Here is a 45578-nt window from a genome sequence, read left to right on the forward strand (position 1 = left end):
CAAAACCCGCTTGGGGATCGTCAAAAACTGTGCGAATATCGCGCTTAATACTATCATAGTTAAGTTCTGGGCGATCCAGGGAGTTGAGATAGTTACGAATGCGGGCAAAAACCCCATCAATTGCATCTTGAATGCCCCGTTGAATGCTGCGTACTTGTTCGACAAATTGATCCCTTACGGACACCATATTATCGGCAATCCGTGCTGCTTCTTCATCAGAAATATCTTCTCGAATTTTCAGCAGGGCGATGATGGTATCACGGTCAAACTGGGAAAGGCGATCGCCAAAACTTTCTACGCCCACTCGCGGATCGTGCAACAATAATTGCAAGTCGCGTTTGATACCTTCTGGGTTGAGTTCTTCTTTACCCGTTTGACGCAGATACTCTTCCAAATAACCTTTGAATGATTCTACTCTTTGTTGTGTACGGCTAGCTAGACGACGAGGCGCACGCACAAAGTTACGAATCGAAGTTTGGGTGGAATCAATAATTTCATTGACTTGTTCTTCACTCAAGTCTTGGCGTTGACTGAGCAATTTCACCAGTGTATCTCTGTCTACCCGCGACAACCGACGGCGCAATGCGACGGCTCCTTCTTTGGGATTTTCAAACAATTTGTTCAAATCTCGCTGAATACCTTCAGGATTGAGTTCTTGTTTGCCAGTATTTCGGAGATAATCTGCGATCGTTGTCGTCACAGAGTCGTATTGCTCTTTAGCTTTATCGACTACAATTTGAGGTGTGTGGCGAATATTATACCATGACTCCTCAGTAGCATTGATGATTTGATTAACTTGATCTTCACTCAAATCTTCTCGCTGACTCAACAACTGTACTAAGGTATCGCGGTCAAAGCGAGACAAGCGCGCCCGAATTGAGCTAACTCCAGCTTGCGGATCTTCTAGTAGCTTTTTGAAGTCGGCGCGGATGCCATCAGGATTCAGTTCTGATTTGCCAGTGTTACGCAGATATGATTCTACATTCAGCCACAGGGTTTCTGCTTGATATTGTGCCTGTTCTGCTAGTCCTTTGGATTCTACCAAAACGCGATCGCGTTGTTTTTCCAATTCATCGACAATGCTATCTACTTCATATAACTGGACATCATTACGTTGTAGCAATATCTGCCGAATTTCTTGGCGGTCAAGGTGCGCTAGCCGCAATGTCAGAGTTTCATAATCTGCCTCTGAGTCTTCCAACAGTGGTTTAAAATTCTGCTCAATGCCTTCGGGTGTCAAATCTGCCTTGGGAGTCACGAGCAGATAATTTTCTACTGCGCGTTGCAAGTCTTGGACTATATCTCTTTCTTCAATAGCTCTGACTGTTATTAGCACTTCTTGGCGGACAGTTTCTAGCTGATTGGCAATGCGTTGAATTTGACCTTGAGTCAGCAATCCTCTTTGTTGCAAAATTTTGACGAAATCATTGCGGGATAGTCGTTCTAGTTCCCTACGGACGATTCCAGGATCGGCTGCTGGGTCGTAGATAACATCATGAAATTCCTGTGCAATTCTTTCTGGACTCAGTTGCCAAGCATAAGTATTATACAGGTAATTTTCGACATCAGCCCGAATTGGGCTATAGGGTTGTGACGGTGTTGGCAAGCCTAACTTATCTGCTTGTTCGGTGACTTTATCTTTCGCGCTAGTAAGACTACCTAAGATTTTTTCCACATCCAAATCAGACAAATCTGCACGGCCCAACACAATGCCAGTTAAGGCAGATAATCCTTGCTGGAGAGTACTTTGAATTGGCCCTGAAGCAGTTTTTTGGTCAGATTCTTTGGAACCACCCTTTTCTGCTAATAACCGATCCAACTTGGCGTTGAGTTCATCTGTCTTATTTTGTCCTGCTGGAAGTGATTTCAGATAATCCATCAATTCACCCAAACGGTCTTGGGTGGCTGGTTGCTGACTTACCACTTGCTGCCAAACTTTATACAAGGTATCAGCAATGCGGCTAACGTCTTTTTTGGAAAGATCGGTGCGGCTGCTGACTAACTCGATAAACTTTTGGCGGTCGATGTTGCGGATATCTGGAGTCCCAGCGATCGCTTTGAATTGCGGATCGTTGAGTAAATTTTCAAAATCACTCCGAATCTTTGACACATCGAGTTCTGGAGGACGTATCTTATCTAAGTAATCTTCAATGTTTTCCCGGATACTTACGGGGTCGATGGCGCTTCCTAGTTCTCGACGGACAGCGGCGGCGGCGGCTTCAGCTGTGGCTACCACTTGGTTATTTACAGCTTTCGCACCTAGTGCGGCGGTAGCAGTCCCCATAATCGCTTGAAACCCAGATGTTGCCGTATTCACAACTGAGCCAATTAAGGAGCCTACGGTGGTGGAACTTACCCAAACTAAGAGCAAAAAGTAAGCACCCCAAATCACTAAGCCGAGAGTCGCTCCCAATCCTCGGTCTGAGATTACAAGGCTCAATTTTACTGCTAGGTAAGAAGCGATTAATAAGGCGACAGTCACAGTGACTAATGTCCAAATTCCCACTGCTGTGCCGATTTTGCGAATACTGCCGCCCAAACTTCCGACTTCTCCATTATCTGAATCCGAGTCAGATGAGTGCCCCAGGTAGGAAATACCGGCTGCAAGGGAGAGATTAGTTAGAACTAATTGGAAAGCAAAGGCAAGAATCACGCCGGAGATTAAAGCCACAAAAAAGCGTGGCCCCGAAAAGAGAACCGATGCTTGTTCTGGTGTGACGTTTGAGCGTTCTACTGGAACCTGTGCTAACCACAATAGTGGTTTATAGAGTCCCACCATGATTTCCGTACTTTGGAACATTGGATTTCCTTCTACCTACTAAGTTTAAATTTGGGGGAATTAAGAATTTTTTGAGAAGCAACTCTTAGTATTTATTATGTTTGTACCTATGGCAATACCTAACTCTTTAGATCACAATCGTAGAATTTACGTCTTTAAAGCATCTCTCCAAAGGCTGAAACCCTCATACAGCGGAAGATATAACTTTTTTTATCTCTTGGTAAAGAACATAATTCAATGGCAAGCAATCTTACTTATTTACTGCTAATTTTAATTTTAATTGTTTAATTTATAGTGAGTAACGCTATTTAAAAAATAGTTTGCTTTCAAATAGTTTAGATTTATTTCAATATCTGTTTTTATCACCCTCTCTAGGTGGATTTATTTATAATAATACGTTTGAGCATCGGTCAGAAGAAGTGCTTGTCTTTTGTGCCTATAGACAGAAAGCATTCTAGTTATTAATAGCTACATTAAAGTTAACAAACGAATTGTTAAGGGCAAGGAAATGGCAACTCCTTTTTCTAGAGATTTGCTAATAATGTCAACAGAATATAATAGTTGCGATCGCAATGATTTTCTGTTTGATTAAACTCCTCAAGCCTACATTTTAAACAGTCGTTTTGCAATGATTGGCTTTCTTGCCTATTTAATTTGGGATTTAGTTAGCTATAGAGTTTTGTACTTGATTGGTTACGAGAGTATTTAAAGAATAAAAACCAACTTGATTAGGAAGGAAAAAACAATGAAAAGTCCCTCTACTGATTTACCAGCTGTTGCACCGGAATACAACGGTATAGACCGTAATGCATTTTTGTTTGGCTGGACACCCCAAGCCGAAATTTGGAACGGTCGCTTGGTGGCTATTGGCTTTGTTGCTTATTTGCTTTGGGATTTAGCTGGCTATAGCGTTGTTCGTGACGTTTTACACATAGTTGGCTACTAGAAATATTAAACACTTGAAAAATCACTAGATATTGGAGAAAAAAATGGCAACTCAAGAAACTCGTTCTTCTACTGATTTACCAGCTGTTGCACCGGAATACAATGGCATAGACCGCAATGCATTTTTGTTTGGTTGGACACCCCAAGCCGAAATTTGGAATGGTCGCTTGGCAGCTATTGGTTTTCTTGCCTATTTGCTTTGGGATTTAGCTGGTTATAGTGTCCTGCGCGACGTTTTACATCTGATCGGCTACTAGTCGTCTGCCACAAGCATTATGACAGGTTAAGATATGTTTGTAGTAAGCACTTAAGTGCTTATAGCGCTTCTCATTCAGAGACGGTACAATATTGCACCAATTTGGCAAATTTACCAAGATTGTTAATTTGTAGGTTGGGTTGAGTAACAAAACCCAACCTATACATTTTGATTTTTTAGCCTTAGCAGTATTGCATTGGCTTCTACAAATGCTTGCCAGTTTTCCACATATGACCTTTCAAAGTTTATTTATTGAGTGGCAAAAAAGTCACTTACAAGTAGGTGACTTTTCTCCGATCAAAATTTGACAAAAATTACTGAAATTTTAAAGAGTGATTATTCATCAATACTACTGGGAATACCCAAAACAGCACAGGGAAATTTAGAACCTAGTGCTTCAATCATCGGATGATTGACAGAGTTGCAACCTAGAAACAGAATATCAGCCGCTTCTGATTCAACAACTTTGCGAAGTTCTGTAGAAATGCAGCCAAACCGCAAATGAGATTTGAAAGAACCCTGCCATTCTTCAGCTAAACTCCGGGCTTGCCAGAGAATTATATCTGCTTGTTGTAGAGGAGCGATCGCTGTCTGTAATTTAGGTTGAGTCAATACCTGTGCGACAGACTTCGATACTTCACTAACTTCACATTCTAATGAAGATTGTTGTTGGGGAAAACTCAAGATATTTGGATACTGATTGCTTTGATTATTTTCTACTACATAAACGGCTTGAACTGTAACTTCTGTATTGGTGGCCAAACGCGTTTGATGGGCAATCCAAAAGGCAATATCTAATGCCGTATGACTGTTGGGAGATGCATCATAAGCAACAATCAGATTAACTGCTTTCGCCTTTTGAGGTTTTTTAAAAAAAGGTTTGTTTGGTTGTGGCAACAGTACCATTTGTTCAATTAAGTCATCTCGGCCTGTGGCACTTTGCAGACGTGCTAACATTGGCTTAATTTGCACAGCTTTACTTCTCCTAATGAAATGAATTAGCAATGAGAAGCAGGGCGACCAATTTTATATTTTGAATTTCGGCTAGGCTCAGTCGAAGGATTTTAGATTGAGTGACGATAACCAAAATTTCAAATCTTAAATTAGTCAAGGAAACCCCAATAATAACTGTATTACAGCCAAGGTCTTGGGGGTTCCTTCCATTGCCTACGGAGTTAGCTGACGGGCTAAGACTGGAAGGTGTCTCTCTCTTAGAAGTGCTGAGTCCTGAGTGCTGAGTGTTGAGTTAATATTAATATTTATTAACTTCTGACTCTTAACTCCTCATTTTCTATGAGATACGCCCCACAATATGGTTCCTCCGTTCCAAATGCAGCTTTCATGGATTTGAATTAGGCTACCCGCTAAAAAAATGATAATCTAATTTACTCGTCTTGGGCAAAATATCGATCGAGGAAATTTAAGGCGTGGTTGCGGAGTTCAAAATACTCTTTTGAGTTTCGCATGGCGGCGCGATCGCGTGGATGCTCAAAAGGAACTTCTAAAATCTCCCCGATATTAGCAGCTGGGCCATTGGTCATCAAAACGATGCGATCGGACATATAAATTGCTTCGTCTACATCGTGGGTAATCATCATCACTGCTTGACGATTATTTTCCCAAATATCCAATACCTGCCGCTGCAATTTACCACGAGTTAGTGCATCTAGTGCCCCAAAAGGTTCATCCATCAGCAACATTTTGGGACGAATAGCTAAGGCTCTGGCAATACCTACTCTTTGTTTCATACCTCCAGAAATTTCATCGGGATATTTGTCAGCCGCCGCCGTCAAGTTTACCATTGCCAAGTGTTGATTTACAATGCTGATTTTTTCAGAGCGATTAGCATTTTTTAACACTTCATCCACGGCTAAACGGATATTTTCTCGCACTGTTAACCAAGGTAACAGTGAATAGTTCTGAAATACCATCATTCTTTCGGCTCCCGGCTGACGAATTTCTTTCCCATCTAGCCTGACTGAGCCGGAAGTGGCTTTTTCTAAACCAGCTACTATCTTTAGTAGAGTTGATTTCCCACAACCTGAGTGACCAATTACAGAAATATATTCATCTTCATCAATCGTCAGATTAACCCCATCTAAAACGACAAAGTTATCTTTATCTGGTGTCGGATAAGACTTGACTAAATTTTCAATTTCTAAAAATCCCCTCCGGGGCATGACTTCAGTTTGGGTATTAATAGGTAATGAGGTATATTCCATCATCAAAATGCTCCGGAAATAATTTAGTCATCAATCAAAATTTCAACTTGGAATTTAAGACATGAAAAAGCGAGTGGGAGCATTAGCCCTGATGGCAAAACTATTCAGATAACCCACAGGATCGCTGGGGTCGAAGCCTTTCTTATCTATAAATACTTCTGGTGGTTCGACCTTGTAATCATCCTTGGGACACTTAATGCCCATTTCAGACGCTATCTCCCGATATAAATCTGTTCTCCAGCCAAGTTCTGCTAGTTTCTCGGCATTTTTAGGGAATTTATGAATTTGTCCCCATCGTGCTGCTTGTGTCATTAACCAGATGCTTCTCGATCTCCATAAGAATGTTGAGTGTTCTCCTGGCTGTTTGGGAAGGTTGTCAGGAATATCGAAGAAAATCGTGGTGTCAGCAGCTTTGATGGTGCGGTCTTTGCCGTCAAAGCCGCCATAGTTATAGTTGCCAAGAATTCCGGGACTTGTAAATTTCGCGATTGGGGCATCTTTTTTTTTGGGTCTAGCACCTGTAAAGGAACGTTCTGTAAGTAGTTCGGCTACTTCTTGGCGGTTTTCTACTTTGCTGCAATATTGGCAAGCTTCAATCATCGCCTTGACGAGGGAACGATAAGTTTTGGGATATTTATCAATAAAAGATTCCATTACTCCCAATAAACGATCTGGGTGTCCCAACCAGACTTCTTTACCTTGGGCGAAGGTAAAGCCGATGTTTTCGTTACCTGTTATTGCTCGTGTATTCCAGGGTTCTGCAACCATATAAGCTTGCATCGCACCAATCCGCACGTTTGTTACCATTTGCGGGGGCGGAACGATGATGATCCGAAACTCTTTAAGCGGATCGACACCCGCAGCAGCGGATAAGTAACGAATAAAGTATTCGTAAATGGAGGAACTCAAAACAACCGCCCAAACTTTGCCTTCTGGCGGTTGCTTGTCAAAGTAGCCTCGGAAATCGCGCCCAAAGGCTTCTAGCGCGCCATCACCATATTGTTCTTGGTACTCATACCACGGACGCAGCCCAAAATCCCACATGGCTTTGTCCATTGTCATGGCGTTACCGTGGCGGTGAATGGTCATGGCTGCACATAAGGGGGCGTGGCGTGCGCCTTCGGCACCAATTCTGGCGTTAGTGACGGCACCGGATACTACAGGTGAAGCATCCAGGCGACCAAAAATTACACCGTCGCGGGAAGTGGCCCAACTGGCTTCGCGGTTGAGTGTGACGTTCAAACCATACTTACGAAAGAAGCCTTTTTTCCAGGCGATCGCAAATGGCGCACAATCATTAACGGGAACGTAACCAATGGTCAAATCGGATTTTTCTAGGTCTTGCGATCTAACTACTGGTTGTACAGCTAAGGCTTCTTCAGTTAGTCCTTTGGCGGATCTATCTCCTGAAATCGCACAGGAAGATAACGCTATTCCGGTTGTGGTTGCTCCGATTCCTTTGATAAAGTCTCGTCGAGTCCAGTTATTATCACCCATTTTTGTAGCTCCATTGGTGATTAATTGCTCGCACGAAAGCGCACAGTTAATCAGTATGTTGATGTCTTGGCAGAAAAAGTTTAATTAGTTAGAAGCTGTAGGACGGCGAGTTACTAATTCTTGGATTTTGCCCACAGCGTAATCAAGAATCAATCCAGTTAAGCCAATTATGAACACAGCTAAAAAGACTGAACTTAAATTTAAGCGACTCCATTCATCCCAAACAAAAAAGCCGATACCAATACCGCCTGTGAGCATTTCCACAGCAACGATAACCAGCCAAGCTATCCCTAAACTAATTCGTAAGCCCGTAAAAATATACGGTAAACTTGCAGGCAAAATTATTTTTGTAATCCGTCGCCAATGCGGCATTCCCAAAACTCGTGCCACATCTAAATAATCTTGTGGAACGCTAGAAACTCCTAAGGCGGTATTAATAATTGTTGGCCATAAGGAAGTAATAAAGATGACAAAAATGGCTGAAGGTTCTGCTAAGTTGAAAATTGCTAAGGCAATGGGTAGCCAAGCAAGGGGCGATACAGGTTTAAAAATTTGCACGATCGGATTAAGCGCTAGCATTGCCGGTTTTGACATGCCAATTAGAAACCCCAGAGGAATCGCTACTAGCGCACCCAACAAAAAGCCTATTAATACTCGACGCAGACTTGCTATCAACAACCAACCAATTCCTAAGTTGCCTGGGCCTCGCTCATAGAAGGGATTTAAAATATAGTCTAGATTAGCGATTAAAGCTTCTGGTGGGGTGGGCATCAATTCATGGTTGGCAAGTGCAACAATCCACCACAACACAATTATTCCCAAGAAACCCAATATAGGTAGAAAGAAAACATCCCTGACAATAACAGGTTTTGTTTTTTTCCAAGCAGCTTGTCCAGCGATCGCCGCGATCGCAGCCAAATTTAGTTGAAATATCATTTACGACCTCAACAGATTTAAGTGCAGGTACAAAAAATCCGAGCAGTACCAGCCTTGGACACCGATGAGATCGGAACATTATAAAAATGCCGTCTCTTCAGTCTCCTCTCAATGCCTACGAAGTTAGCTGACGGGCTAGGGCTGAGAGATGCCCTTCACAAGAAAGTTATGAGTTATGAGTTATAAGTTATGAGTTACAAATTTAAGTATTTAGTAAACTAACTTCTAACTCCTTACTTCCAACTCATCACTTTCTATGAGATACGCCCCACAATTTGGTTCCTCCGCTCCAGCGTTATGTACTGTGACACGCCGAATTAGGCTGACTTACTCTAATGGATACTAAATTATGCACAATATAACATCGATCCTCAGTAAAAGCCATCTATCTTATGATAATTGTTGTTTATTTTAATACTTAAATTAAATGTTAATAACTAGCTAACAGCAATAAATAATACCTGTATATCTAGTTGTGTTGTGAGTGAACTCCTTGCACAGACAGCTAAACAATATATTCAAGTCAGTATCAAGAATATTACGTGCTTAATTAATATTTTTTAATAGAAAACAAAATATACCGATAAAATTTTATATACGGCTACTTAATTAGCAAACAAAATAACATATATAATATATTCCTTTTGGTAGGTGAACTATATTGTTAAATTTGGTAAAAACCGACCGCACTCGCTAAACTAATTGGATATGGAAGTTCACTCATCTATCTTTTAGCTGAATTTAACATAATGGATTTTAGTCAATTACTGGCTGAGAAAACGGATACCATCGTTGATAAATGGATTTTAGCGGTTCGCAAGGATAGACGGATTGAAAGTGCTGATGACCTATCTTATACAGCGGTAAAGGATCACGTCCCTGATGTTTTGAAAGCTATGGTGACAGTGCTTTCAAAATTTCAGGATAATGACATTCAGTCAATAGTTACTGCCAGTTTTCAGCATGGAGCTATTCGTGCCGAACAAGGCTTTGATCCAGCAGAAATCGCTAGAGAATATCATCTGCTGCGAACAATAATACTTGATGCTCTACAAGCAGATTTATTGGAGGGAACACCTGTAGAGATAATTCGTTCTATGCGTTTGATTGACGCTATCCTAGACGAAGCGATCGCTCGATGTTTCAAGAGTTATGTTGAAGAACGCTTGCGGGAATTACAGAAGTTACAAGCATCACTAACGCTCCACAATGAAGAACTCACGCGGTTAATTAGCGCCAATCAAGAGTATCTTTCCCAACTAGCCCACGAATTAAAACATCCTCTAACTTCTATTATTGGTTATTCGGATCTATTTTTACGCCAACAACGACGAAAGGCTGATATAAAAGACAACTTTAGCAATTTAGAACATATTGAGCGGGTACTACGCAATGGTAGACAGTTACTCCATTTAATCAATGATGTACTAGAACTTTCCCGCTATGAGGCAGGACAGACAAAAATCCAATTAGCGCCTACCGATGTGCGGGAATTAATCGATAATATCTGTCAAATGTTGGAACCTTTAGCTGCGGGAAAAAATTTACAAATTGTAGTCGATTGCGATCGCATCCCTGAAAAATTAATCACAGATTCGTTTCAGTTGCAACAGATTATTACAAATCTTCTTAGTAATGCGATTCGTTATACAGAGTCGGGGACTATTATTATCATGTGTCAGATGTTGGAGAAGCAGAGATGGGCGATCGCAGTTTCTGACACTGGAATTGGCATTGCACCCGAAAACCAAGCCCAGATATTTGAACCCTACTTTCGCGTCAGTTCTAGCGATCGCCCCTATCTTCCTGATAGTACAGGATTGGGATTAGCGATCGTCTCGCGTTTAGTAAAACTATTGCAAGGTCAAATTAACCTAGCCTCACAAGTAGGCGTTGGTTCTACTTTCACCGCAATTTTTCCTTTAGAAGTGGAGTTTTAAAAGTCACGGTAACACAAGCAAAGTCCACCTCCGTGGACTAATACAAAATCAAGGGTTTTAAACCCACGAAGGTGGGTTTTGTATTTCGACTCCGCTCAACACAAGTCTGTATAGCCGCGATTTCAATCGCCGGGGCTTTACAAACATCCTCTTAGGGATGATGTCTACCATCCCCATTTTTTATTTTTCGATTTCATCTATTTCTTTGGGAACCCCCGCAGTTAACACCTCATGTCCCCCAGATGTAACTAACACATCATCTTCAATCCGAATGCCAATCCCAACCCATCGAGGATCGGTCTGTGGCTGGTCTTCTGCTAGTTTGGTATCTGGCACAATATATAGTCCCGGTTCCACTGTCAAAATTTGACCTGGTTGTAAAATTTGTGGTTTGTCTTCACCATGCTGGTAAACACCGACATCATGGACATCCAAACCTAACCAATGACTGGTACGATGCATATAATATGGTTTGTATTTCTCTTCTTCAATTAACTTATCAATTTCACCCTTGAGAATGCCAAGTTCGACTAAACCTTCTGTGAGAACGCGCACTGCTGTATCGTGAACTAACTTGAAAGGATTACCTGGTTGGACTTGAGCGATCGCTTGTTTTTGCGCCTCCAAAACAATCTCATACAATGTCTTTTGTTCTGGCGTAAACTTACCTCCAACTGGAAATGTCCGGGTAATATCCGAGTTGTAATAACCATAGGCACAACCAGCATCAATGAGCAGTAATTCTCCATCCTGCATTTGACGATTATTTTCAATGTAATGGAGTACGCAAGCATTAACACCAGATGCCACAATCGAAGGATAAGCAGGCCCCATTCCACCCCGGACTCGAAAGATCCGTTCCATCTCCGCCTGGATTTCGTACTCATAACGTCCCGGTGCAGCAATTTCTTGAGCGTAATTGTGTGCTTCAGTGGCGATCGCAGCTGCTTGACGCATCAATTCCAACTCAGCTTCGCTTTTGATCAATCTCATGCTGTTGAGGACAGGGCCAGTATCTTCAATAGCGATCGGCCCTGTACCGCGCTTCGGATAAGTCCGCAATAAACTTTGGTAATGTCTTAGAATTTGGTCGTTAAAAGTGCGATCGCGTCCTAAGTGATAGTAAATCCGGCTAGCTTTTTCCAAATACTGCGGTAACTTTTCATCTAACTCGCTAATGGGATACGCTTCATCAGCACCATAAATTTCTTTTGCTGCATCTACCCCACAAAGATAACCAGTCCATACTTCCTTTTCGCGATCCTTTGGTTGGACGAACAGCACAAACCGATGTTCTGAATGATGCGGCGCTAACACTGCTACTGCTTGTGGCTCATTAAAACCAGTCAAGTAAAAAAAATCACTTTCTTGGCGATAAACATACTCGACATCGTTGTGCATCACTGCCATTGGCGCACTGCGAAAAATGGCTGTTCCATCACCAATTTTTGCCATTAATTGCTCGCGACGCTGCCGATATTCTGCTTGCATAGTTGATGTACTTTTAAAAAGTATAGTATTATTTGACACTTTTAGCAACTAACAAATGCACAGATGATGCTTCTTAGTAGCTGCTAATCTAAGTTATTCTAACCAATATTTGTTTCCACTCAAGTTATAAATCAGTGGAGAATAATCAATTATCTGGAAAGACTCAGATCCCTGACTTCTTTAAGAAGTCGGGGATCTTGTTGTTATCGAAGATTTTAGGATATTCATGAAGTTAAATAAGTTTTAAACGTTTATTTTATACAAAATTTGGTATTTCATCAAAGGTAAGATTATACAAACAAAATATATTAGGAATAATGTAGCGATCGCTTCTATCTTAGTTAATTTTATCTAATTAAACATAGAATAACTTTCTGATTCGTAGGTAGATTTTTGATCCAGCCTTCAAATGTCAAAGAAGATAGATAAAGTAATAATTTTTATCTATAAATAATCATATATAGATTACAAAACATATTTGGCAAATGCTTATATAGAACTTGTAAATTTTAAAATAATAGTTTAAAACAAACAAATATTTATCTTCAAAGAGTGACATTAATAAAGAAAAAATAGTTATAAAAACAAATTGAAACCCAGGTAAATGTTATTTCGTTACAGAAATAGATTGCCAAAAAAAGTTAAATAAATATGACAGCCAATAATAAAAATTCACCATGCCTGAACATCAAAATTCCTCACCCTTAGCTTTGAATACATCTCGATTAGCATCAGATTCTTTTGCAAAATCAGAAATATTGACAAATTCTCTTAAGAGTTTAAATTATGATTTGGGGTTTGGAAATAAGAGTTCTTCACTAGCACTAGAAAGTCAACCAGTGACTGTGCCTGTTAAAACGTCAGCAAATCCCAATCCTAATCCTTACTTAACTAGTGCGGCGATTACTCCTGACTTTAACGGTGATGGCAAAACAGACAAAGTTTGGGTCAATTCTTCAACTGGTGAGATTATCATTCGGTTGATGGATGGCACAAAAGTTATCGAACAGGGTTCTTTGGGTCAATTTGACCTATCCGCCTATGATTACAAAATTGCTGACTTCAATGCTGATGGCAAAACCGACTTCTTATTACGCAATAAGACAACCGGTGAGAATAGCGTTGTCCTGATGGATGGCACCAAAGTTGGTAGTGCAGCTGCTCTAAGTAGCGTCGATCCAGCTTGGACTCCTCAGATTGGCGATTTCAATGGCGATCGCAAAACCGATATCTTCTGGCATAATACCACAACTGGCGAGAATGCTATTTGGGAGATGGATGGCAGTACAGTTCTGAATGCAACGGTTCTAGACAATACAGATCCAGCATTAACTCCTACCATTGTTGATTTTGACGGCAATGGTAAGAGTGACATCTTCTGGCGCAATGCCACAACAGGCGATAACACAGCTTGGTTTATGGATGGGACGCAAAAGACTGAATTTGCTCTACAATCACAAGATGCCGCCTGGACTCCTAGCCTTGGTGATTTCAACGGCGACTTTAAGACAGACATTCTGTGGAGAAACGCCCAAACAGGTGAAAATAAGGTTTGGACGATGAATGGCATCTTAGTCACAGAGGGTGCTTTGGGCACACTTGACTCATCCTGGACTTCCAAAATTGGTGACTTCAACGGTGATGGCAAGACTGATATCTTCTGGCACAATGGCACCACAGGTGAGAATACCGCTTGGTTGATGGATGGCACAACAGTTGCGACTGAAGCTTTCTTACCAGCTAATAACGCGGCCTTGACACCATCTCTTGGCGATTTCAATGGCGATGGCAAGACTGATATCTACTGGCGCGATCAGACAGCAGGTACAGACAACATTTGGACTATAAATGAAACGACAGCAGTTGAGACTCCCATCAGCGACGCAGATAAGCTGACCGGAGAGTGGTATACGTTCTAAAATTAGAATTCAGAATTCAGAATTCAGAATTCAGAATTCAGGAGATGGAGGCAGGAGTCATTATTTTCCCCCTGCTTCCTCTGCTTCTTGCCTAGTCGCCAATCCCCAGTCCCCTTTATTCAAAATTTGTAACTTAAAACTTGAATCTCGCCATTCTCCGGCAAATCTTTAGGGCTAATAGAAATACTATCTGTACTGCTACGCCGCACTTTCATACCTTGCATTAAGGTTAGAAAATTATCTATTGGTGAAAGATCGCATTTAGCAGCATCAGCAGCCTGTGTCCGGTAATGAGTCGGAATAACTAACTTGGGATTTAATACTTGAACAGCCTGCTTTGCTTCCTCAGCATTGTAGGCTTTTGCACTGCCTCCCACTGGAATAAATGCCACATCGGGACGCCCCATCAGGATTTTTTGCTCAATAGAAATGGGTGCAGCAGCCCCGCCTAAGTGTAGGATATTAATTCCGCCTTGCTTCCAACTCCAAGCAGTATTTGAGCCAAACTGCTTACCACCTTTGCGATCGTGGTCTATAGCAATTCCTTGGAACTTAATGCCTTTAAACTCATAAACTCCTGGTTCATAGATGAGTTTTGCATTTCCTGGTAGTACATCCACAGCACCTTCATCTAGCAGTTGGCTGCTAATCAGTACCAAATCTGCTGCAACTTTTGGGGGACGATACTTAGCAGTACAACCGATTGACCGAAATGGATTGACGAGAACTTTCGCACCGCCACCAGTAAAAAGAAAGCAAGTATGACCCAACCACTGAACTGATAAACCGCTAGATTGTGCGTCAGCTTGAGATTCAGAACCCAAAGTAGTAACTAAAGCTGTGGCCAACCCCGCCCCAGCATAGCCCATCAACTGTCGTCGTTTCATTAATTATGCTCTTGACTGTAACTGTTGGAGAAAATTTCGCAATAACTGTTTTCCTGAAGATGTCAGGACACTCTCTGGATGAAACTGGACGCCCTGAATGTGAGGATAGTTCCGGTGTCGCACTCCCATAATGGTGTTATCTTCAACCCAAGCGGTAATTTCTAACACATCTGGGCAAGTCTCACGTTCGATTACCAAACTATGATACCTGGTGGCGGTCAGAGGATTTTCTAATCCCCGGAAAACCCCCACTCCAGTGTGAGATACCTGAGAGGTTTTGCCATGCATCAACTCTGGAGCAGGAATTATTGTACCACCGAACACTTGACCAATGCTTTGATGTCCCAAACAGACACCTAAAATTGGTAACTCTTGTCCTAGCTGTTCAATCAATTCTAAAGAAATGCCAGCATCTTCCGGGCGACCAGGCCCAGGAGAAATAACTACAGCGTCCGGCTTTAATGCCTGAATTTCATCTATGGATATCTTGTCGTTACGAAAAACCTTAATATCATCTGCCACTGGGAACTCTGATGCCAATTCTCCCAGATACTGCACTAAATTATATGTAAAACTATCGTAATTATCGATAACTATAATCAAAGTTTATAACTCCTAACTTCTATCACTCATCAGTTGCAACAGCATAGACAAATATCTCATACTAAGTGAGTGGGCGTGAATAATTAAAGGTTTGTAGTAAGTAACTTTAGCCCTTAAAATAGAGTTAAAGTCGGTTGCTATGAACCAATTTAATTAATTTCAGATTGCATAACATAGTTTGATTTATTCTTGCCTACTTATTTATTTGTTCGCTAGATGTAAAAATAACCCTAAAGTGGACACGTAAATATGAAGCGGCTATTCTCTGATAAGCCACTTGTTCAATTTTAAATTGCTTATAATGTGTTCTCTAGGGGATCGGACAGATCCTCTGATCGGCTCACTTGTTGCAATGCCTGCGGTGGTCACTGAACTTTGTCGTACACTTGCCTACAGCACGCTGTTCGCGTTCGTGAAAGCAAGCTACGCGCAGCGTCTCATAGAGAAGTGCGGGCTACGTTCGAGCAAATCACCTCTACAAAGTCGATATAATTAACCTTACCAGAGGAGGGAGCAATAGCGTACCTGCTACTAGCATCGCTACGAAAGCAGAGACAAGCACTGCACCAGCCGCACAATCTTTAGCAATTTTTGCCAAATCATGGTATGTCTGCTTAACGGTTAAGTCCACAACAGACTCAAGCGCTGTATTTAGTAACTCTAATGCTAAAACTAAGCCACTAGTTATACCAATTACCGCTATTTCCACCGCTTGCAGATGCAAAAAAACGCTTAAAGCGATAGCCATTGCACAAACACTTACGTGGATGCGAAAATTACGTTGAGTTTGAAAACTATAGCTGATTCCAGCCCAAGCATATTTAAAACTAATAAATAAATTAGAGGCTACTTTCCAGGAGAATTCCCGTTCGTTAGACACCAGTGTTTGTAACGAGGTAGGCGTTGGTGATGGAGAAATTTTTTGGGACATAGACTTAAAAACACAAGAACAGAGTTGCTACAGTGGGAATATTCGCCGATCTTAATGGCAGAATTAACTTTGAGGCAATCTTTAAGCAAATTTCCACAGAAGTATTATAAAAGTATTACCCAAAATTAACATTAAGAGATACTTCAATTACTGCTATTCCATGTCAATAGCAATACCTATTGCATTCAGCAATCCCACTTGCTGTTTTAACATTCGCTCCAAACTTTTTTCATCAGGATGATCCCAGCCCAACAGGTGCAATAAACCGTGAGCAGCTAACCAAGCTAGCTCAGTTGATAAGCTATGTTCCTGTTGTTGAGCTTGGCGCTGTGCTGTATCTACAGACACAATAATATCACCTAAGTATAATGGTACAGAGGCAAGCATTTCTTTGCTTTGAGGAAAATCCACCTCCAAAGCAGCAAAGGCTAAAACGTCTGTCGGCTTATTTTGCTGACGATATTGAGCATTCAGTTCTTGAATTTGCAAGTCATCTGTCAAACGCAGTCCAATTTCATAACTTGGCGCTGGTGGAATCTGAGGGTGAAGTATTTCCAACCAGTGATTAAACCAGTTTTCCCAAGTTTCAGGGGTAATTCGGGCATTAGTCTCGTCAATTTTTACAGATGTTGTCGGGGACAACTCATAAAAATACTCCTCCACATATAGTTCAACTCTCAGGGGCACACAGTCTCCTTGTCTGAGGTTTACGATTAGTCGTTAGTGAGTGAGGTAAGCAAGACCAACAAGCAGAGCTAAAAGCCCTACAGCAGTCAATCCAAAATGCTTTAAAGAAGTTCCACCCTTCCGCACCATGTTTCGCATGGCAAGTTTGACGTAGCTAGGTTGAGGTTCTGTTGAAGGTGAGTTGCTCATAGTTATTTGTCTACAGACTCTTTTATAACTGTAACAGTTGGTCTGGGGTAGAATTGCGATCGCCCATAGATTGCGAAAGCGTTTCTGTGTGAAACGCCTTCGCAATCTGGGTGTTATGTAATGAGCAATTTTATGCCAGAGTGTTTTCTACTAGTTTATTTTCTTGGCGCAGATAAGCTTGAATGAATGTATCAAGTTCGCCATTTATCACATCGCCAATCGCTGTTGTTTCCGTGTTTGTACGCAAATCTTTCACCATTTGATAAGGGTGAAACACATAGTTACGGATTTGGTTTCCCCAGGAGGCTTCTACCATATCGCCACGAATTTCGGCAATTTCTTGGGCGCGTTGCTCTTTGGCTATGACCAACAGCTTTGCTTTGAGGCGATTTAAGGCTTTTTCTTTATTTTGCAGCTGCGATCGCTCTTCTGTACAGCGCACGGCAAGACCCGTGGGCAGGTGAACAATCCGCACCGCAGTTTCTACTTTATTGACATTTTGCCCGCCTTTACCACCAGAGCGAGTTGTGGTGATTTCCAAATCTTTATCTGGAATATCCAATTGCACAGAGTTGTCAATCTGTGGCATTACTTCCACCCCTGCAAAACTGGTTTGTCGCTTGCCGTTAGCATTAAAAGGTGAAATCCGCACTAAGCGATGTGTACCCATTTCTGAACGCAAGTAACCATAAGCGTAGCGACCGGTAATTTCTAGGGTTGCCGATTTAATTCCGGCTTCATCACCCTCCGACTCTTCCGCTAAAGTTACCTTATAGCCGTGAGCTTCGCCCCAACGGGTGTACATCCGCATTAACATAAATGCCCAGTCTTGAGCATCTGTGCCACCAGCACCAGCAGTAATAGTCAATACAGCACCTTCGGCATCATAGGGGCCAGAAAGTAACTGTTGTAACTCCCACTGATCTAGGTCGCGATTGAGTTTAGTGATGGTAGATTCTGCTTCTTGGAGTAGCGCCTCATCGGTTTCTAACTCCAACAACTCAACAACTGCCTTAGTATCTTCGAGATTGGCGTGCCAGCGATCGTATTGCTGAAGATGAGCTTTCAGATCGTTAAGTTCTTGCAGCGTTTGTTGGGCCTGGGTTTGGTCATTCCAAAATTCTGGCTGTGCTGATATTTTTTCGAGGTCTTGAATTTTGGCTGTCAGTGCGGGTACGTCAAAGATAGTCCTGGGTTTTACCCAGGCGGCCAGACAACGTTTCGATTTCGCGTTTTAGTTCTAAAACTTCCATAGTGCTTGCTGTAATGAGAGATAGAGCGCTTTGGATTGGAAAATTGCTCTTTATTTTACTTATGTTTCTTGATTTTAGCTGTAGTTGAGCAAATTTTTTCTACACTACTTATATAAGTTACAAAAGTGACCTGAAATTATCAAGGGCTTCTTGGGTCACTGAAGTAGTGTGAAGCTGTTGCAGATAGGCTTTGATAAAGAAATCGATTTTACCATCTAAAACCTCTGCCGCAGCAGGTGTTTCTACATTGGTACGTAAATCTTTCACCTTGGTGTAAGGATGCAAGATATATTCACGGATAAGCTTGCTGGATAGAGATTTTATCTTTCCGGGTTGAATTTCATCAAGCTGGACATTTTGGGCTAGTGCATAGGCGTAGCCCGTCGTAGACATCGCAAACAGTTTACTCTTGAGAATAGCCAGGGCTTTCTCTTTGTTTTGCAGCTGGCTACGCTCTTGGTTACACGATACACTAATCCCAGTCGGAATGTGAACCATCTTTACCCATGTTTCTGTTCGGTTGACATTCCCCCGATGGCGATAAAAAGTAATTTCCAAATCTTTCTCTGGAATCTCAAAATCAATAGACTCATCTAAAATCGGGCTGACTTCTACACTGGCTAGGCAAGTATGCCGTCTGCCATTACCATCAACAGGAGAAATTCGCTCTATTCTTGCATGAGTTCCTTGTTCCGATTTTAGCCAGCCATAAGCATAACGCCCTGTAATTTCTAGGGTGGCATGTTTGAACCCTCCTAAATCACCTGCTGACTCTTGCACTAGATACACTTTATGGTTATGATTTACTGCCCAACGATGGTATAGGTGTAATAACATAGCTGCCCAGTCTTGAGCATCTATACTTCCAACCTCAGCCGTAATTGCCAAGAATGCCCCCTTTTGGTCGCAGGGATCGGACAGGAATTGTTCTATTTCTAGTGTTTCGAGTTCTTTTTGGAGTTGAGTTAGGTTGGTTTGCGCCTCTTGCAATAATTCTTCATCAGCAGATAATTCTAGTAGTTCTAGTGCAGCTTTGATATCTTCTAGAATGAAGTGCGATCGCTGATATTGTTTCTTCTTAGCGTTGAGGAATTCAATTTCTTGAAGTTTCTGATAGTAAGTGACAGAATTATGCCAGAAAGTAGGTTGAGAAATTAATTGATTCAACTCTTGAATTTTTGCACTCAGTTCTGGGAGGTCAAAGACAGCCTTCAGCCTTGGTCAAGATATTAGACAACCTTTCTACTTCAATTTTGATATTTAAGAGTTCAAGCATAGTTTTGCTCACTTGAGGCTTAACTTATCTATATATCCTACTATTAAAACGATGAAAAAACCGTGGTCGCTAAAAATTTAACCACGGTTTTACCCTTATAAAACTTGACTTTTGTTACTGTCTACAAACAATTAATCGCGGCCATTGATGGCAATTAGCAACCGCAAGATAAAGACAAACAAGTTTATGTAAGTTAAGTACATCGACAAAGCAGCAGGCAAATATTGGTCATCGCTGTAAGTGCGGGGCAAGATGTAGAAATCGACAACAGAAACCCCAACAAACAGGAATACTCCCAAACCAGAGATGGCAATTTCTAACCAATTTGGCGCGTAAACACCAAACATGGCAAATCCGAATTGGGCAAGACACACAACCACCAAGGCAATGACACCAAGATTCATGGTTTTCGTCAAAGCCATACCATCTTGTTCAGAAAGATTTGAACCAATTTGACGGGCAGCAATAAAGGTGACACCACAACCAAGAGCAGCTAAACCAATGCCTTGAATGCCAACGCCTTGGGATCTCAAAGCGACAAATACCAAGCCACTGAGAGTATATCCAGACAACAGGCTGTAGGTTGCCAACAGGGGTAGTGCAAGACCCTTATTACCTTTTTGGGCAACATTTTGGGCAACAAAAAACAAAATTAACTCCAAAATCACCGCACCAATGAAGGTGGGAAAGAATATTTCGGGGTTAGTACGGATAATTCCTAAACCGCCATAGGTTCCTAATGCGGTTAGCACCAATCCACCACCGACATAGGGGAGGGCGTTGGCAATCACGTTTGGGCCAACGAGAGCGTGAGATTTAGCCTCACGGATAGCTTCACGAAAATTACTGGTATTGCTCATATTGAAAAACTGTTTTTTAGGAAAACGTTGTGCTTATTCCTATTCTTACCAATCTTTGCCGTTAACGGACAAGGATTTAATATCGTTGCCAAATCTGAAGGGCGGCTTTGTTGTTGAAAATTAGAGTCCTCAGTTTTTGAGGATTTTACAGCATCTTTAGTACTGATAGCATACTCTTTACCCTTGATTGCAACCTATTTTGCGATTAATTCAGTACCGATCCAATACTTGTCGGGTTTTGGGGAAAAGGGGAAAGAAAAAACCTTTAACCTTTTCCCCAAATCCAATTCCGAGTTAAAAATCCACAAAGCGTGCAGTATTGACTACCGATCCACTTGCACTCAGTATGACAGATGACTATTAGGTAAGTGATGCATTTTTCAGCATAAATAGCTAGTTTTTGTTGCAAAAGCTAAAGATTATTTACCATTCAACAGTTATATAAAAGCAAAAATCACCTGTAATAAAGGGGTTCGCAAAATCATGCGTACAAATACTGAATTGTAGAGTTAGACCCTTAACAAGTTCAGTGAAACGACGATGGCTTATTCTTCCCTGACTCAGCAAAATAATAACAGCTTAGAAGAAAATATACGCAGCTCCATTTTCTCAGGAATAGGAGTTACAACAAAGGTAATTTATATGGCAACAAGTGAGTCCTCTTTACGAACTGATGGTATAGAATTATTGCACTTGTATCACCAGAATCCATCTATTAAACTTCGTAATAAACTTGTACAGTTACATACTGGCTTAGTACGGAAGATGGCTCATAAATTCAGCCATCAATGCAATGAACCTTATGAAGATTTAGAACAAATTGGGTATTTTGGTTTGATTAGAGCTATTGAGCGTTTCGATCCTAGCCAAGGATATGCTTTTAGTTCCTTTGCAGTGCCATATATTCGCGGTGAGATGCTGCACTTTTTGCGCGATCGCAGTACTCTATTAAAAATTCCCCGTCGTTGGCAAGAATTATACAATGAAGGACAAAAGATTCGCAAGGATTTATCAATCTCTTTAGGTCGCCCGCCCAAGGATGCTGAAATTGCCAGCCAACTTCGGGTATCTGTACAAGAATGGCAAGAAACCAAATTAGCTGCTCAAAATCGGATGCCTTTGAGTTTAGATGCAACCGCAGTTAACTATGTTGATTGCCAAATAACCTTGGGTGAGGCACTTCCTTGTCCTCGTTCTCATGTACTTCTGCAACAAGAAGAAGAACGCCAACAACTGCAAGGCGCAATCAATATGTTAGAAGAAAAGCCCCGCATGGCAGTTGAAATGGTATTCTTGAAGGAACTTTCTCGCAAGGATGCAGCTAAGAACATTGGTACTAGTCCAATGACAGTAACCCGCTATCTCCAAAAGGGAATCCAAGATTTGATTTGCTACTTACAACCACAGGTAATGCCTACTGGATCGTAGTCGTGCTAAGTCAAAAATCCAATGACTAATGACTAATGACTAATGACAAATTATCTAGATTTTAAATCAGCGATCGCACCTTTGGTCATAGCAGCAATAGCTCGATCTGTCGCTTTCGGCAAATGATAATATTTACCGCCTGCTGTTTGCGATAATTCTTTAGCAAACCCAGTAGACACAAATTTACTTTCTGTATCAATTACTAATAGTTGCATTCCCAAAGCACGGATTCTCGCAGCAATTTCTAATAATTCTCCTTTGATATCTGGCTTTTCTCCTGCTTCTAGCTGTTCGCCCAAAGAACGCGCTAAAGGAATATTACCTCGCCCATCGGTGATTGCTACAAGGACAACTTGCCCAATATCTCCACTCATCTGAGCATTTAAGCCGACGCGCACAGCCTGAGTTAAACCATGTGCTAAGGGCGAACCCCCGCCACAGGGCAACCTTTCCAAACGGTTACGCGCCAAAGCAATAGAACGTGTTGGAGGCAATAATACCTCGGCTTGTTCTCCCCGGAAGGGAATTAATGCTATTTGATCGCGGTTTTGATAAGCTTCTGTCAACAGTTGCATCACCGCACCCTTAGCTGATTGCATTCGATTCAGTGCCATTGAGCCAGAAGCATCTACCACAAATACTACCAACGCCCCAGCTTTACGTACCAGGCGTTTTGAACGAATATCAGCCTGCTCGACAATAACTTTTCTTTCTGGGTGTCTTTCTCTTCGTGATTTTTGATAAGGAGCCGCAGCTCTCAAGGTGGCATCTACTGCAATGCGTCGCGCTTTCCCCTTGGGTAACATTGGCTTAATGTAGCGTCCTCTGTCATCAGAAAAGATGACACTGCGACTACCAGATTTACCTTGCCGCTTCGCTGTTTGAGTAAAGTAAAGCACGCTGTCATCAAGAATTACCCCTTCTGGATCAAAGATAAACTCTTCCGGGATGCTGGGAGGTTCTTGCTCTTGATTTTCTTCCTGTTCTTCTTGTTCCTCTTCCTCTTCAGATTCGTCTGGAGGTTCTTCTTGATTTTGTTGCGGCGGCGGAGGCGGAGGTGGTGCTCGATCTGGTGGTGGTGTCTGCACAACTGTGGCGCGTGGTACAATTACCAGTTCCACCGCACGGCGCAAATCTTCGGCATTAACTGTTGTTCGTCCCTCTAAAGCCGCAGCAGCTTTAGCAACCCGCGTGGCGAATAACTCGGCGCGATGTCCTTGAACTCCGCCGCGAATGGACTCATCCACTAAATAGGCAATTTGTTCGTGGGTGATGATTACTTCTTTGAGCCATTCCCGCGCTAAGATGATTTGAGTTTTGAGGGAGTCTAAATCTTCGTTGTACTGTTGGAGAAAATCTTGGGGAGATTTAGAATAGGCGATCGCTTGATCGACTGCTTCTACTCTTTGATCTAAGCCGAGTACACCATCAGCAGAGAGTGCGATCGCAATTCTATCTAATAAATGCTCCCGTAATCCGCCTTCTTCTGGATTGTAGGTGGCAATAAATAGGGATTTGCACGGATGCTGAAAACTAATTCCTTCCCGTTCGATCTGGTTGCGTCCCTCAGATAATACTGTTAAAAGCTGATTTGATATTTGGTCATCTAATAAATTAATTTCATCTACGTACAGTACACCTCGGTTAGCTGTAGCGAGTAATCCAGGCTGAAAAATAGTATCACCTTGTTTTACCGACTTTTCCACATCCACTGAACCGAGGAGTCGGTCTTCGGTGATACCTAGAGGAATTTGCAAAAAAGGCGCGGGAATGATTTCGACGGGAACATCTTGAATGTCTTTGTCTGCGTACTCCGCCAAAAGTTGATCGTCCCAATCATCTGGGTAGTTGGGGTCACAATTACTGATTGAACCTTTGACAACTTCAATCGGCGGTAGTAGAGCGTGGATAGCACGAGCCATTACAGATTTTGCCGTACCGCGACGACCTGCGATCGCCACTCCTCCCAAACCAGGATCGACAGCTGCTAACAGCAAGGCTAATTTAATTGCTTCTTGACCGACTACGGCTGTTAAGGGAAAAGCAGCGATCGTGGGATTAATAGTAGGCGCAGGCATTGTTTGCTTTCTTAGCGAGTCTCGGCCTTTAGCATACCAATTTCTGACACATTTAGAATAAGTATTATGGCAATGAGATCAAAGGTAAGGTTATGAGTATTGCTCAGGCTAAACGCTTCACACTGGATGAATACCACAAGCTTGGAGAATTGGGCTTTTTCCATGAAGATGACCACATTGAATTAATCAACGGGGAAATTATTGAAATGGCATCCAAAGGTAAAGCCCATGAAACTTGTTTAAGAAAACTGTGGAAGGAACTCCCCAAAATACTGGGAGACAAGGCTACTTTGCAATCACAAGCGCCGATTGCTTTGCCACCTAACAGTGAACCTGAGCCTGATTTTGCGATTGTTCAAAACCGTGCTGATGATTATCTATCGGCTCACCCTAAAGCAGCTGATGTGTTATTGGTGATGCAAGTTTCCGATTCTTCTTTAGCTTATGACCAAGATGTGAAAATACCTCTCTATGCTAAAGCCGGTATTACTAATTATTGGATATTTAATTTATTCGATAATTATTTGGAAGCTTACAGTGAACCATATCAGGATAATCAAGGCAGATATGGTTATTCAAATAAGCGAATTTTCTTATCAAATGAGATAATAACTTTTCCCTGCTTCCCTGATTTATCTCTTGATTTAACTAAGGTGTTTCCGCCAAAGCTTAATTTGTAAACTTTGTTATAGGATTCAGTCATAAGACAAAGGAGTAAGTTTTATGGCTTATAGTGATTTTAAATTTATTGAAGTTATTGATTATTTTGGGTTAGTTATCCACGAGTCATTTGGGCTATTCGCAAATGTGCAGGAGCAAGAATGTAGCGATTTATTATCTACTCTTCTTAAGGAAAATGTTGATTTAGCAGTAGCGATCGGTTCGCAAAAAGCTCGAAGTGAAATGATAATCAGTCCAATTTTATTAGAAATTAGACGCAAATTTAATTATGAAATAAGTTTGTTTTCTGGAGTTGATTTTACTGTTGATAGCCAGCGAGGATTAAACGGATTTTGTGATTTTATATTGAGTCTTTCTTCGGAACAGTTGCTTGTCCGAAGTCCGGTGATTGTCCTAGTAGAAAGTAAAAATGAGAATTTGAGGTCTGGTTTAGCACAATGTATTGCTGGAATGGTAGCGGCTCAGTTATTTAACGAGAGAGGTGGAAATCAAATAAAAGCTATATATGGTGCTGTTACTATCGGTACTATTTGGCAATTTCTCAAGCTTGAAGGTAATGTAGTTTCGATTGACTTAAGTGAATATTATATTAAGGATATTAAAAAAATTTTAGGTATTTTGTATGGTGCGATCGCGCAAAGTAAACCGTAAATTATTTATTGACTCAAAAAATGGTAGTTGTGAAAGAATACCATAGATGATTCTTAAAGTTGATGGATAACAGGCGATATCTTACGAGAAGCGACTACGCGTCTATGCTTTTACGAAATCTTCATAAGTAACCATATTGACATCCAGCATCAGATATGAAAATATTTACTTAAGGCAGCAAAATAACCGCACTCTAAAGCGCAAGTTTTTGGTGTTGTCTCAGCAGCAGAATTCCTAGTTTCCTGCCGAGCTTCGTGTCATCCCTTCGGCTGAGTATTCAGTCCAATGTCAGGTCAACTGATTGAGTAGACTTTCAACAACTGATTGAGTAGACTTTCAACGGGAAGACAAGATGTTTGGATGAATGATTCAGGGGAAAGGATGACGCGAAACTTGGTAGGAAGTCAGGAGTTCTACGGCTGAGACTTGAACCAAACGAAAGCGACGGTAGAGAGCTTTATCGCAGGTAATACTTTTTGAGTACAAATTCCTCGTATAAAGCCTTCCTACTGCTAAATGTGTAATTTGTTGAAGCTGTCCAGTTCACCAAAGAATACTGGATACATTACAATGCCACACGCTAATCAATCTTCCAATAGACAAACAAACCAGCAGCAACTAAAAGTTGGTATCTATTGCGATTTTCAAAATGTTTATTTAAGTCAAAATATAGCAAGTTCATTGCTGGCTTTTGCCAAAGGAAGGGGGAGTTTAATTATTAGAAGGGTCTACTATAATTCACTATTTGAAAACCAGGTTTCTGCAAAAGAGAATCTCCAACGTATTGGTTTTCAATGTGAAGATGTTACCTGCTCTTTAAAAAACAGTGCAGACAATCAACTTAAATCTGATTTAATTGATGATGTATATAACAATCATTCCCCAGATACTTTTATCCTTGTGTCAGGAGATGGCGACTTTGCAAATCCAGTTAAATTCCTGCAAGATAAGGATAAAAATGTCATAATTTTTGCACGACGAGGCAATGTAAAACAAAGTCTGAAAAACCTTGCTGATGAACTTTACTTTGTAGATGAATTGCCTCAATTGGTTGTCAATAATACTCAGCTTGAAACCACTGAGATTGAGTTTCAAATTAATTACAATGACGCTGTTAAGTACCTAATTGAATCTACTAAAATTTCTTTAAGTCAAGGCAAATCTACCGTATTTGGATACATTGACAATTTGATGCGTCAGCGTTGCCATAAATATCAGGGCTTTTCCTCTATTTCTATGTCTGACGGCAAGAAGTTTAAAAACTTTAGTCAGTTTGTTGATGCTGCTGTAAGAGATGGTAAAGTCCAAAGGCAAGGTCAGAAATTGTTTTTAGTTGAGTTAGACAAACTAGCTGCTTAAAAGAGCTTTTAAAAACCCAGTTGAGTCAAAGCTGGATTTTACCAATACCGCTATATGCGGTTTTTTCATATCTGAAGACAATAGCACCCATAAAGTTTCCCAACAATCAATTTCTGCAATAAGACACAAGATAAAATGCACAAACTTCTAATATTCCAGGATGAAAAACTTCTACGCCGTGCGCTTACCCACCGTTCTTACGTCCATGAAAACCCCGGAGAAGGCGAACACAACGAACGCCTAGAGTTTCTTGGTGATGCTTTGCTGAATTTCCTAAGTGGCGAATATCTCTATGGTCGTCATGCAGAAATGGGAGAAGATGAATTAACCCGGCGGCGTTCGGCGCTTGTAGATGAAAAGCAATTAGCAAAATTCGCTGAGGAAGTGGGTTTAGACTTTAGAATGCGGTTAGGAAAAGGCGCAATTCGAGATGGAGGCTACCAAAATCCTAATTTGCTCAGTAGTACCTTTGAAGCAGTTCTTGGTGCTTACTATTTGGATAATCAGTCCAATATCGAAACAGTTCGCGAAATTATAGAACCACTATTTGATTCTGTAGATCCTAAGCATATAATTGTATCTCGTTCTAATGTAGATTCAAAAAATCGCTTTCAAGAATGGGTGCAACGCAATGTTACTCCAAATCCCCCCAAATATTTCACAGACCAAATAGGAGGCCCTTCTCATGCGCCAGAATTCATCGCCAAAGTATTGGTAGATGAAAAGATTTATGGAGAAGGTAAGGGACGCAATAAAAAAGAGGCTGAAAAAGCTGCTGCGGAAGATGCCCTAGCTAAGTTGAAAAAACAAGGTTTGTTATAGAGTTTATGGGTTCATAAATTTTGAGAATTTTAAAATTAGAAACTTTCTAACACTGAAAAAACGCAAAAAAATGAGGGTGGAGTATACCATCCTCATTTTATTTTTTGTCACTTTACTCAATTCCAGCTACTATCTGGAATTGAGTCAAATATTATAGTTGCGGTACGTACTGTTGCTTCTCAGGTACTTCAGTGTACTCAGCTACAATCTGGCGGAATTCTTCGCCGTCAATGGTTTCTTTTTCAATGAGCAAATCTACTAAGCGATCGGTGACAGTGCGATGGTCACGGATGATCTTCTTAGCATTATCGTAGCACTGCTCAACAATTTCTTTGACTTGTCCATCAATGCGGGAAGCAATAGATTCAGAATACTCAGATCGGGTTGTCCAGTCACGACCCAAGAATACTTCTCCCTGCTGGCTTTCTAATGACAGTGGACCTAAGTCGGACATCCCGAACCGAGTCACCATTTGCCGCGCCATTCCCGATAACTGCTGCAAGTCTCCACCAGCGCCAGTGGTAACTTCCGCAGCGCCAAAAATCACCTCTTCAGCAGCGCGACCACCCAAAGCACCAGTAATTCTTGCTTTGAGTTGAGAACGAGAAATTAACCCTTGTTCTTCATTGGGCGTAAACCAAGTTAAACCCTGTGCTTGTCCCCGTGGAATTAAGGTAACTTTCTGTACTGGGTCATGGTCTTTTAACAAAGTCCCAACTAAGGCGTGTCCAATTTCGTGGTAAGCAATTAAGCGCTTGCTCTTGCTATCTACCAATGGAGTACCTTCCATCCCTGCAACTACCCGATCCACCGCATCATCAATTTCGCGGAGGGTGATGGCTTCTTTGCGTCTTCTCGCAGTCAAAATTGCTGCTTCGTTGAGTAAGTTTGCTAAGTCAGCACCAGTAAATCCAGGAGTGCGGCGAGCGATCGCATCTAAAGATACGCTAGGGTCTAGTTTCTTATTTCGCGCATGGACTTGTAAGATTTCCAAACGCCCTTTGATATCGGGTGCATCAACTGTTACTTGGCGGTCAAAGCGACCGGGACGCAACAAAGCTGAGTCTAGTACATCGGGACGGTTGGTAGCAGCAATAATAATGATGCCTGTGTTACCTTCAAACCCGTCCATTTCGGTGAGCAATTGGTTGAGGGTTTGCTCTCTCTCGTCGTTACCGCCGCCGATACCAGCGCCCCGTTGCCGTCCTACGGCGTCGATTTCATCGATGAAGATAATACAAGGGGCATTGTCTTTAGCTTTCTTGAACAAGTCGCGGACGCGGGATGCACCCACACCAACGAACATTTCCACAAATTCCGAACCGGAAATACTGAAGAAAGGTACGCCTGCTTCACCTGCGATCGCTTTTGCGAGTAAAGTTTTACCAGTTCCAGGAGGTCCAACTAATAGCACTCCCTTGGGAATCCGTGCGCCTACAGCCGTAAATCTTTCTGGCTGCTTCAGGAAGGTGACGACTTCTTGCAATTCTTCTTTAGCTTCTTCGATTCCAGCTACGTCGTCAAATTTGACGCCGGTTTTTGCCTCCATTTGGAAACGCGCTTTAGATTTGCCAAAGTTCATTGCTTGACCTGGGCCGCCGGGAAGGTTGCTAGAACGCCGGAACAAAAAGAACAACCCAGTAATCAATAAAACTGGAAAGATGAGATTGCCCAACAATCCCCAAATTGCACCATCATTGCGCATCGGGTGAGCATCAAAACTAATGGCTTTTTCTTTGAGCTTGCTAATTAACTCAGGAGCGTTAACAGGCAAATCCACACGCCACCTTTGGACATGATTTTCCAGGTCTGGATCGCGGGCTTCTATAATTGCTGTCCTACCGCCTTCGTAAAGATCCACACTGTTGACGCGATCGCTGTCCAAGTATTCTAGAAAGCGACCGTAAGTCATGCGGGTATTAGCTGTATTCTTACTCATGTCAGCAGGTGCGCCTGCAAACGCCCCTTGCCAGAAGAAAAAGCCAATTACCAAAGCCGGCAACGTCCAGAGTGCTACGACTTTCCAAGAGAATTTCATTTTAATTTGCCTCTAGATGCCTATACAACTCGTTAGCTCTAGTAACCTAAGTTCAATCACTCTGTCACTTTAAGCTGTTAAACGGATGTTTATAAATCCATTTTGTTTAATTCGATCTGTTAGATGCACTGCCATAAAGCGATTAGAGCATTATGGCGATGCCAACAAGAATCTTAATCAAAGTTAACTTAATTTTAATACAATATCGCACGAGAAAAGGGAGTGCAACGCGATGCAAAGACAGAGAGAATTTCTCCAGAATGCTCCTTGTATCGTTCAAGCCGCTCTCAATAATGATTGTGGAGACTGGGGACTAGGGAGACAAGGGGACAAGGGGGAATTATTAGACTTCTTGGCAAAAGTCGAGAAAAGGGGAAGGTGGGGCCCCAAGAAGAGGATAAGGGGCGGGGGAAAGGGGAAAGGTTTGTTATTTTCCCTTTCCCCTTTAACATGAGTCCCTTTTCCCCTCTCTTGCAAAAAGCACTTTTGCAAGAGGTCTATTGAACAAGCCTCTCCTTTATCTCCCCCTCTTCCTTGTCTACCTTGTCTCTTCTCCATGCCCCATGCCCCATGCCCTACTTTACTTCTGTAATTTTTAGAGTGTAAGGGAGATACTTGCCTTTTTCGTAGGAACCAACCCAAATTTGGTAACTTCCAGCTAGCCATTCACCAACAATGCCAGCATTTTTGCCATCAAAATCGTCATTGCACCAAGTACCACCGGGCCCTTTAATAATCATGGTGGTGTCTTCAGGACTTTGCACTTGCAGCTTTAGGTAGTCAAATTTACTTGTTAACGCTAATGTGTGGTCTGGTGTTTCATCCACAAATCCCGTACAAGGGCCAGTAGCTGTTTCGCTTCTCCCACCTACTTGACTCCCAGATATTGAGCCACCACTCATCCCGCGAACTGTCAGGGGGTCTGGGGAAAACTGAGGGCTAAGGGTGACATCTCCAAATATCGTTGGCGCTTCCTGAGCATCAACCGCAGTATTAACTGTTGATGTGATGAAGAGCGTAACTATCATGAACGATAATCTCATCCCTCTATTGAGCGCTGTTGTCGGCATTGTAATTACGTTCGCTTCTAAGTGTTTTTGAAGACATGAATTTTACACACCAAGTTCCCAACATGAGGATAATTGACTAACTATTTTAGATTTAGAATTGGGGATAATTCATTAGTAATTAGTCAATGATTTCTTGTTCTTTTAGTTGCCTACCTAATGGATAGGGGCACACATTTGTGCGCCCCTAAAATCTCAAATATTTCTAAAATCTGCAAGTAATCGCTACTTAGCTTCCGTTATAGCCCGACTCAAGCGCGGTTTATCTAAACCAATCTGATTTAGTAGTAACCAAGATTGGATTAAGTCGGGGCCATGAACATCTCCAGTTAAAGCTGCTCGGAGCGATCGCATTACTAAGCCTTTTTTGACTTTTTGCTCTTTGACCACTTGTTTAATAATCTCCTGGGCGGCGGCTTCTGACAGTTGCGGCTGATTTTCTAAAGCTGTGACAATTGCTTCAAGAACAGCAGTCGAACCTTCTTGCTTGAGTTGTGTACTGCCTTCATCGCTAAATTCAACTGTATCGCTAAAAAACAGTTGGCTTTGAGCTACTGCATCTACCAGGCGAGTCAAACTCTGGCTAATTAGAGTTACTAGCTGTTCTAACCAGGGGCGATCGCGTCCACCATCAAATTTATAACCAGCCGCTTCCCAATAGGGGATGAGTAAATCTGTGAGTTTATCTACTGGCGTGCTGTGAATATACTGACTGTTCAACCAATCCAGCTTGTCCCAGTCAAATTTTGCACCTGCTTTATTGACGCGCTCAAAGCCAAATTCTTTGGCTGCTGTTTCTAAGGTAAATATTTCTTGTGTCGAATCTGGTGGCGACCAACCCAGCAATGTCATGTAATTTACCAAACCTTCAGCAGTAAAGCCCATTTTCTGAAAGTCAGAAATGGAAGTGACGCCATCTCGTTTAGAAAGCTTGCGCCCTTCCATATTCAAAATTAATGGCGTATGGGAAAACTCTGGAATTTTTGCACCCATCGCTTCATACAGCAGAATTTGTTTGGCGGTGTTGGCGATGTGGTCTTCTCCGCGGATGACGTGGGTGATTTGCATATCGATGTCATCCACGACAACAACAAAGTTGTATAAAGGTTGACCGCTACCCTCTTCTGAGGCACGGGCGATGACCATATCACCACCTAAATCGCTACCTCGCCAAGACATCTTTCCCCTTACTAGGTCGTTCCAAACAATTTCCCGCTCATCTTCGATTTTGAAACGAATTACAAAAGAACGACCTTCTGCTTCAAAAGCGGCGCGTTGTTCTGGGGTGAGGTTGCGGTGACGGTTGTCATAGCGGGGAGCTTCACCTCTAGCTTTTTGGGCTTCTCGGAGCGCCTCTAGTTCTTCTGAAGTGGTGTAGCAGCGATAGGCTAATCCTCGATCTAGCAGTTTTTCTACTGCTTCTTTATAAAGATCCAGGCGTTGGGATTGGAAAAATGGCCCTTCATCCCAGTTCAGTCCTAGCCAACGCAGTCCTTCCAGAATATTGTCGGTGTATTCGGGACGCGATCGCTCTAAATCTGTATCTTCTATTCGCAGTATAAATTTACCGCCGTGGTGACGGGCAAATAACCAGTTGAATACAGCAGTTCTAGCTGTACCAATATGTAAATTTCCGGTTGGACTCGGCGCAATACGGACTCTAACAGTCACAGTTAATTCTCTCTTTCGCAAAGCATGATAAATGTAGCTTATATTTAAATCTTGAATCCTGAGTCAACCTCTTTGGGTAATTCAGAATCTAATATCACCTAAGTTTAAGTTATTCGCTACTCATAAATTTAGAACGGGACTGACGGGGCTCGAACCCGCAACTTCCGCCGTGACAGGGCGGTGCTCTAACCAATTGAACTACAGTCCCTTGTTTGGCAACTTTGCTATTATCACTATTTTTTTTCTACTTGTCAAGTGTTTCGGAGTCAGGAATTATTAATAATTTTTGTTCCGTATATACAAAATGCAAATTATACGTTAAGTAGACCGTGATAACACAACCTGTGGCTCTGATTCCAGATGCTGCAATATTCGGGATTGCATTTGTTTATACTGCTGTTTCAATAGCTGTTTGCTCAATTGGGGTTGAGAAGTGGGTGGTAGCCTATGGCTTTGTTGCACCCAAGTTTTTAACATTTGCCGCTGAGTTGGCTCAATGCGACTGCTGAGAACCTTGATGCAGGAATGTGGTGCTTCCAGAGTAAAGAAAATCAAAGGATACTGTTCATTTTCAGCCAGAAAACTTACCATTCTGAGATTTTGGGGATTTTGCATATCTAAGTAGCACGGTAGCCACTTAGGAGCGAATTGCTGATTATAAAGTACAGTTACCCACAACAACATTGGGTGAGGGGATGTTGCAAAGACAAACTGGTTATAACGGGTAGAAACCGCATAGTTTTTAATTTCTTGTTTAGACAACATCAACCATAGCGCTGTTATAGATCCTTGGGGAGTGTCTAGAAGCTGGGGAAAAACAATTTCTTGAATTGGTTTATTTTGAGGCCACAAAAGTTGCCGATAGCTTTGTTCTACAGTGATTGGTAATGCAGAATTTAAGGGAGATTTAAAGGTGAAGTTTGTAGGTAAAGTGGGACAATTAGAATGTTCTAGACTATTTAAAACTTGTAAAATTTCAGCGATATTTTGAGGGCGATCGCTTGCTTTTTTCGCCAGACAAGCCATAATTAAATTATTTAACTTTTGAGGTATTTTAATAGTAGGTTTAACATCTGCGATCGTTTTTGGTGCTTCAAAATGATGTGCTTTATACCAAGCGCCAAAGTAATCAGTTTCTGTTTGCCAAGGTTTTTTGCCTGTGAGCATCTCAAACATCATCACACCCAGACTATAAATATCAGAGCGACTATCTAATTTTTCTCCATCTAGTTGTTCTGGAGAACAGTAGGGTAAAGTGCCATTAAATCCGCTACTTGTACTAGCTGTTGATGCATAATTCAAAAATCTAGCAATACCAAAATCAAGAATTTTAACTAACTGGCCCAATATCGGATCGGGAATAACTAATATATTAGCGGGCTTGATATCTCGATGAACCAACGGACAAATTTTGCCATCAATGTTAATTCCTTGATGAGCACACTGTAAGCCCAAACAAATTTGGCGAGAGAGAGTCAAAAACATGGACAGAGATAGCGGAATTAAATCCTTTAAACTCTTACCACATAAATATTCCATGACGTAATATGGTTTTCCTTTCTCATTCACACCATAATCATACGCCCGCACTATATGTACGCTCTTTTGACTCAAGGCTGCACTCATTAAAGCTTCACGAGCAAAGTCTTGTTGCATCTTGGTATTAACAACAGTTTGAGTCAAAAACTTAATAGCAACTGGTATACCTCCTAACAAAACATCATTTGCTAAAAAAACTTCACCCATGCCACCGCTGCCAATTAATTGCTTGAGTTGATAACGATTGGCAAGCAAGCCCGTACTACTAGGAGATGTAGATAACCTCTGATTCACTTTGTTCACCTCTGATGCTGAGTCCATTGAAAGTTAGCAATAAATACATAAAAATATTCTTAGTTAATGGTGGCAAGTATTTTGATTTTGCTAGCAAAATTTCAACGACGTAATAGCATTTTCAAAAACATTTCCAAAAATTTATTTATCCAAGTTTTTAAAACTTCTGTCTCAGATTTTTGATGTGTGGCTAAGTTTCGTAATATGTCTAACTTCAGCTTTTCGTACTCTGCTTTTAGAATATTTTTGGCTTGACCAGGCAAAATCAATTCTTTTGACTGTTGGCTCATATCTAACCAATCTAAAAGTTGCTGACGCTGTTTAGCTGTGAGATTTAAAGTCGTTACATGAGAGCAATGAGTTGGCTCTTCTAAGGGGAAAAATAGTAAATGATAGTAGCCTACTTCTGCTAAACTACGTGCTATATTTTGACTCTTGTTATCTTTTAAATCCAGAAAATAAGGTAGCCACTTAGTCGTAGAAGGTTGGGCATCATATAGCACTGTTAACCACATTAGCATCGGATATACATTCATTTTACTAATAAATTCAGTGCTATGTATTTTATCCAAAAATTTTGCAATCTCTTGTTTGGGTAACATTGCCCAAAAAGTTGGTATAGGTCTTTGAGAAGTCTGTAGTAAATGGGGAAAACCAATTGGTGCAATTGGTTTATTTTTAGGCCAATTTTTCTGCAAGCACTCTTTTTCTGATAGTAAAGTTGCGGGTACTAATTGAACTGGAAGCGAAACTTTAATAATGTCTGTGCTACTGCTAGAAATAACATTATTAACTTGAACACTTACTTTTTCTAAATCTTCTAATATTTGGTTGATATTCTGAGGGCGATCGCTTACTTCTTTAGCTAAACAAGTCATTAATATTTTTTCTAATATTTCTGGTATTTTAACTTGTGGATTTACTTCTTCAACTGTAGGTGGCATTTGAAATCGATGGGCTTGATACCAAGTACCAAAGGAGTTACTTTTTGTTTGAAATGGATGTTTACCTGTCAGCATTTCAAACATTAATACTCCCAAACTATAAATATCAGAGCGGACATCTAGCAGTTTCCGCCCTTCCATATGTTCTGGAGAACAGTAAGGCAAACTGCCAATAAAAGAATCTGTTAGAGTCATTCCACTTCGCTCTGTTAAAAACTTAGCAATACCAAAATCTAGTATTTTAACAATTTCACCTTTTTTACTATCTTCAGCAATAAATATATTTTCTGGTTTAATATCTCTGTGAACAATAGGGTAAATTTCTCCTTTAAGGCTGATACCTTGGTGGGCACATTGTAAGCCTAAACAAATTTGATTACAAATTTCTAAAAACTTCGATATTGTTAAAGGCTGAATTTTCAGAATTTGTTTGAGATTTTTTCCTTGGAGATATTCCATTACATAAAATGGAGTTTTATCCTCAGTAACTCCATAACTTAAAATGCGAACAATATGTTTACTTTTGCGACCCAATTGAGCGCCAATAAAAATCTCTCTGGCAAAACGTTGGGACATTTGTTGGTTTGACAAACTAAGTGATAAGATTTTGATTGCGATCGGCATACCGCCTTTAGCAGTATCTTCTGCTAGATAAACTCTACCCATCCCCCCTTTGCCAATCAAATCTCTGATTAAATAGCGATTGTTTAAAAAATGTCCGATGTAATCGTCTATTTCTGCCTTTTGCCCTACCATACTCTCAATTTTATTTTCTGGCATAAAAATCATTTATAAAAAATGTTATTAGCAAAATACTTTAATAAGTCTAGCTAATTATTAAATTCAAATCTAAGAGATGTCCGAATTTTGAGAAAATTAATTATATGCTGTAAATATGCTTAAGCCCTCTGCAAAAGCTACTAAACATTGTGTAACATATTTATTAAGGAGTACGGTTGAGAAATTACACGTAAACTATAAATAACCTAGATAAACTTACCTAGTATATTCAGTGAATACACAGGAATAATCAGAAATAACTAAATAGCAGTCAAGTTGCAATGTTTATGACGGGCTGCGCCTAAGCAGCTTTATTTCTGTACAATTAAAGCTTAAAATTTGGGAGTACCCGGCGTAATAATCTAATGAAGGGATTTTCAATTTTAAGTTGAAAGGCTAGTATCTGGGTGCGTTGTAGGGAGTTAAAATTATTATCACTGATGAGAATTAATGATTGTTGACCATTTGGTAGTTTTGGGCCAAGAGTTAAGCCTTCGATGTTGTCTAGCAGTACATCTAGTTTTCTCAAATCTAACAACAGTTTTTTCTTAACTGATTTAATATTTTTGAAATCAATTGCTAAAAGGCTATCAATATTATGAATATCATCGGCTTTTTCTAACGAAACCTGAAACAGATAAATAGCAAATCCTAAACCAGTAAAAGACCTTTCTAAACTTAAAAAGTGTCCTTGATTATCAAGAGCTAGTAAATCGGGTAATCCACTAGCGAATTTGCCAATTAGATTTAAAAATGGTGTAACTGATTCAGTTTGGTAAAGAAATTCTTTTTCGGGTTGCTTGTTGAGCAAGTTGTATTGTAAAATCCTGCAAGGACTACCAATATTAGGTTTTGCTGCGACACCATCTTGAATTAGAGCATTTTCGGTGGCGGTGAATAGATGCTTATTATCGGGTGTGATGGTGAGGCTTTCAAAAGCCAAATTGTTGCGGATACCTTTTTGATTACTTTTATCTGGTAAAAATTTGTTTGGTATAGAAAGTGTTGCAATTTCTATACTAGAAGATAGTGAGAACTCTTTAATAAAAGGATTAATTAATTTTGCAGCATCGCCTTCAGAAGATACAAACACAGTTGCTTTATTAGTTAATGCAATACCTTCTGTATCAGTTTCACCAGGACGAAATGTTTGACCATTTTCATTTAATAATGTAGTAACGCTGACTGGAATAATTCCATCTTTTTCTAGCAAACCTTTGTTCAAATCGATTTTTAATGTGTAGAAACGAGCGGCAGCTTTTTGTCCCCGGTCATCTGAAATAGCGTAATAAAGGTTGTTTTTGGCATTATATGTAATTGCAGATAAACCTCCTACTTCAGTTTCTTTAAATATTAAACCTTTTTGTAAGGTTGCTTCTCCAATAAAATCTATACTACTAATTTCAATACTATTTGAAGGAAAGTTTGTGAATACAAGGGTAATAATTATAATTGGAATCAAAAAGTAAATAATTCGTGGAAATACGAATATTTTTTTAATTATCTGCATAAATTTTTATTAAATTAATATTTTGAGGAATGGATACTTATACATCCCTACAAATAATATCAACTAAATAAACAATTTAACAGATACAAGCCGGAAAATTCCAATAAATTATGTTTATTAACTTGGTGACAAGTCTGAGCAGATGTTTCTTGTACTTAGATTTTTCAAAAAGTATTTGAATTTGAAAACCTTGAAAAAATAATAAATTACTTAAGCTAATCGTAAATCATATTCACTTTGGAAAAAGTTGACAAGCCAATCTTTCACTTTATGGGTGGCGCGGCAGTCATCTTCGTTGTAGCGTTGGATAATTTCTAGTAAAGTGCGATCGCCTGTTTCTAACCATCGATCATACCAGTAAATACACTTGGCACCACTGGCTTCTTTATCACGCCACTCAAATCCTATCCAACGAGCGATCGCTTTCAAAGCATAGCTTTCTACGGGCAATGCTACACTTTGGGTTAATTGCTCATACACATCCACAAATCGATTCAGTACAGGACGCACTAAAGAATGTGGAGTGCCGTAAAGTTTTGCCAACCGTTTGACTGTATCAAACTCGTAGACACAAAAATGATAAATTGGCGCTTCGGGATATTGCCAAACTAAATCCAAAAATTGCTGCCAAACTAATTCTTCGTCTTCCGGTTTATCTGCTAAAAAGGAATAAAATTGTTCTGTATTAGTTTGTCTATTAACAACCAAAACCCCTAAAAGATAATCTAAATCTAAGTCTGGCTGGGCTTCAATATCAAAATAAAGCTCTATGGGCGCTGTAAATGTAATATCTTCTGTTGGTAGCGGATATGGTAGAATCAACGGTCGTTTTTCTAATGCAGATTGAGCTTGTACTACCAATTTAGGCGCTACTTCGCTGTCAAAACCAAGTAACTTTTCTAAGCTGCTGGGACTGGTGTTAGCAAGAGATTCCAGTGTGGTAATGTCTAAGGCTTGGAGTTGAGTGTAGCGCAGCGGTGTTACACCTGGTAGCAGTGAGAGATGTTTTTCAGATTGAGCGATCGCATAACATTCACTATACCAATGGCAAAAATTGCACTTTTGGCGAGAAATAAATACCTCTGGCGGATTCGGTAACTTTAATACTTGAATAAACTCTTCCAAAGTCTGCTGCATCCGTGGTGTCCATTTGCACAGATCCACTGCATAATTTGTATTTTTGGTTCGCAATATGAGCAAAGCTGTTGCAGGTGCAACTCCCTGCACTGTTGCCAACACTTGGGCATGAAATGCAGCAACAACTTGATATTCTTGCTTAGGGCGCTTACCCAGTTCAATACTAGCTGGGACGTAGATCCAATCTCCAAAATTTGATTGTCCCGGCTGTTTCACAAGTAAATCTGGACGACTTAGCAGGGTGTCTGCTTCCGAATAAGTTGCTAACAGTACTCCTTTATAGATGTACTCAACCCCACGCTGCATCAATTCTAAAGTTGCTTTCTCTCCTTTTTCCCAGTTTCCATAAGCATAATCTGGTTGGTAATAAGTCATCTGTGCCAAAGCACTCAACTGATGAGCGATTTTGTCCTGTTGCAGTTTTCGTAGCAACTCATTGGGAGCATCGCGCTGACTTGTGTCACCGTGGATATCTAGAAAAGGTCGGCGTTTACAGCGTTGATATTGCAGTAGGAGTTCAGCATTAATTATCATCCTTTTAAGTTAACAATAATTAGCAGAATCTGGGAGTAACTGTGACAATTAAAATCTGGAAGTGGCGATACTTTCTCTACAAGACGCTACCCATAGCTTGCTTCCCCGTAGGTGTACGATGCGCTACACCAACCCGTCCACGCTTAATTTGCCGTTTATTTGATACTGTCAACAGCTAGAGCGTTTGCTTTTCTGCCAAATTACCACTAAAAGAGAGTAAAAATCACAGTTTGTCCATGATTACAAGGTTACATGACAAAACAACATGAGCCGGTTCTCATCTGTAAACGTGTTACACAACGATCGCACGAGCGATCGCAAAGCTCTCCTCTGATCTTGACGATTAATTTTACTGCAAAACGATTGCATAATTATCGACTCAGTCAGGTGTAAAACTTTATTCTCTTAGAGGAGGCTGTACAAGCGGTTAAAACTGCGATTGTCTGAGCGATATTTTCTAATCAAGCTATTTTGATTTAAGTAAAAATAGTAAGAGTGAAAATGGTGTGGAAATAATTTCTAAGTTGTGCTTAGTACAATGTCTAACCTAGTAATGAAAAGTTCGTAGTAAGCACTTTAGTGTTTACTACGAACTTGTTGACCTTACTAATTTAAACTTAACAGACTATAGCAATCCTATTTAATTTGTGAGAATTTTGGTGTTGACTGTCCTAAGTCAATTGGTCATTTGTCCTTGGTTTTGTCTTACGAATGATTTAGGATTGCTATATTAGCAAGGATTTTGACCAACGCATAATTAATTAAAACTACACTGTCAGCTTTTATCCCTGCTTATTTTCTCCCGATATCTAACTGTACTTGCAATCCATCATTGTCACTGCCTGACTGAGCCGGTGTTAAGAAAACTGAAGTGTCTGGCTGTGATAATGATTCGTTAAAGCGAATTTGGGCTGGAGTTTTATTTTCTCTTCTATTATTGTTGGAAAGGCTTGCTGGATTAGTTTGCTCAAAAAAACTTCTAAAGTCATCTTGGGCAGTTTTCCGATCGATTCCAAGTAGAGAATCACCACTTAATCGATATTGTCCGGGATTTGAGTTTGATGCTGGTGATTGAGCGTAGACTTGGCTTCCTAAGCTTACAAAGGCTGCCGTAATCCCCAAGAAAGCAATAATTTTGGCGTTCATTTGCTCGCTCCAAATTATTTTTAATATTGCTCGTCTATTATTCTCTGGGAAAAGTATTTTGATTAACTCTATTTTTAGGTTCAACTAGAATAATTTTATTGCGTATATACTTAGGGTGTCAATGATTTTTACTATTTTAGGGATTAATAAGTTATAGCTTTGATATCTCTTGAGAAGTTGGATTATCTGGTTAAATTTCTAAGCGATCGCAGTTAAGTTCGTTGAGATATGCCAGGATGAAATTAAGGATGTTTAACAGTGGCACAAGAGCGATCGCTTGGCTGAAGCTGTGTTTAATTACCAATCACTACAATTTTTGTGACAATCTGACAAATTTGTGACTAAAATAACGAGTTTAGTTACCATCACTACGATTTTCGTTACAAAAATCATAATTTTCGTTACAATTTTACAAATTTAGTTACTATCACTACGATTTTCGTTACAAACATCATAGCTTTAGTTAACATTACTGAGTATATTGGTATAATAAATACAAAATATTGTGGATTCTACCCAACCAAAATTAAGCTTTAGTAAGGCAAGCTAGCTCTAGAACACCATAAAAAGAACATAATTATGCCTCGTCAAAAGCGTACATATCGCGTTCTAGAAAAAGCTGAATTGAGAATCGCTGGACTCAAAGCAATCGATCCCAGCATGGATTTTGGGGATGCTCGCAACTTGCAAAATGTGGCACAAGTAATTCAGCAGTACCGCAGTAAAATAGATGCTTATAATACCACTCTGGCTGTAATTGATTCTTATAAAAGTGAGATGAAAGAGTTGGAAAAAACTCTGAGCGATCTGAGTGAAAAAATGCTCCTGGGAGTTGCTTTTAAGTACGGCAAAGATAGCTATGAATATCAGATGGCGGGTGGTGTTCGCAAAAGCGATCGCATCCGTAAAAGCAGAGCAACCCGCTTGAAATCGACTTTAGAGGAAGCAGTTATTAAGGATGCTACAACTGCATAAAAGCGCCCTGAGATTAAAGTCTGCTGCTACTGAAACAAAGCTTGTTTTTAGCAAACTTGCAATTTGTCATGCTTGAATGTTGCATTGTTTTGTTGTCTAGAAAAGGAAAGAAAGCAAAACTTCAGTGATTTTTATGCTGTGCATTTTAACTTTAGTCATCAGAAACTTTACGTAAGTCTATTGATGTAACTGTAAGCAAACTCGGTAAAATTCGTGAGGTTTAACAGATAGAAATTAACTAAGATTAGCTTTAAATAGCAGTTAATATCTGTTAAACCAAACAAATTTGTAAATAACTGCTTAATTGTTGATAAGCAACTCTTGTTCAATATAACTTTATCTACTGATGAGCAACTTAAATAACGAAAGACTAAAACTTAAATTCGATCGGCTGCGTTTAATTCCATATCTAGCAATTGGTTCTCTGATTTTTTATTTCACTTCCAACCTAGATTTAAACTATATAGTTAAAGGATATTTAGTCTTAATGGAATCTCAGCTATGTATAATCGCTATTTATTTTTTGACGGACAAATTCACTAATAAACCAGATAAATAACCAAAGAAGGTCAAAAAATTGTGTTGTATTATATGCCAATAGATATTTATTAGAGTTAATTAAGGAAGTAAATGTTATGAAGACTAAATCTACAGCAATTATACTTTGCTTTTTTGGCGGGTGGCTGGGAATCCACAAATTTTATTTAGGAGAAAATGTAGCAGGTATTTTGTACTTATTGTTTTTTTGGACTTGTATTCCATCTTTAATAGCCTTTGTTGAATTCTTCGTCTTAGTTTTGATGTCAGATACCGAATTCAATACAAAATATAATCAAGTTATTGCAAGCACAGGTGGAGCAGTCTCTGCAAAAGATGCAACCAGTGCGCTAGCTGATTTAAAAAATCTTTTTGATTCTGGGATAATTACCGCAGAAGAGTATGAAGAAAAGCGCCAAAAGCTTCTGAAATCTTTGTAAATTAAAAATATTAGTCGATTTATGATGTCACAATCTAAATCTTGGTTTCAACAAACTCCTGCTTGGGTGTGGTTATCATTAATTCCGACATTAGGGGGATTTGCGATTGTCTATGCAGGTTATAAATCCAAGACTAAAACTTGGGTTGTTCTAGGTATTAGCATCTCTATATTAGCTTTAGCTTTATCAGCTAATAGTTTAGCATTTGCGCCCTGGATAGCTCAAATTAGCATTGCCTTCTATCTCAAGAAATTTTATTTAATCAAAACTTATCCAAAGAATTTACCAATTCCCGAAGAACAAGAGTTGGCAAAGTTAGTTGCAAATACTCGTGAGAAAGTAGATATTAATGAATGCTCAAAACATGAACTAGTTAACTATTTAGGACTACCGATAGTTTATGCAAATAACATCGAATCATTGATGAATGAGGGATATGTTTTCACTCATGTAGAAGAGTTAATCGAAATAGCCGGAATTCCGGAAAAGCAAGTAGATCGAATTACACCACTGATTACTTTTAGCTACAACTACAAAAAAGAAGCTGATTGTTCTTGGAAACGATTAAACACATATTCAACTGATGAATTGATTACCTGTGGATTAGATGGTGCGATCGCAGAGCAAATTGTAGCCGAAAGGCAGCAACGAGGTGAGTACAAATCGTTGATTGATGTCAAGCAGCGCACTGGTTTACCGTTTAATACTTATCGTCACATAGCTTAGTACAGTTCGCCACCAAAAATGGTTGAAAATAACAAGGAGCAATGTTTGTACTTTTTCTCCCTTCTGCCCTCAGCATAGTTGCAAGGGACTTGTAACTTTTTATGATATTTTCATAAAGGTAAAATAAATAGACTAGCTGACATCGAAAAACCGCTATCATTTGACTGGTTTTGTAATTATAGGCAGGGAGACGGTAAGTGTGGGGATATCAATTGAACTACACCACTTATTAGTTTCTCGGTCACAACAAAAACAGGACAAAATTATGGCTAATTCATCATTTAATCTCTCTGACCTCAATGCTAGCAATGGCTTCATTATCAACGGTATTGCTGCTTATGACGAGTTAGGTAGTTCCGTCAGCTATGCGGGGGACATTAACAACGATGGCATCGACGACCTGATTATTGGGGCACCGCCTGCATCGCCCAATAACAATACTTTTGCTGGACAAAGCTACGTGCTGTTTGGAGGGACGAATGTAGCCAATAGCGGTACTTTTGACCCCTCCTCTCTGAATGGTACTAATGGTTTTGCAATTAACGGCATTGGTGAGTTTGAACGTTCAGGCAGTTCTGTCAGCAATGCAGGGGATATTAATAACGATGGCATCGACGATCTGATTATTGGGGCACCGACTGCCTTTCGGAATGACAACAGTAATTATTATACTGGGCAAAGCTATGTGGTGTTTGGAGGGACAAATGTGAGTAGTAGCGGCACTCTCAACCTCTCTTCTCTAAATGGCACTAATGGCTTTTTAATTACTAACTTTGGCAGCGGGAGCGATGCAGGGGACATTAACGGTGATGGCATTGACGACCTGATTCTTGAAGCAGATGACACGGATCAAAGTTATGTACTTTTTGGGCGAAAAAATTTAGGCAGTAGCGGCACTCTCAACCTCTCGTCCCCTAATAGCAATAGCACTGATGGCTTTTTAATTAACGCCTCATTCGGCAAGAAAGTCGGGGATATTAACAACGATGGCATTGACGACCTGATTTTTGCAAAATTTATTCCCTACCCCAATACAGGACAAGGTGGGGTGCAAGCTTCTGTAGTATTTCAAGCTTCTGTAGTATTTGGGGGGAGAAATGTCGGAAGTAGTGGTAACTTTAACCTCTCGTTCCTCAATGGCACTAATGGTTTCACTATTAATGGCATTAATGTTGCTCCTAATGGAGGTTTTTCAAGCAGCAGTGCAGGAGACATTAACGGTGATGGCATTGACGACCTGATTATTGGGGCACCAAGTGTCACCCTCAATGGTGATGCTGGTGATTTTTTAGACTCGAGTACTTTGGTTGGGCAAAGCTATGTGGTGTTTGGAGGGACAAATGTCGGGAATAGTGGTAACTTTAACCTCTCGTCCCTTAATGGCAGTAATGGTTTTATTATTAAAGGAATTACTGGGGGTGGAGGCTCTGGCACCTCGGTTAGCAATGTGGGAGACCTCAACAATGATGGCTTTGACGATCTGATTATTGGCGCACCATATTCCTCTCCTAACCGCATAACTAATTCTGGGCAAAGCTATGTAGTGTATGGGGGAACAAATGTCGGCAGTGGCGGCACTCTCAATCTTTCTGAGCTGAATGGCACTAACGGCTTCGCTATTAACGGTATTGCTCCTAATGACCAAATAGGCTGGTCAGTCAGCAATGCGGGAGATATCAACAACGATGGCATTGATGACGCGATTATTGGCGCATATTTTGCCTCCCCTAACGGTAACACTCAAGCTGGACAAAGCTATGTCTTATTTGGGGGAACAAATGTAGGCAGTAGCGTCACAGATATGCTTAATTTTACGGGAACTCCTGGTGCAGATACTCTTGTAGGCACTGTTGCCAACAACATCATCGATGGATTAGCTGGTAGCGATACCTTAACGGGCAACGGCGGTCAAGATCAGTTTATCTTTTACTCTGAAGATGGTAATGACATCATCACTGATTTTGGTGGTGTAGGCACTGGGTCAAATCCATCGCCAGAAGTGATTGCCAATGTTGATACACTAAAATTTACAGGTAATGGCTTGACTGTCCGAAACTTGCAACTGACTCCTCAAGGCAACAACTTAGAAATCACCTTTGCAAATCTGGCTAACCCCAAAGTTACTCTGCAAAACTTCAAATTAGAAAATCTGGATAATCTGCCAGCAACTTCTTCACGACCTCGACTTGGCAATATCCTATTTGATGGGCAAACCAGCATCGCCGACAGTTTTGATGTAATTGATGCTAATTCCACTCAAACTAGCATTTTCAACAAAAATACTGTCACTTTCCTCAATGACTTAAATAATAACATTACGGGTTTTAACAACTCCAATGATGTGATTAATGGTCAAGCTGGGAACGATCGCATCGACGCCTTGAGTGGCAACGACTTGCTCCGCGGTGGTGCTGGCAATGATTCTCTGATTGGTGATACTGGCAATGATTCTCTGATTGGTGATACTGGCAATGATTCTCTGATTGGTGATACTGGCAATGATTCTCTAATTGGTGGTACTGGCAATGATTCTCTAATTGGTGGTACTGG

General features: G+C 40.6%; 37 protein-coding genes, 1 tRNA gene and 2 riboswitches (1 of these 40 running past the window's edge). Of the genes, 14 read left to right on the forward strand and 24 right to left on the reverse strand.

Going from position 1 to position 45578, the window contains the following annotated elements:
- Window positions 1-2800, reverse strand: partial view of an MFS transporter gene (locus RM368_RS02595; RefSeq protein ID WP_322692595.1) — the 5' portion only. 314 nt of this gene lie to the left of the window's left edge; 2800 of the gene's 3114 nt are visible here — the first part of the coding sequence; its start codon is at window positions 2798-2800; its stop codon lies beyond the left edge, outside the window.
- Between the two features lie 724 nt (window positions 2801-3524).
- On the opposite strand from RM368_RS02595, the gene RM368_RS02605 reads away from it, so the two are divergent.
- Window positions 3525-3725, forward strand: a complete 201-nt coding sequence (locus RM368_RS02605; RefSeq protein ID WP_322692596.1) for a high light inducible protein — start codon at window positions 3525-3527, stop codon at window positions 3723-3725.
- Between the two features lie 43 nt (window positions 3726-3768).
- Complete coding sequence (locus RM368_RS02610; protein ID WP_322692597.1) at window positions 3769-3981, forward strand: high light inducible protein; 213 nt, start codon at window positions 3769-3771, stop codon at window positions 3979-3981.
- 335 nt (window positions 3982-4316) lie between these two features.
- Here RM368_RS02610 and RM368_RS02615 read toward each other — a convergent pair whose 3' ends face one another.
- The 4 genes from RM368_RS02615 to ntrB all read right to left on the reverse strand — a co-directional run bounded on the left by RM368_RS02615 (window position 4317) and on the right by ntrB (window position 8635).
- Window positions 4317-4937 carry a universal stress protein gene (locus tag RM368_RS02615; RefSeq protein WP_322692641.1) on the reverse strand — a complete coding sequence of 207 codons (621 nt, stop codon included), beginning with the start codon at window positions 4935-4937 and terminating at the stop codon, window positions 4317-4319.
- Between the two features lie 195 nt (window positions 4938-5132).
- Window positions 5133-5349, reverse strand: a riboswitch (cyclic di-AMP (ydaO/yuaA leader).
- Window positions 5350-5365: 16 nt separating this feature from the next.
- Window positions 5366-6202, reverse strand: a complete 837-nt coding sequence (locus RM368_RS02620) for a nitrate ABC transporter ATP-binding protein (RefSeq protein ID WP_322692642.1) — start codon at window positions 6200-6202, stop codon at window positions 5366-5368.
- Between the two features lie 54 nt (window positions 6203-6256).
- Complete coding sequence (locus RM368_RS02625) at window positions 6257-7699, reverse strand: ABC transporter substrate-binding protein (RefSeq protein WP_322692598.1); 1443 nt, start codon at window positions 7697-7699, stop codon at window positions 6257-6259.
- An 84-nt stretch (window positions 7700-7783) separates the two neighbouring features.
- Complete coding sequence (ntrB, locus tag RM368_RS02630; protein ID WP_322692599.1) at window positions 7784-8635, reverse strand: nitrate ABC transporter permease; 852 nt, start codon at window positions 8633-8635, stop codon at window positions 7784-7786.
- A gap of 97 nt (window positions 8636-8732) precedes the next feature.
- Window positions 8733-8969, reverse strand: a riboswitch (cyclic di-AMP (ydaO/yuaA leader).
- A 415-nt stretch (window positions 8970-9384) separates the two neighbouring features.
- On the opposite strand from ntrB, the gene RM368_RS02635 reads away from it, so the two are divergent.
- Entirely contained in the window at window positions 9385-10575 is a 1191-nt protein-coding gene (locus RM368_RS02635) for a HAMP domain-containing sensor histidine kinase (RefSeq protein WP_322692600.1), read from the forward strand.
- A gap of 180 nt (window positions 10576-10755) precedes the next feature.
- Here RM368_RS02635 and RM368_RS02640 read toward each other — a convergent pair whose 3' ends face one another.
- Entirely contained in the window at window positions 10756-12066 is a 1311-nt protein-coding gene (locus RM368_RS02640) for an aminopeptidase P N-terminal domain-containing protein (RefSeq protein ID WP_322692601.1), read from the reverse strand.
- Between the two features lie 677 nt (window positions 12067-12743).
- Between RM368_RS02640 and RM368_RS02645 the strand changes: the two genes are divergently transcribed.
- On the forward strand, window positions 12744-13985 hold the full coding sequence (locus RM368_RS02645) for a VCBS repeat-containing protein (protein ID WP_322692602.1): 1242 nt from the start codon (window positions 12744-12746) through the stop codon (window positions 13983-13985).
- A 119-nt stretch (window positions 13986-14104) separates the two neighbouring features.
- Here the strand turns inward: RM368_RS02645 and RM368_RS02650 are convergent, their stop codons facing one another.
- From RM368_RS02650 to RM368_RS02685, 8 genes are all read right to left on the reverse strand, one after another.
- Complete coding sequence (locus RM368_RS02650) at window positions 14105-14872, reverse strand: MBL fold metallo-hydrolase (protein WP_322692603.1); 768 nt, start codon at window positions 14870-14872, stop codon at window positions 14105-14107.
- A gap of 3 nt (window positions 14873-14875) precedes the next feature.
- Window positions 14876-15475: an aminodeoxychorismate/anthranilate synthase component II gene (locus tag RM368_RS02655; RefSeq protein ID WP_322692604.1), complete on the reverse strand. Its 600-nt coding sequence runs from the start codon at window positions 15473-15475 to the stop codon at window positions 14876-14878.
- 475 nt (window positions 15476-15950) lie between these two features.
- Window positions 15951-16406, reverse strand: coding sequence for a diacylglycerol kinase family protein (locus RM368_RS02660; protein ID WP_322692605.1), 456 nt, complete (start codon window positions 16404-16406; stop codon window positions 15951-15953).
- A gap of 153 nt (window positions 16407-16559) precedes the next feature.
- Window positions 16560-17048 carry an rRNA maturation RNase YbeY gene (gene ybeY, locus RM368_RS02665; protein WP_416211823.1) on the reverse strand — a complete coding sequence of 163 codons (489 nt, stop codon included), beginning with the start codon at window positions 17046-17048 and terminating at the stop codon, window positions 16560-16562.
- Between the two features lie 78 nt (window positions 17049-17126).
- Entirely contained in the window at window positions 17127-17282 is a 156-nt protein-coding gene (locus RM368_RS02670; protein ID WP_094350437.1) for a DUF3285 domain-containing protein, read from the reverse strand.
- A gap of 130 nt (window positions 17283-17412) precedes the next feature.
- Window positions 17413-18535, reverse strand: a protein-coding gene (gene prfB / locus RM368_RS02675; protein WP_322692606.1) for a peptide chain release factor 2 whose coding sequence is annotated in 2 segments (ribosomal slippage) — window positions 17413-18462 and window positions 18464-18535 — 1122 coding nt in all. Because the reading frame shifts where the segments join, the coding sequence is not laid out codon by codon here.
- 117 nt (window positions 18536-18652) lie between these two features.
- Window positions 18653-19811 (reverse strand): PCRF domain-containing protein gene (locus RM368_RS02680; RefSeq protein ID WP_322692607.1). Its coding sequence is split into 2 segments (ribosomal slippage): window positions 18653-19735 and window positions 19737-19811, totalling 1158 coding nucleotides; the frame shifts between segments, so codons are not numbered across the junction.
- Window positions 19812-19942: 131 nt separating this feature from the next.
- Window positions 19943-20671, reverse strand: a complete 729-nt coding sequence (locus RM368_RS02685; RefSeq protein WP_322692608.1) for a Bax inhibitor-1 family protein — start codon at window positions 20669-20671, stop codon at window positions 19943-19945.
- Between the two features lie 642 nt (window positions 20672-21313).
- On the opposite strand from RM368_RS02685, the gene RM368_RS02690 reads away from it, so the two are divergent.
- Complete coding sequence (locus tag RM368_RS02690) at window positions 21314-22099, forward strand: RNA polymerase sigma factor SigF (protein WP_229498888.1); 786 nt, start codon at window positions 21314-21316, stop codon at window positions 22097-22099.
- Window positions 22100-22149: 50 nt separating this feature from the next.
- Here RM368_RS02690 and bchD read toward each other — a convergent pair whose 3' ends face one another.
- Window positions 22150-24177, reverse strand: coding sequence for a magnesium chelatase ATPase subunit D (bchD, locus tag RM368_RS02695; protein WP_322692609.1), 2028 nt, complete (start codon window positions 24175-24177; stop codon window positions 22150-22152).
- Between the two features lie 92 nt (window positions 24178-24269).
- On the opposite strand from bchD, the gene RM368_RS02700 reads away from it, so the two are divergent.
- The 4 genes from RM368_RS02700 to rnc all read left to right on the forward strand — a co-directional run bounded on the left by RM368_RS02700 (window position 24270) and on the right by rnc (window position 27690).
- Window positions 24270-24857 carry a Uma2 family endonuclease gene (locus RM368_RS02700; RefSeq protein WP_322692610.1) on the forward strand — a complete coding sequence of 196 codons (588 nt, stop codon included), beginning with the start codon at window positions 24270-24272 and terminating at the stop codon, window positions 24855-24857.
- A 43-nt stretch (window positions 24858-24900) separates the two neighbouring features.
- Window positions 24901-25509, forward strand: a complete 609-nt coding sequence (locus tag RM368_RS02705; RefSeq protein WP_322692611.1) for a hypothetical protein — start codon at window positions 24901-24903, stop codon at window positions 25507-25509.
- Window positions 25510-26079: 570 nt separating this feature from the next.
- Window positions 26080-26868: an NYN domain-containing protein gene (locus RM368_RS02710; RefSeq protein ID WP_322692612.1), complete on the forward strand. Its 789-nt coding sequence runs from the start codon at window positions 26080-26082 to the stop codon at window positions 26866-26868.
- A 135-nt stretch (window positions 26869-27003) separates the two neighbouring features.
- Entirely contained in the window at window positions 27004-27690 is a 687-nt protein-coding gene (gene rnc, locus RM368_RS02715) for a ribonuclease III (RefSeq protein WP_322692613.1), read from the forward strand.
- A gap of 151 nt (window positions 27691-27841) precedes the next feature.
- Here the strand turns inward: rnc and ftsH2 are convergent, their stop codons facing one another.
- The 8 genes from ftsH2 to RM368_RS02755 form a co-directional block, all read right to left on the reverse strand.
- On the reverse strand, window positions 27842-29728 hold the full coding sequence (gene ftsH2, locus RM368_RS02720; protein ID WP_322692614.1) for an ATP-dependent zinc metalloprotease FtsH2: 1887 nt from the start codon (window positions 29726-29728) through the stop codon (window positions 27842-27844).
- Window positions 29729-30303: 575 nt separating this feature from the next.
- Window positions 30304-30798, reverse strand: a complete 495-nt coding sequence (locus RM368_RS02725; protein ID WP_322692615.1) for a hypothetical protein — start codon at window positions 30796-30798, stop codon at window positions 30304-30306.
- A 222-nt stretch (window positions 30799-31020) separates the two neighbouring features.
- Window positions 31021-32466 carry a glutamate--tRNA ligase gene (gene gltX / locus RM368_RS02730; protein WP_322692616.1) on the reverse strand — a complete coding sequence of 482 codons (1446 nt, stop codon included), beginning with the start codon at window positions 32464-32466 and terminating at the stop codon, window positions 31021-31023.
- A 134-nt stretch (window positions 32467-32600) separates the two neighbouring features.
- Window positions 32601-32674: transfer RNA gene (locus RM368_RS02735), tRNA-Asp, on the reverse strand.
- A gap of 110 nt (window positions 32675-32784) precedes the next feature.
- Window positions 32785-34299 (reverse strand): serine/threonine protein kinase, encoded by a 1515-nt coding sequence (locus tag RM368_RS02740; RefSeq protein WP_416212208.1) that lies wholly within the window; start codon window positions 34297-34299, stop codon window positions 32785-32787.
- Between the two features lie 101 nt (window positions 34300-34400).
- Window positions 34401-36023 carry a serine/threonine-protein kinase gene (locus RM368_RS02745; RefSeq protein WP_322692618.1) on the reverse strand — a complete coding sequence of 541 codons (1623 nt, stop codon included), beginning with the start codon at window positions 36021-36023 and terminating at the stop codon, window positions 34401-34403.
- A gap of 325 nt (window positions 36024-36348) precedes the next feature.
- Window positions 36349-37533 (reverse strand): esterase-like activity of phytase family protein, encoded by a 1185-nt coding sequence (locus RM368_RS02750; RefSeq protein ID WP_322692619.1) that lies wholly within the window; start codon window positions 37531-37533, stop codon window positions 36349-36351.
- A 210-nt stretch (window positions 37534-37743) separates the two neighbouring features.
- Window positions 37744-39204: a TM0106 family RecB-like putative nuclease gene (locus tag RM368_RS02755; RefSeq protein WP_322692620.1), complete on the reverse strand. Its 1461-nt coding sequence runs from the start codon at window positions 39202-39204 to the stop codon at window positions 37744-37746.
- A gap of 252 nt (window positions 39205-39456) precedes the next feature.
- Here RM368_RS02755 and RM368_RS02760 point away from each other — a divergent pair, with 252 nt between their 5' ends.
- A complete protein-coding gene (locus RM368_RS02760; RefSeq protein WP_322692621.1) occupies window positions 39457-39597 on the forward strand; it encodes a hypothetical protein in 141 nt (46 codons plus the stop codon).
- A 399-nt stretch (window positions 39598-39996) separates the two neighbouring features.
- Here the strand turns inward: RM368_RS02760 and RM368_RS02765 are convergent, their stop codons facing one another.
- Window positions 39997-40350 carry a hypothetical protein gene (locus tag RM368_RS02765; protein WP_322692622.1) on the reverse strand — a complete coding sequence of 118 codons (354 nt, stop codon included), beginning with the start codon at window positions 40348-40350 and terminating at the stop codon, window positions 39997-39999.
- Window positions 40351-40929: 579 nt separating this feature from the next.
- Between RM368_RS02765 and RM368_RS02770 the strand changes: the two genes are divergently transcribed.
- The 4 genes from RM368_RS02770 to RM368_RS02785 form a co-directional block, all read left to right on the forward strand.
- Window positions 40930-41325: a hypothetical protein gene (locus RM368_RS02770; protein WP_322692623.1), complete on the forward strand. Its 396-nt coding sequence runs from the start codon at window positions 40930-40932 to the stop codon at window positions 41323-41325.
- A gap of 635 nt (window positions 41326-41960) precedes the next feature.
- Window positions 41961-42302 (forward strand): NINE protein, encoded by a 342-nt coding sequence (locus RM368_RS02775; protein WP_322692624.1) that lies wholly within the window; start codon window positions 41961-41963, stop codon window positions 42300-42302.
- A 21-nt stretch (window positions 42303-42323) separates the two neighbouring features.
- Window positions 42324-43028, forward strand: a complete 705-nt coding sequence (locus tag RM368_RS02780) for a helix-hairpin-helix domain-containing protein (protein WP_322692625.1) — start codon at window positions 42324-42326, stop codon at window positions 43026-43028.
- Window positions 43029-43293: 265 nt separating this feature from the next.
- Window positions 43294-45578 (forward strand): hypothetical protein (locus RM368_RS02785; RefSeq protein ID WP_322692626.1); only part of this gene is annotated, 2285 nt, incomplete at its 3' end.

The organism is Nostoc sp. DedSLP03 (assembly GCF_034530815.1).
In the GTDB taxonomy this organism is placed as follows: Bacteria; Cyanobacteriota; Cyanobacteriia; order Cyanobacteriales; family Nostocaceae; genus Nostoc.

Coding starts and splice junctions, on each gene's coding strand:
- RM368_RS02605 (WP_322692596.1), top strand. CDS start 3,525: ATGAAAAGTCCCTCTACTGATTTACCAGCTGTTGCACCGGAATACAAC.
- RM368_RS02610 (WP_322692597.1), top strand. CDS start 3,769: ATGGCAACTCAAGAAACTCGTTCTTCTACTGATTTACCAGCTGTTGCA.
- RM368_RS02615 (WP_322692641.1), bottom strand. CDS start 4,937: ATGTTAGCACGTCTGCAAAGTGCCACAGGCCGAGATGACTTAATTGAA.
- RM368_RS02620 (WP_322692642.1), bottom strand. CDS start 6,202: ATGGAATATACCTCATTACCTATTAATACCCAAACTGAAGTCATGCCC.
- RM368_RS02625 (WP_322692598.1), bottom strand. CDS start 7,699: ATGGGTGATAATAACTGGACTCGACGAGACTTTATCAAAGGAATCGGA.
- ntrB (WP_322692599.1), bottom strand. CDS start 8,635: ATGATATTTCAACTAAATTTGGCTGCGATCGCGGCGATCGCTGGACAA.
- RM368_RS02635 (WP_322692600.1), top strand. CDS start 9,385: ATGGATTTTAGTCAATTACTGGCTGAGAAAACGGATACCATCGTTGAT.
- RM368_RS02640 (WP_322692601.1), bottom strand. CDS start 12,066: ATGCAAGCAGAATATCGGCAGCGTCGCGAGCAATTAATGGCAAAAATT.
- RM368_RS02645 (WP_322692602.1), top strand. CDS start 12,744: ATGCCTGAACATCAAAATTCCTCACCCTTAGCTTTGAATACATCTCGA.
- RM368_RS02650 (WP_322692603.1), bottom strand. CDS start 14,872: ATGAAACGACGACAGTTGATGGGCTATGCTGGGGCGGGGTTGGCCACA.
- RM368_RS02660 (WP_322692605.1), bottom strand. CDS start 16,406: ATGTCCCAAAAAATTTCTCCATCACCAACGCCTACCTCGTTACAAACA.
- RM368_RS02670 (WP_094350437.1), bottom strand. CDS start 17,282: ATGAGCAACTCACCTTCAACAGAACCTCAACCTAGCTACGTCAAACTT.
- RM368_RS02685 (WP_322692608.1), bottom strand. CDS start 20,671: ATGAGCAATACCAGTAATTTTCGTGAAGCTATCCGTGAGGCTAAATCT.
- RM368_RS02690 (WP_229498888.1), top strand. CDS start 21,314: ATGGCAACAAGTGAGTCCTCTTTACGAACTGATGGTATAGAATTATTG.
- bchD (WP_322692609.1), bottom strand. CDS start 24,177: ATGCCTGCGCCTACTATTAATCCCACGATCGCTGCTTTTCCCTTAACA.
- RM368_RS02700 (WP_322692610.1), top strand. CDS start 24,270: ATGAGTATTGCTCAGGCTAAACGCTTCACACTGGATGAATACCACAAG.
- RM368_RS02705 (WP_322692611.1), top strand. CDS start 24,901: ATGGCTTATAGTGATTTTAAATTTATTGAAGTTATTGATTATTTTGGG.
- RM368_RS02710 (WP_322692612.1), top strand. CDS start 26,080: ATGCCACACGCTAATCAATCTTCCAATAGACAAACAAACCAGCAGCAA.
- rnc (WP_322692613.1), top strand. CDS start 27,004: ATGCACAAACTTCTAATATTCCAGGATGAAAAACTTCTACGCCGTGCG.
- ftsH2 (WP_322692614.1), bottom strand. CDS start 29,728: ATGAAATTCTCTTGGAAAGTCGTAGCACTCTGGACGTTGCCGGCTTTG.
- RM368_RS02725 (WP_322692615.1), bottom strand. CDS start 30,798: ATGCCGACAACAGCGCTCAATAGAGGGATGAGATTATCGTTCATGATA.
- RM368_RS02745 (WP_322692618.1), bottom strand. CDS start 36,023: ATGCCAGAAAATAAAATTGAGAGTATGGTAGGGCAAAAGGCAGAAATA.
- RM368_RS02750 (WP_322692619.1), bottom strand. CDS start 37,533: ATGCAGATAATTAAAAAAATATTCGTATTTCCACGAATTATTTACTTT.
- RM368_RS02755 (WP_322692620.1), bottom strand. CDS start 39,204: ATGATAATTAATGCTGAACTCCTACTGCAATATCAACGCTGTAAACGC.
- RM368_RS02760 (WP_322692621.1), top strand. CDS start 39,457: ATGACAAAACAACATGAGCCGGTTCTCATCTGTAAACGTGTTACACAA.
- RM368_RS02765 (WP_322692622.1), bottom strand. CDS start 40,350: ATGAACGCCAAAATTATTGCTTTCTTGGGGATTACGGCAGCCTTTGTA.
- RM368_RS02770 (WP_322692623.1), top strand. CDS start 40,930: ATGCCTCGTCAAAAGCGTACATATCGCGTTCTAGAAAAAGCTGAATTG.
- RM368_RS02775 (WP_322692624.1), top strand. CDS start 41,961: ATGAAGACTAAATCTACAGCAATTATACTTTGCTTTTTTGGCGGGTGG.
- RM368_RS02780 (WP_322692625.1), top strand. CDS start 42,324: ATGATGTCACAATCTAAATCTTGGTTTCAACAAACTCCTGCTTGGGTG.